Source organism: Aestuariibius violaceus (genome assembly GCF_040779325.2).
In the GTDB taxonomy this organism is placed as follows: Bacteria; Pseudomonadota; Alphaproteobacteria; order Rhodobacterales; family Rhodobacteraceae; genus Aestuariibius; species Aestuariibius violaceus.
The window spans coordinates 380,001-435,596 of sequence record NZ_JBFONT020000001.1 but is presented as its reverse complement, the minus strand read 5'-3'; the positions used below and the strand labels follow the sequence as shown (position 1 = coordinate 435,596).

The following is a 55,596-nucleotide window of genomic DNA, read 5'->3' as shown; positions in this document are numbered from 1 at the left end:
TTGGGCAGCCTGCCGGACCAAAACCGGCCCCTGTGGATCCGTTGGAAAACGATTCCCTCCCAAGGAAATCCTGCACTCTCCCTTAGCCATTTTCCCGTTCCCGAATCGTTCTAAGCCATGCTACCTCTAGTGGCATGGCCCTCGCTGACCCCAAGATAAGCGCATTTCGACCCGTCATCCGGCAACTCGACAGCGCCGCGATCAACCGAATCGCTGCCGGAGAGGTCGTGGAGAGACCCGCTTCGGCTGTGAAAGAGCTTGTGGAAAACGCCGTGGATGCCGGGGCCGCGCGAATCGATGTGGCCTATGCGGATGGCGGCAAGTCCCTGATCCGCGTGACCGATGACGGCTGCGGCATGAATGCGGCCGACCTGCCGCTCGCCCTCTCCCGACATGCCACCTCCAAGCTGCCCGGCGACGACCTGCTCGACATCCACACCTTCGGCTTCCGGGGCGAGGCGCTGCCGTCGCTCGGCGCCGTCGGCCGCCTGCGCATCACCAGCCGCCCGGCGGGCGAGGACGCGCACGCCATCACGGTCGAGCAAAGCCGGCCCGGCCCCGTCACTCCCACCGCGCTCGGCCCCGGCACGGTGGTCGAGCTGCGCGATCTCTTCCACGCCACCCCCGCCCGGCTCAAGTTCCTGCGCTCCGACCGGGCCGAGGCGCAGGCGATCGGCGACGTCATGCGCCGCATCGCCATGGCCGAACCCGCGACCGGCTTCACCCTGCGCGACGTCTCGGGCGGCGGTGCCCGGACGATCCTGCGCGCCGACGCGCAGACCGGCGATCTCTGGGACAGTCTCGCCGCGCGCCTGCGCACGATCCTCGGCCCCGCCTTCATCGAGAACGCGATCCCGATCGAGGCGACCCGCGAGGGGGTCACGCTGACCGGCTACGCCGCGCTGCCCACCTTCTCCCGCGGGGCGGCAGTGGCGCAGTTCCTCTTCGTCAATGGCCGCCCGGTGAAGGATCGAATGCTGCTCGGCGCCTTGCGTGCCGCCTATTCCGACGTCCTGCCGCGCGACCGGCACCCGGCCGCGGCGCTCTTCGTCAGCTGCGACCCGCACCTGGTCGACGTCAACGTCCACCCGGCCAAGGCCGAGGTGCGGTTCCGCGACCCCGGCCTCGTCCGTGGCCTGATCGTCTCCGCCCTGCGCCATGCGCTCGCAAGCGAAGGGCACCGAAGCGCGACCACGACCGGCACCGGCCTCCTCGGCGCGGCGACCCCGGAGCCCACCCCCGCCCGCATCTACCAGATGGATAGGCCTGCGCCCCGTCCCGCCCCGCAACCCGGCTTTGCCGAAACCGCGGCCGTCTTCGCCCGCCCCACCGAAGAGGCCCCGCAAGGGACCGATGAGGGGCCCCTCGAAGAAAACCCCCTCGGCGCCGCACGGGGGCAGGTGCATGAAAACTACATCATCGCCCAGACGGCGGACGGCATGGTCATCGTCGACCAGCACGCCGCCCATGAACGGCTCGTCTATGAACGCCTCAAGCGCCAGCGGGCGGAAAACGGCATCGCCGCCCAGCAGCTCCTGATCCCCGAAATCGTCGACCTGCCCGAAGGCGACGCCGCAACGCTGCTCGCGCTGGCAGACGACCTCTCCGCGCTTGGCCTGACCATCGAACCCTTCGGCGGCGGCGCCGTTGCCGTCCGCGCCACACCGGCCATCCTGGGGGAGGTCACCGCCGCCCCCCTTCTGCGCGACATCCTCGACGAGATCGCCGATACCGGCGGCAGCCAACTGGTCGAAGCGCGCATCGATGCCGTCCTCAGCCGCATGGCCTGCCACGGTTCCGTCCGCTCCGGCCGCCGGATGCGCGCGGAAGAGATGAACGCGCTGCTGCGCGAGATGGAGGCGACGCCGCTCTCCGGCCAATGCAACCACGGGCGGCCCACCTATGTGGAGCTCAAACTCGCCGATATCGAACGGCTCTTCGGGCGGTCATGATCGAGATTGCGGGCCAGACCTACGCCTTTGACGACCCGGCGGTCCTCGCTACGCTCGCCGCTTGCGCGGTGGTTCTGCTGGTCCTCGGCCTGCTGATCGCCGCCGTCCGCCGGGCTGGCCGCACGGCGGAAGCGGCGACCGATATGATGCGGCAGGTGGGTCGCCTGAACCAGGACGTGCAGGCGCTGGGTCAAGGGCAGCACACGCTGGCGGGCAGCCTGCAGGCAGTGGGCGAAACCCAGGCGGCCTCCCAGCTTCGCGTCGTGCAGACGATGGAGGAGCGGCTGGCGGCGGTGCAGGCGCAGATGAACGACCAACTGCACGCCAATGCGATGAAGCAGGCCCGGGCGCTGTCGGACATGCAGGAGCGGATGAAAGAGGTGCTGCATGGCTCATCGACCAAGACCGCCGAAAGCCTGACCCAGCTGCAGGAGCGTTTGGCCGTCATCGACAAGGCCCAGGGCAATATCGAGAAGCTGTCGGGCGACGTCCTGTCGCTGCAGGACATCCTGTCGAACAAGCAGACCCGCGGCGCGTTCGGAGAGATCCAGCTGAACGACATCGTCTCAAAGGCGCTGCCCGCTGACGCTTACGCGCTTCAACCGACGCTCTCGAACGGCAGCCGCCCGGACTGCCTGATCCACCTGCCGAACCCGCCGGGCCCCATCGTGATCGATGCGAAGTTCCCGCTCGAGGATTACGAGCGGTTGGTGGCGGCAGAGGGGAAAGAGGATCAGGCCCGCGCGCTCAAGGTCTTTGCCCAGGCGGTGCGCGTCCACATCAAGGCGATCTCGGAGAAATACCTGATCGATGGTGAGACGGCGGATGGGGCGCTGATGTTCCTGCCGTCCGAGGCGGTCTATGCCGAGCTGCACGCCCGGCTGCCCGAAATCGTGCGCGAAGGTTTTGCGGCGCGGGTCTGGATCGTGTCCCCCACTACCTGCATGGCGACGCTCAACACGATGCGGGCGATCCTGAAAGATGCCCGGATGCGCGAACAGGCGGGCGCGATCCGCAAGGCTTTGCGGCAGCTCCACCGGGATGTGGAGATCATCGGCGAGAAGGCGGGCAAGCTGGAGACTCACCTGCGCCAGGCGGGGGAGGATGCGTCTGGCATCGCGACAGCGGCCTCCCGCGCGGGCAAGCGGGCCGACAGGCTGGACAGTTTCGAGTTCGAGGAATTGGGCGAAGACCCCCAGCCGGTACCGCTCGCCAGCGTTCCGCGCTGAGGCGGCGCTGATCTGCCGGAGCGCGCGATGCGCGCACATGATACCTTTGCGTTCGCCACGCAGGCGAAAGGGGGGCGCGGCCCCCCTTTCATCCCCCTGAGGTATTTGCTGGCAAGATGAGGACAATTCGGGGATCGGGCAGAATTGTTTCCGGCGTTGCGCTGCACTGCAGCAGAACGCTCCGTTACTGCGCCTTTCGCTGCTCCGATGTCCGACGGGATGCTGACGACATGCCGACCGGATGCCGACACGCCGATTTCCTCTGACTCTCCGCGAATTAACCCAATTTGCCTGCCGATTCGCGTTGCCGGGCCGTGAATGGGCGTTCGAGGGGGTCACGTTGGGGTAGGGAATGTGGCGGGGATGAACCGTTCGGTTCACTTCGAGGTTGTCAGGCGGGACGGCGCCCTCTAGCTTGCCCGCGAGTTTGCTCAGGAGAGACGATGATGCTGCGCCCCGCCCTTGCCGCCCTGACCTGCTGTCTCGCCGCCGCCTGTGCCCAGACCGATTCTGCCGGGCGGGCAGTCTATGCCCCCTACGAACTGGGTGAACGGCCGTTCGCCGATGGGGCGGTCTATATCATCGCGCCGAGGGGGAACGGGTTCATGGAGACGGTGACGCTGGTGCCGTGCCGTGGTCAGTATATCTGCCTGAACGATATCGACGGGCGGGCGCTTCGGGTCTCTCAGACCCGGGATTACCTCGTTATTCGGGGGATCCGGTCCGACGAGGTTTATTATCTGTCCCCCGGCGGCCACGGGTTCATCGTGAAAGACGGCGTGAGAGGCATCCCGATCGCCTGGGATGGTCCGACAGATCCGCCGCGGCTTGATGAGATGGCCCCGACGGGGTGATCGCCTAGATCCGGAAGAAGGGTTGGGCGATCCGCGGCAGGAGCGTGTTGAACCGCAGCGGCGCATCCGAGGCGGCGAGGCAGATACAATCCTCTCCCGGTTCCGCAACCGGGTGGTGGACGTGATCCTCGTTCGCGATCTCGATATCGCCCGGACCGAAGCGATCCTGCTCATCCCGGAAGGCGCCGCGCAGCACAAGGGTGAGTTCCGTGCCCCGGTGTCCGTGATCGGGCATTTCGACACCACCGGGGATCCGCAGCATCCGGACGGTTGCGGATTTCGATGTCTTTAGAATGGCTTGCGAGACACCGCCGCCGATCCGCCGCCAGCTAACGGCATCCAGGCAGCCACCCACATAGGCGGCGAGCGGAGCGGGAAGATCGGTGACCGGAGCGGCCGGTACCGGCACCCGGTCGGCATTGGCGATCCGGGTCATGCAAGACGCGAAGGACCTTTCATCCATCGGCGCTTCATCGACATCGTCGAGAAGCGTCCCGCCCAGAGCGTCGAACGCTTCAAGCCGTGCCCGGCATTCGTCGCAGAGCGAAACGTGGGTTGCGATGACCACGTTGAAGGCTTCGGGAAGGGTGCCCGCGGAATAGCCCATCAAAAGGGCGTCGTTCAGGTGATGTTTGATGCTGCTCATCGTCTTTTTCACTTCATTGCATGGCGCAGGCGGTCAAGCGCCAAGCGGATTCTGGATTTGATTGTGCCGAGGGGGAGCCCCGTCTCGGCGGCGATTTCGGAATGGCTGAGGTCGCCGTAATAGGCCCGCTCGATCAGGTCTCTCTGCTTGGCGGGCAGGGCGGCGATAGCTCCTGCCAGCGCGTCGGATTCCTGCTGGAACGTCACGATGTCTTCCTGATCCGGCTCCGCCTCCGGCCCCCAGCCAAGGTCTTCGGGTTCAGGACGCTTTTCGCGGCGGAGCGCATCGATCCTGCGGTTTCGGGCGACCGTGAAGATCCAGGTGGAAACGCTCGCCCGGCCTGGATCGAACAGATGTGCCTTCTTCCACAACGTTACCATCACATCCTGCGCCACATCCTCGGCGAGGCCGGCATCGGCCCCCGACTTCATCAAAAACGCCTTCACCCGGGGGGCGAAATGCGCAAACAGCTCTGCAAAGGCCGCCTCGTCTTTGTGGTCTCGAATGCGCGTAACATGCGCGACCCAGATGAGGCGCTCGTTCTGCTCGGTCGTCATCCGCTTTGGGCCAGTCGGTTCTCTGATCGGTCGCAGCCCAGCATAAGCCGGAGGCAAACCCTCTGCATCACCTTTAGGACGCGGCTGACTGACAACAAGCATGTGAGAGCTACGGGGAGCCGCCCGAAGCGGATCAGAAATATTCGGTCTTTTCGAGACGAGCGCCTCCTCTATGTCCCTGAAGGGACAAGGAATGCGACGAACGGATTGAGACATATGACGAAACGAGGCCGCGTGGCTGTGATCGGGGGCGGCATTTCGGGAATGGGCGCCGCCCATTTTCTGGGCGCCGACAGGGAGGTTGTCCTGTTCGAGGGGCGGCAGCGCCTGGGCGGACATGCCCGCACCAAGGTGGTGGACGAAACTGCCGTCGATACCGGTTTCATCGTGTTCAACTATCCGAACTATCCGCATCTCGCGGCGCTGTTCGACCATTTCGGCGTGCCGATTGCCGAGAGCGATATGAGCTTTGGTGCATCGTTCGAGGGCGGGCGTCTTCAATTCGGCCTGAAAGACGTTGGGGCGGTCTTCGCGCAGAAGAAGAACGCGTTTGATCCGCGGTTCTGGCGGATGATCCGCGATATCCTTCGTTTTAACCGGAATGCGCTGGCAGCCTCGGCGGATGCGGAACTGACGATCCGAAACCTTCTGCAGAAGCTGCGGACGGGCGATTACTTCCGCGACCGGTATCTTCTGCCGCTCACGGGGGCGATCTGGTCGACACCGCTGGACAAGATCCTTGATTTCCCGGCCCACGCGATGCTGCGGTTCATGGAGAACCACGCTCTGCTCGCCACGTCCGGGCAGCATCAGTGGTATACCGTGAAAGGCGGGTCGGTCGAATATGTGCGCCGGCTCGAGACCGAATTGACCCGGCAAGGCGTCGACCTTCGGATCGCGGCGCCGGTGCAGGCGGTGAAGCGCGAGACCGGTGGCGTTCTGGTCAAGGCGCAGGGCGCTGAGTGGGAGCAGTTCGACGATGTCGTCTTCGCGGTCCATTCCGACGATGCGCTGCGGATGATCGAGGATCCGTCGGAACATGAGCAGGCCTCGCTCGGCGATATCCGTTATCAGCCCAATCATGTGGTGCTTCATTCCGATGCGTCCGTGATGCCCGGCCTCAAGAAGGTCTGGTCCTCCTGGACCTATGTCGAAACATCGCGATCGGACGAATCGATCGATCTGACCTACTGGATGAACTCGTTGCAGCCTTTGCCGAAGGAGCGGGATTTCTTCGTGACGCTCAATTCGCAACAGCCGATCCGCGAGGAATTGACCCATGACGAAACGATCCTGCGGCATCCGGTCTACGATCTTCCCGCGCTAGCGGCGCAGGGGCGCATTGCCGAACGGAATGGAGAGAAGCGGACGTGGTTCTGCGGGGCGTGGATGAAGAACGGATTTCACGAGGACGGCCTGTCGAGCGCGATCGACGTCGTGGAAGCGATTCGCGCGCGGGAGGCGGCAGCGGTCGCAGCAGAGTGAGTATCGACCACATCGCGGGAGAAACGTTTCACGGGCGACGCGGCGCCGTCCGAAACGCGTTTCGCTATTCCATCGACTATGTGCTTTTGGATGCGGAGGGCAGCGACGGCGGGCCGTCGCTTTTCGCACGCAATGGCCGGGGGCTTGCCGTCCTGAGAGATCGCGATCATGGCGGAGCACCGGGCGCGGGCCGAGGCGCGCAGTGGGTTCGGGAGGTGTTGGCGGAGAACGGCCTGCCAGCGCCCGTGCGGATCGAGCTGCTGGCACAGCCACGTATCCTCGGCCATGTCTTCAATCCGGTGAGCTTCTGGCTCTGCCGCGACGAGGACGGGGCGCTGAAGACGGTGATCGCCGAAGTGACCAATACATTCGGGGACCGGCATTCCTATCTGTGCCACCGCGACGATCTCGCGCAGATTGGCCCGCGCGATACGCTGGAGGCGCAGAAAGTTTTCCACGTCTCGCCCTTCCAGAAGATCGCGGGAAGGTATCGGTTTCGATTCGATATCTCTGACCACCATGTCGATATTCTGATCGAACATCGGCGGGGGGACGATGGTGTCGTTGCGACCCTCACGGGTGACAGGCGGCCTCTGACGAACCGCTCGATCCTGGCCGCCTGTCTGCGGCGGCCGTTTGGGTCCCGGCGGGTTCTGGCACTCATCCATTGGCAAGCGCTCAAGCTTTGGTGGAAAGGCGCGCGCTACCGGCCCAGGCCGGAGCCGCCGCTGGAGGAGATCTCAAGGTGAGAGCAGCTTTGGCGGAGCGGCTTCCGGCCTATACGCTCTTTGCGGCGATCCTCTCGGGCGCCGCTTTGCCGATTTATATCTACGCGCCGCGCTACTATGCCGACACCTATGGCGTGAGCCTGACGCTTCTCGGGGCGGTCCTGTTTGGCCTGCGCCTGCTGGACGTGGTGCAGGATCCCTTCCTCGGCTGGATCAGCGAACGTCTGCAGCGAGGGCGCGCTTTGGTGCTGACGCTTGGGGCGACGATCCTCGCCGCGTCCATGGTCGGCCTTTTTGCAATCGCGCCGCCCATCCCGCCGGTCTGGTGGTTCGGACTGACGATTACAGGGCTCTTTTCCGCATTCAGCTTCCTCAATATCAGCTTCTATGCCCAGGGCGTCGCCAAGGCGGGCCCCGGTCAGAACGGCCACATCCGGCTTGCAGCATGGCGGGAAACGGGCGCGCTTCTGGGCGTCTGCGCCGCCGCGGTCGCGCCGACGCTGCTGACCGGAGCGGTTGGCGCGCCCTATTCGGTCTTCGCGTTTTCCTTCGCGGCCGTCGTCGGATTGGCTGCCGTCAGCATGTGGCCCGAATGGCGTCCACCCCCATCGGTTAACGCAAGCCCGATCAGTGAGATCCTGCGCGACCCGATCGCAAAGCGCCTGCTGCTCCTTGCGCTAGTCAACGCGACACCGCTTGCCGTCGCCTCCACGGTCTTCCTCTTCTATGTCGAAAGCAGGCTGCAGGCACCCGGCTGGGAAGGACCGCTTCTGGTGATCTTCTTCTTTGCCGCCGCCGCTTCCGCACCGGGATGGAGCGCCCTGGCCCGGCGCTACGGCGAAAAGCGCGTGTTGCTGTCGGCAATGATGATTGCGGCCGTGTCGTTTACGGCGACGCTCTTTCTCGGCGCGGGTGATGCGCCGCTCTTCGCCGTCATCTGTGTGATTTCCGGCGCGACCATCGGCGCCGACCTGGTTCTGTTGCCCGCAATGTTCGCCAAACGAATGGCAAAGATTTCTCCCAATGGCGGACAGGGCTTCGGGCTGTGGTCACTTGTGTCTAAATTCACACTCGCTTTCGCGGCTGCGACACTTTTACCCCTTCTAGAATGGTCCGGTTTCCAGACCGGCGCGAATAACCCTCAGAGTGCATTGGTTATGTTGACCGTGCTGTATGCGGCGGTGCCGATTGCCCTGAAGTTCGTGGCAATCGCGTTGCTTGCGCTTATGAGCTTTGAGGAGGTCGAGACATGATGCTGGCTGCCGTTCTGATCGGGATCGCCCTGATGATCGCCGCTGTTTTTGCCAAGGGGCGCTATGCGTCGTTCTGGGCGCAGACGCCTGAAGACTATGCGGGCAACGAGCCCTATTTCGACATCCGCGAGCGTCTGAATGGGCCGATCCAGTGCGAGGGCGTGATCTACGGACCGTTCGGGCGCGTCACCTCGCGCTTCGTCGCCGATTTCGACGCAAGCTGGCAGGGCAATGTCGGAACCATGACCGAGAGCTTCCGTTATGATTCTGGGTCTCGTCAGGAACGCGAGTGGACCCTGACGCTCGGCAACGACGGGGCGATCAAGGCCACCGCACCGGATGTGGTCGGAACCGGAACCGGGATGCAGAAAGGGTGTGCCGTTCTTCTCAACTACCGCATCAAGCTTGATGAGGATGCGGGGGGTCACGTGCTTGATACAACCGACTGGATGTATCTGACGGAGAACGGCACGATCATGAATCGCAGCCAGTTCAGGAAGTTTGGAATCAAGGTGGCCGAGTTGGTCGCGACGATGCGGCCCCGGCAGGAGGCCGCCTGAAGATGAAGGGATGTCTCGGTGCGGAACTGGCAAGGCAAGCGGTATTGGTTGATCGGCGCGAGTGAGGGGTTAGGTCGGGAGCTTGCCTTTTGTCTGAGCCGCGCGGGGACGGAGGTGATCGTCTCTGCCCGGTCCGAGGATCGCCTGAAGGAACTGGTCGAGGAACTGCCGGGGAAGGCATCCTACGAAGTGGTCGACGTGAGCGATCGCGCGCAGGTGGAAGAGGTCGCGGGCCGGATCGGTGATCTCGACGGGATGGTCTACCTCGCCGGCGCTTACTGGCCGATGAAGGCGGGGGAATGGGACAACGAAAAGGCAGAGCTGATGGCCGAGGTGAACTATCTCGGCGCGTCGCGCTGCGTTGGCGCGGTGATCCATCCGATGATGAACCGCGGCACGGGGCACATCGTTCTGACCGGGTCGTTGTCGGGCTTTCGAGGGCTTCCGGGCGCGATCGGCTACTCTGCCTCGAAGGCCGGTCTCATGGCTTTGGCTGAGTCGATGTATGCGGACCTGCGCAACACGGATATCCAAGTGCAGGTCGCCAATCCGGGCTTCATCAAGACGCGCCTGACCGAGCAGAACGATTTCTCCATGCCCTTCATCATGGAGCCGGAAGAGGCTGCCCGCGAGATGTTCGAATTTATGGGCGATGAGGAAGCGTTCAAGAAGAGCTTCCCGTTTCTCTTCTCGCTTCTTTTCCGGGGTGGTCAGTTTCTGCCAGACTGGCTCTACTACCGCATGTTCCCGCCGCGCGACTGAGTTTGCTCTGGATCAAGCGCCGGTGTTTCTTTCGTGGTAGAATGCGTTTCGAGCATTGAAGGAGGCACCGCTTTGGACCCTGAGCTGGACATCACCGTCGACAAGATCGCCGAGGTCATCATCCTGGCCCGAGAGCTTGATCGGGCCGAGCCCGAGTTCAATGCCTTCGTCGGTGGGCTGACGGAAGAAGAACAAGCCAGCCTTGTCGCTGTCATGTGGATCGGGCGGGAAAGTTATGACGCGGACGAGTTGGAAGAAGCCAAGAAAATGGCGGTGCAGGAAGCAAGCACGCCGACGGTCGATTACCTGAAAGGCACGCCGCATCTGGCGGATCACCTGGAAAACGGGCTGGACGCGCTCGGGATCTCGGCAGGGGCCGAGGAAGACGAGATTATCCGGCCTTAGTGGCGTGCTCTTCGTAGAGCGTTGCCGCGTGGGGCCAGGCAGGATGTGTTTCGAAATCCAGAAGCAGCGGCAGGAGTTGCTCAGCGAAGTCCTCGGATGAGTCTCGCGGGAGCAGGGACGGAAGGTTGTCGACAGCCATGATGTCGAGCGGAGGGGCATCGTGGACACGGATTGTCGGATTTTTCCAGTTCGTGGCGCGGTCGTAGAGCGGGACAGGATTGTAGTCACTTCCCGGATCGCAAGCGATATCGCCGATCACGCTGAGGCGGCGCTGCGCGGTCAGCGCCGATTGACTGACGAAAACTGGCGTATTCGGGCCAGCCAGTACGCAGTTCAAGAAGATATCGTGGGCGAGTATTTCCGGGAACGGCCCGCCTGTTGCAGTCTCTTCCATATCCCAAGCGGTCACGGCGACGCCGAGGGCGGTGCAGAGATCGCGCGCGCCAGTGCCCACCCGGCCCTTTGCGCCGATGACAATGGCGGTGGGACGTGTGCCGCCAAGATCGATCATCCGTGTCTGAAGGTCCGCAAGCAGTGGGTTCGCGCCGTCCCAGGTCGAAAGCGACGACATCGGTTTGCCGGTTTGTTGGGCTGTCCAGGCGATGAGCGAGACCGCAGCACCGACATAACCTGCCCAATAGCCGAATGCGGCCAGACGGCGGCCATGGTCGTCGGTGAGGTATTCGAGATCCAACAGCGTGCCGCCGCCGCGCTTGAACCGGGCGAGCAGCTGCGGCCCGTCTGGCTGACCTTTATAGGCGTGGCCGAACATGATGTGACGATGGCGCAGGTCTGGGCCGTGCGGGTCAAGCTCCTTCAGGCCGAGAATGACCGCATCGACGGGCGCTTCCGGCCAACTATCTTGAGGGGCAATCGTACACCCCGCTGCGCCGTAGTCGGAATCGGGGACGATCCGGTGAGGGCTCCGCTCCACAATCACGGAATGTCCGGCAGCCAAGAGCTTCGCCGCACCCTCCGGCATCAGCGGCGTGCGCTCTTCGTTGGCGCGCTGTTCGGCGCGAAGCCAGAAGTGGGTCATTGTCGCGCTCCTGTCGTTCGGGCTTTCCCCGGCCTATGCCTTGCGGCACGATAAGGGAAGCTGTGCCGCGTTTTGTCGATGGCGCGTCGCGGGGGCGGTTTCAGAATGCCGCCAAGGGTGATCTGGTCGCTCTGAGTTCTGCCGCAGGAGAGATGATGGCCGACACAATCCGCTTCACGCTTGATGGCCAGCCCGCCGAGGCCGCGCCGGGCGAGACGATCTGGCAGGTCGCCAAGCGGAAGGGGACGCTGATCCCGCATCTCTGCCATCGCGATGCGCCGGGGTACCGCCCCGACGGCAATTGCCGGGCCTGCATGGTTGGCGTTGAAGGGGAGCGGGTTCTGGTCGCCTCCTGCATCCGGACGCCAAGCGAGGGGATGGTCGTCACGACTGATGGCGCGCGGGAGGTCGCGGCGCGTCGGATGGTGATGGAACTGCTCGCGGCTGATCAGCCGCGGGAAGCGCATGACCGGTCGTCGCACCTGCACGATATGGCTGTGGCGCAGGGCGTGGAAGAAAGCCGGTTTCCGGCAATGGAACCGGAGGCGGTGCCGCTGCTGGATGACAGCCACGTTGCGATGGCGGTCAACCTCGATGCGTGCATCCAGTGCGGCCTTTGCGTGCGGGCGTGCCGGGAGGTTCAAGTCAACGACGTGATCGGGATGGCCGGGCGGGGGCATCAGGCCTTTCCGGTTTTCGATCAGGATGATCCCATGGGGGCGAGCACTTGCGTTGCCTGTGGGGAGTGCGTCTCGGCCTGCCCAACGGGCGCCCTGATGCCTCGCGGTGCGATCCCGGACAGCGCGGATGTGGATCGGGAAGTGGACTCCGTCTGCCCCTATTGCGGTGTGGGATGCCAGCTGACCTTCAAGGTCAAGGACGACAAGATCGCTTGGGTCGAAGGCGCGGAGGGGCCTGCGAACGAGAACCGGCTTTGCGTCAAGGGGCGGTTCGGCTTCGACTACATCCACCATCCGCATCGCCTGACGGTACCGCTGATCCGGAAAGGGGGTGCGCCAAAGGGGATGAATGTCGATCCTGGTGACTGGTCTACGCATTTCCGGGAGGCCAGTTGGGATGAGGCTTTGGACGCCGCGGCCAATGGCCTGAAGGGCCGTGGGCGCGAGGCGGCGGGCTTTGGATCAGCCAAGTGTTCGAACGAAGAGGCTTATCTCTTCCAGAAGCTGATCCGGCAGGGCTTCGGGCACAACAATGTCGATCACTGCACGCGGCTTTGCCATGCCTCCTCGGTCGCGGCTCTGCTTGAGAACATCGGCTCGGGCGCCGTCACCGCGACGTTCAACGAGATCGAAAATGCCGACGTCGCCATGGTCATCGGCGCCAACCCGACCGAGAACCATCCGGTTGCTGCGACCTATTTCAAGCAGTTCGCCAAGCGCGGTGGGCAGCTGATCGTCATGGACCCGCGGGCCCAAGGGCTCAAGCGCCACGCCTCGCACATGCTTCAGTTCAAGCCAGGCGGCGATGTCGCGATGCTGAACGCGATCATGCACGTGATCGTTGATGAAGAGCTCTACGACCGGCAGTACATCGCCGCGATGACTGAGAATTGGGACGCGATGAAGGCGCATCTCGAGGATTTCCCGCCGGAGAAGATGGCGGAGCATTGCGGGATCCCGGCGGAGATGCTCCGCGACGTGGCGCGTGTCTGGGCAGGCGCCAAGGCTGGCATGATCTTCTGGGGCATGGGCGTCAGCCAGCATGTCCACGGGACGGACAACTCGCGCTGCCTGATCTCGCTGGCGCTGATGTGCGGGCATGTGGGGCGGCCGGGAACCGGGCTGCATCCGCTGCGGGGGCAGAACAACGTGCAGGGTGCCTCTGACGCCGGGCTGATCCCGATGTTCCTGCCGGATTACCGGAGTGTGACAGACGACGGCGTCCGCTCGGCCTTCGAGGAGATCTGGGGGACCGGCGGGATCGGCGCCGAGAAGGGGCTGACAGTCGTCGAGATCATGGACGCGATTCATGCGAGCGATATCCGGGCGATGTACATCCTGGGCGAGAACCCGGCGATGAGCGATCCGGATGTGGATCACGCGCGGGACGCGCTGGGCAAGCTCGACCATCTGGTTGTGCAGGACATCTTCCTGACCGAGACGGCGATGTTCGCCGATGTGATCCTGCCCGCGGCCGCGTGGCCCGAGAAGACTGGGACTGTGACAAATACCAACCGGCAGGTGCAGATGGGGCGGCCCGCAGTTCCAGCCCCCGGAGAGGCGCGCGAGGATTGGTGGATCACGACCCAGATTGCTCGACGGCTGGGCCTGGGGTGGTCTTATGAGCACCCGCGCGAGGTTTTTACCGAGATGAAGAAAGGCATGGCCAGCCTCGATAACATCACCTGGGAGCGGCTTGAGGGCGAGGCCGTAACCTATCCGTCAAGCGGCCCGGAGGATCCTGGCGCAGCGATCGTTTTCTCTGACGCGTTCCCACGGCCCGAGGGGCGGGCGCGGTTCACACCGGCCTCGATCTTGCCGCCGGACGAGGTGCCGGATGCGGAGTATCCGATGGTCCTCATCACCGGGCGGCAGCTTGAGCACTGGCATACCGGCGCGATGACCCGGCGATCTTCGGCGCTGGATGCGTTGGAGCCGGAGGCGAATTGCGCGCTTCATCCACGGACGCTTCACCGGCTCGGTGTTGCCGCTGGCGAGATGGTGCGGCTTTCGACCCGGCGCGGAACGGTGGACGTTATGGCGCGCGCCGACCGGGCCGTGGCGGAAGACACGGTGTTTCTGCCGTTCGCCTATGTCGAGGCTGCAGCGAACTTGCTGACCAACCCCGCGCTCGACCCGTACGGCAAGATCCCGGAGTTCAAGTTTTCGGCTGTCCGTGTGGAAGCGTCCCGAAAGGTCGCTGCAGAGTAAGGAATTTACGCTGCAGGCCTGCTTGCCGCAATAAATTGAACGCTTGTTCAAAAAACTCGTTGACCGGACGTTCCGTTTCTTCAAAGTTATGAGAACCGGGAGGGGATCCCGGAATCGTCGGCATCAAGACTGACGGGGAGGACATCTCTGGTGAACGACGCGAAAGCGCCTGACGGGCATCCGGTGTCTATTCCTGGGCTGTTGGCCCGGAATGTCGCCCAGCATGGCAGCAAGGCCGCCTACAGGGAGAAAGAGTTCGGGATCTGGCAATCCTGGACCTGGGCAGAGGCCGCGGACGAGATCGAAGCGTTCGCTTTGGGGCTTGCCGAACTTGGCGTGGCGCCTGGCGACTACGTCGCAATCCTTGGGCGAAACCGCCCGTATCTCTACTGGGCCATGGTTGCTGTTCAGATGAACGGGGCTGTTCCTGTCCCGCTTTATCAGGACGCGGCTGCGGAAGAGGTCGCCTACGCGCTCGACCATTGCGGGGCGACCTACGTCATTTGCGGCGATCAAGAGCAAGTCGATAAGATCATCGACGTTCAGAACGAAGAGCATGGTCTGGAGAAGATCATTTACCTCGACCCGCGGGGCTTGCGAAAATACGATCACACACATCTCTCATCTTACGTTGACGTCCAGAAATCCGGGCGGGCTGCGGATGACGCCGCCCGTACTCAGTTGAGGCAGCGACGCGAGGCGCTCGCCTACGATGACACCTGCGTCATGCTCTATACCTCGGGCACGACGGGGCGGCCGAAAGGTGTCGTTCTGTCAAACCGCAACATTATCGAGACATCGAAGGCTTCCTCGGAGTTTGACCATCTAAAGCCGGGAGACGAGATCCTGGCCTATCTGCCGATGGCCTGGGTCGGGGATTTCATCTTCTCAATCGGGCAGGCCTATTGGACCGGCTTCTGCGTGAACTGCCCGGAGAGCGAGAGTACGATGATGACCGATCTGCGGGAGATCGGGCCGACATACTACTTCGCGCCGCCGCGGATTTTTGAGACGCAGCTGACGACTGTCATGATCCGGATGGAGGATGCGGGGCGTCTCAAGCGAAGGATGTTCGACTATTTCATGAAGGTCGCCCGCCGGGTGGGGCCTGCCATTCTGGACGGGCGGAAGGTCGGCACCGGGGACCGGTTGCTCTACAGCTTGGGCAATCTGCTGGTTTATGGGCCGCTCAAGAACACGCTCGGGCTCAGCCGGATCCGCGTGGGCTATACTGCGGGAGAGGCGATCGGGCCGGAGATTTTTGATTTCTACCGCGCGCTGGGAATCAACCTGAAACAGCTCTACGGGCAGACTGAGGCGTCGGTCTTCATTACCCAGCAGCCGGACGGGGAAGTGCGGTCGGATACGGTCGGCGTTCCGTCTCCGGGCGTCGAGCTTCGTATCGACGAGAATGGGGAGGTCTTCTACCGTTCGCCCGGCGTCTTTGTGGAGTATTTCAAGAACCCTGACAGCACGGCGGATACGAAGGATCCCGAGGGCTGGGTCGCGACGGGCGATGCCGGGTTCATCGAGGAGGAAAGCGGCCATCTGCGGATCATCGACCGCGCGAAGGATGTGGGGAAGATGGCGGGCGGATCGCTCTTTGCGCCGAAATACATGGAGAACAAGCTGAAATTCTTCCCCAATATCCTTGAGGCGGTGGTGTTCGGGGCAGGGCGCGACATGTGCTGCGCCTTCATCAATATCGACCTGACGGCCGTCGGGAATTGGGCTGAGCGGAACAATATCGCCTATGCGAGCTATCAGGAATTGTCGCAGCATCCCAAGGTGCTGGAGATCATCCAGGGACATGTAGAAGAGGTGAACCGGTCAGTCGCCGAGGACGAGATGCTGTCTGGCTGCCAGGTGCATCGGTTCCTCGTCCTGCATAAGGAGCTCGACGCGGATGATGGAGAGTTGACGCGGACCCGGAAAGTCCGTCGGAAAATCATTGGTGAGAAATTCGCTGACCTGATCGACGCGCTCTACGGCGGGAAGGATGAGATCTACACCGAGACGGAAGTGACTTACGAGGACGGGCGCAAGGGGAAGATCAAGGCGACGCTGGAAATCCGCGATGCCGCAGTCGTTCCGGTGAAGACAAAGGTGCTGGAGGCCGCGGAATGATGGTCGGACGCTCCCGCTGCGCGGATCGCCCCGCCCACCATCCCGCGGGCGCTGCGCCATGAAGGACAGCGTCGAACCTTACGTCACTCCTGACGGGCGCACCATCGGCGGCGTCATGATGGAGATGCGCAACATCACCCTGCGCTTCGGCGGGGTGGAGGCGATTAAGGATATCTCCTTCGACATCCGTCAGGGAGAGATACGGGCGATTATCGGGCCCAACGGCGCAGGTAAGTCGTCGATGCTGAACGTGATTTCCGGCTTCTACAATCCCCAGGAGGGAGAGGTCTGGTTCCGCGGCGAGAAGCGCCCGCCGATGAAGCCCTATCAGGTCGCACGACAGGGCGTGGCACGGACGTTCCAGAACATCGCTTTGTTTAATGGGATGAGCGTGCTGGACAACGTCATGACCGGGCGGTTGAGGCACATGAAGGCTGGCCTTTGGTCGCAGGCGCTTTGGAAAGGCCGGGCGGAGCGGGAAGAGGTCGAGAACCGCGAGGCCGTCGAGAAAATCATCGACTTCTTGGAGATCCAGTCGATCCGCAAGACGCCGGTGGGGCGGTTGCCTTATGGGCTTAAGAAACGGGTCGAACTGGCTCGTGCGTTGGCGGCGGGACCAGAGCTTCTTCTGCTCGACGAACCAATGGCGGGCATGAACGTCGAAGAGAAAGAGGATATGAGCCGCTTCATCCTCGACGTGAATGATGAGTTCGGCACGACGATCGCCCTGATCGAGCACGATATGGGCGTGGTTATGGATTTGTCGGACCGCGTCGTCGTCATGGATTACGGGCGCAAGATCGGGGACGGGACGCCCGACGAGGTGCGCAACAATCCCGATGTCATCGATGCCTATCTCGGGGTGGCCCATGATTAGGCCCGGGGCGGTCATTCGACAGCTCTATCACCGCGGCTGGGCCGTTGCGTCCGCATTGGCGTTTTCGGTTGCAAGTTCTGGCGCCGCCGCGGCGCAAGATGTTGCCCGCGCCGAAGCATCCCGCATGCTGATGGACCGCTGTGTGATGGCGTTGATAGAGGGAGACGCGCCGCGCAAGAACGGTTTGTCCCGCCTACGCGGCCCTGCCGAGCGTCAGCACCTGCTGGGGCAAGGCGGTCAGGCCTATCGCGGATTTTCCGACAGGAACACCTTTGTCCTGCCCGTGAGGGATGCGGCGTGTGGGCTCAATATGCGATCTCAGACGCCGGAGGAGATGGACCTGTTTCTCAGCACGCTTTTCGCTGCGGAAGATGCGCCGCTCCTGCCGGGCCGTCGTCAGGATCGGGAGGCGTTGCTCACCCGGTATTTCGGGGGCGTCAGCAGCGCGGGCACGTTGATCGAGCTGCGGGTCACTCATTTCGTGGGCCAGGAGTTCACTACCTACCGCGTTAGCGAAAGGGATCTCGGATGATCAACACTCCGACGAAGATCCCTGCACGGCCTGAACAAGTAAGGAGGGCGCGCTGATGGATCAGTTCTATTACGGCATCGAGGTCGTTCTGAACGGGCTGATGGCTGGCGTTCTCTATGCGCTGGTCGCGCTGGGATTCGTGCTGATCTACAAGGCGTCCGGCATATTCAACTATGCCCAAGGTGTAATGGCCCTCTTCGCGGCCTTGACGCTTGTCGGGATCATGAATGGGCAGATCCCGTTCGCGCATCTCATCAATGCGATATTCGGGACCGATCTGCACTATTTCGGGTGGGAGGTTCCGGCGCTTCTGGCGATCCTTCTGACCGTTGGTGTCATGGTGCTGTTCGCGATCGCCGTGCAGCGCTTCATCTTCCGGCATCTCGTCGGGCAGGAGCCGATCATTCTGTTCATGGCGACGATTGGGCTGGCGTATTTCCTGGAAGGGGTCGGCGACCTGATGTGGGGATCCGAGATCAAGACGCTCGACGTCGGGATTCCGCAGGGTGGATCGTTCTGGATCGAGGATATGACGGCTGGGCTTGGATCGGACGATTTCTTCGGCTTCTTCATCGATAAGCTGGATATCGTGGCGGCCATTGTCGCCATCGTTCTGGTCGCGGCACTCGTCGCCTTTTCCCAGTATACCAAGCAGGGGCGCGCCTTACGGGCTGTGGCGGACGACCATCAGGCGGCTTTGTCCGTTGGCATCTCGCTCAACTACATCTGGATTCTCGTCTGGTCGATTGCAGGGTTCGTGGCGCTTGTGGCCGGGATCATGTGGGGGGCCAAATCAGGGGTGCAGTTCTCGCTGTCGCTGATCGCCCTGAAGGCGCTGCCTGTCCTGATGCTGGGCGGCTTCACCTCGATCCCCGGCGCGATCGTCGGCGGGTTGATTATCGGGGTTGGTGAGAAGCTGTTCGAGTTCCTGATCGGGGCGCCCTATCTGGGCGGCGCGACCGAGAACTGGTTCGCCTATGTGCTTGCGCTGATTTTTCTGGTGTTCCGGCCGCAGGGGCTGTTCGGGGAGCGAATCATTGAACGGGTGTGATGCGGCAGTTGCGAGCGCTTGCGTGTCGCTGCGCGCCACGGCACCCGCCCGCCCGGCCGCGCTGTGCCTCCGGCGGAAGTATTTCGGGCGAGATGAGGATGGGGGAGGCACATGCTGTCGCGTCTTCTGAGCCTTTCTGGGCTGCTGTTGATCGTTGTCCTTGTCGTGCTGTTGCTCGGCGGATCGTCTTGGGTCTGGCGAGAGGTTGCGCCATCTGGGCGGGAGCTGATCTGGCGGAGCGTCACCGGTTTTGTCGCGGTGGCCATGGTGTGTTTTCTCGCTGCCGCGCGGATTGGGAGGCAGCGATGAGATCAGAGCGGACGGTGGCCGTGAGACAGAAAGGCGGAGGATGCGATGCTCTATCGTGAAGCGGGCGATTTCAAGACATCCTATGCGGCGGACAATCAGACATTTCCGATTGCGTTCGACCGGTACCGATACTGGGTGGTGCTTGCCGTTGCCTTCCTGGTCATCCCGTTCTTTGTCGATGATTACTGGGCGAAGTCGATCTTCGGACCCTTTTTCGTCTTCGCGATTGCGGCGATTGGTCTGAACATCCTGACGGGGTTCTGCGGGCAGGTCTCGCTTGGGACCGGGGCGTTCATGGCCGTGGGCGCCTATGCCGCCTACAAGCTGATGACAGCGTTTCCCGATGTTTCAATTATCATTCATATTATCCTGGCCGGCGGTGTGACGGCCGCGGTCGGCATCCTCTTCGGGTTACCATCCTTGAGGATCAAGGGGTTCTACCTTGCCGTTGCGACGCTGGCGGCGCAGTTCTTCCTCATCTGGCTCTTCAACCGGGTGCCGTGGTTCTACAACTATTCGGCGTCTGGGCAGATCACCGTGCCGGACCGTTCGTTCGCCGGGATCCAGGTGACGGGGGCGGAGACCGAGCCGTGGGTGCTCTACTTGGTCTGCCTGAGCTTCCTGACCCTTTCGGCTATCGTGGCGCGTAACCTGACCCGCGGGATGTTGGGGCGGACTTGGATGGCGATCCGGGACATGGACATCGCAGCCGAGATCATCGGGGTGAACCCGCTCAGAGCGAAGCTGTCCGCCTTCGGCGTCTCGTCCTTCTTTGTCGGGATCGCGGGGGCGCTGTTCTTCGCGGTTCTCCGAGGATCGGTGGAACCTGGGGATGCCTTCGGGATCCAGACATCGTTTCTGGTTCTCTTCATGATCATCATCGGCGGGCTGGGATCGATCTTCGGCTCTTTTGCCGGGGCCGCTTTCATGGTGCTGCTGCCGGTGGCGCTGAAGGTGATCGGTGTCGACTGGCTGGGCTTTCCCACCGATACCGTCGCGCATTTCCAGCTGGTGATTGTGGGTGGACTGATCATGATCTTCCTGATCGCGGAGCCGCACGGGTTGGCGCAGCTCTGGCGGTTAGCGAAGGAGAAGTTGAGGTTGTGGCCCTTCCCTTACTGAGGGCGGGGTATCGAATGTCCTGCGGGGGCACCCAAGGGATAGACGCCCCGCCGACGGCGGGCGCATCGGGAAAGGGAGGTATGGACCGATGAAAAGACTGACGGCGGCATTTCTTGCGGGGACGCTCTTAGCGGGACCCGTAGCAGCTGATCTGGTGATTCCGGATCTGAGCTATCGCACAGGGCCTTACGCGGCGGGGGGTATTCCCTTTTCTGATGGCTACCAGGACTACTTCACGCTGCTGAACCAGCGGGATGGCGGGATTGGGGATGTACCGGTCCGGGTGATCGAGTGCGAGACGGGCTATAACACCGAGAAGGGCGTCGAATGCTACGAGTCGACCAAGGGTGAGGGGGCGCTTGTCTATCAGCCCCTGTCGACCGGGATCACCTACCAGCTGATCCCCAAGGCTCAGGCAGACGGCATCCCGCTTCACACGATGGGTTATGGCCGGACCTCGGCGGCCAATGGCGAGGTGTTCCGGAACGTCTTCAACTACCCGGCCAATTACTGGGACGCTGCGTCTGTTGCGGTGAACTACCTTCTGGAAGAGAATGGTGGGTCGCTTGAAGGTCAGACGATCGCGCTCGTTTACCATAACTCGGCTTACGGAAAGGAACCGATCCGAACGCTCGAAGAGCTGTCGGCCAAGCATGGGTTCGAGTTCACCCAGCTCGCCGTCGACCATCCAGGGCAGGAGCAGAAATCGCAATGGCTCCAGATCCGGCGGGAGCGCCCTGACTACGTGCTGATGTGGGGCTGGGGCGTGATGAACCAGGTCGCCATCCAGGAAGCTGCCAATATCCGCTTCCCGATGGAAAACTTCATCGGAAACTGGTGGGCTGGGGCCGAACATGATGTGCGCCCTGCCGGTGCCGCGGCTGATGGTTACAAGTCCCTCAACATGAACGCTGTTGAAGACATGCCCGTCTTTGCGGAGATCCAAGAACATGTGATCGACGCAGGGCTTGCAGCTGGCGATGGCTCCAACCTCGGCTCCGTACTCTACACCCGGGGGATGTATGCCGCGATGCTGGCTGCCGAGGCGATCCGAACCGCGCAGGACATGCATGGAGAGGCAGACATCACGCCCGCGATGATGCGCGACGGGATGGAAGCGCTCGCCATTACGAACGCGCGGATGGAAGAGCTTGGGATGCCGGGGATTGGGCCTGAATTCTCGGTGTCTTGCCAGGATCATGGCGGTTCCGGCAAAGGTCTCGTCCAGCAGTGGGATGCAGATGCGGAAAACTGGGTCGTGCTGACCGATTTCATTGAGCCTGACGAAGAGGTCATCGCGCCGCTGGTCGAAGCAGATTCAATGTCCTTCGCGGAAGAAAACGGCATCACGCCAGGCTGCGAATGAGATAGGCGCCCGCCGGTTCGACAGGACCGGCGGGCCCACATGACCGGGAGGCACGCATGTTGGATCAGATTTCGGCAGCAGAAGGGCGGGAGGTAGATAACCGCGATGCCTTGCTGGAGGTCAACAATATCGAGGTGATCTATAATCACGTCATCCTCGTCCTGAAAGGCGTTTCGCTGACCGTGAAGCAGGGCGGGATTACAGCGCTCCTCGGCGGCAACGGGGCCGGAAAGACCACAACGCTGAAAGCCGTTTCAAACCTGCTGCATTCCGAACGCGGCGAAGTCACCAAGGGGTCGATCCTTTATCGCGGGGAACGGGTGCAGGACCTTTCTCCCTCCGATCTGGTCGAGCGGGGGGTTGTGCAGGTGATGGAGGGGCGCCATTGCTTCGAGCATCTGACGATCGAGGAAAACCTGCTGACCGGCGCCTATACCCGCAAGGACGGGGCAGCGGCGGTCAAGCGCGACCTCGACATGGTCTATGGCTACTTCCCGCGGCTGAAGGAGCGGCGATCCAGTCAGGCGGGATATACGTCCGGCGGTGAGCAGCAGATGTGCGCCATCGGTCGCGCGCTGATGTCCCGACCCGAGACGATCCTGCTGGATGAGCCGTCGATGGGGCTTGCCCCGCAGCTGGTCGAAGAAATCTTCGGGATCGTCAAAAGCCTGAACGACAACGAAGGCGTCTCGTTCCTTCTGGCTGAGCAGAATACAAACGTGGCGCTCCGCTTTGCCCATTACGGCTACATCTTGGAAAGCGGCCGGGTCGTGATGGACGGACCCGCTGCGGATTTGCGCGAAAACCCGGACGTGAAGGAATTCTACCTCGGCATGGGTGACGAGGGACGGAAGTCCTTCCGGGACGTCCGCAGCTATCGTCGGCGCAAACGCTGGCTGAGCTGAGCGTTCGGAACCCAGCGTCGCGGCCAGGCTTTTCCCTTCGGGATATGTAGCCTGAGTTTATGAACCTGTGGCTTCGTTCCGGCTATTGGGATCGGACTGATATTGGATAACGGATAGCGAGGCGCCAACAGTGGATCCTGCCTCCGGAAAGATGGGTGTGATGAGCCAGTTTTATGACGCTTTCGAAACGCGGGATCGGGCCGCGCGCGAGGCATGGATCGACGCACAATTGCCAGGTCAGATCGCGCGCGCGAAGGGTCTGGCCGGGTATGCCGGGGCGTTTGCAGATATCGATGCCGGACAGATCACGACGCGCGAAGCATTGGTGCGGCTGCCGGTTCTGCGAAAGTCTGATCTTGCGACGGCTCAAGGCGCGGGCAAACCGCTTGGCGGGTTCACGGCCGACGGATTGTCGGGTTTCGCTCACGTCTTCCAGTCGCCCGGGCCGATCTATGAACCCGGGCAGGTCAGTCAGGATTGGTGGCGCTTTGGCCGGTTCCTCCATGCCTGCGGGATCGGCGCGGATGATATCGTTCAGAATTGTTTTTCCTATCACCTGACGCCAGCGGGACTGATGTTCGAAAGCGGCGCGCGGGCTGTCGGTGCGACGGTCCTGCCGGCCGGGACGGGGCAGACCGCGCTGCAGGCCCGCGCCGCGCATGATGTGGGGGTCACTGCCTATGCGGGGACGCCCGACTACCTCAAGGTGATCCTGACCCAAGCGGATGAGGACGGTTTGGGCCTGAAGATCCGCAAGGCGGCGGTTTCGGGTGGCGCGCTGTTTCCGTCCCTTCGGGACTTCTATGCGGAGCGCGGCATTACCTGCCTGCAATGCTACGCCACCGCCGATCTGGGCCATATCGCCTATGAGACACAGGCCGGCGAGGGGCTGATCGTCGATGAAGGCGTGCTGGTTGAGATCGTCACGCCCGGTACGGGCACGCCAGTTGCGGACGGCGAGGTTGGCGAGGTCGTCGTGACGACCTTCAACACCGATTATCCGCTGATCCGTTTTGCGACAGGGGATCTGAGCGCCGTGCTCGAGGGCGAAAGCCCCTGCGGGCGGACCAATATGCGCATAAAGGGTTGGATGGGCCGGGCCGACCAGACGACGAAAATCAAGGGCATGTTCGTGCGCCCGGAACAGGTGGCGGACCTTGTCGGCCGCCTTGATGGGGTGGAGCGCGCGCGCGTTGTGGCAGACCGGGCCGGGGATGCGGACATGATGACCGTCCACATCGAGGGCCGGCAGATTGACATGGCGACGGCAGAGCAGGCCGTTCGGGATGTCCTGAAACTTCAAGGTAAGATCGAGATCGTGGAGCCTGGGGGGCTGCCTCGCGACGGGATCGTCATCGAGGACAAACGGGTTTACGAAACATGATGTTTGAAAAGTTCAAGCCGCTCTCCCTTGTTACAGCGGCTCTGATGGCCGGTAGCGCGCTTCCTGCGCTTGCCGATGATGCGGCATTGATGATCGGGACGGTCAACTACGACAATTTCCCGCGGATGCGCGGCAGCGACCGGGTGACGCGCGCAGTCGGCACCTTCGAGGATGCGGGTTTTCGGGTTTTCGACGGACAGAATGTTCCATTATCCGAGCTGGAAGAGGCGATCGCGGCCTTTGTCGAAGAGGTCCAGGATGGCGGGCGGGTCGTTGTCGCCTTGGCGGGTCAGTTCGTGACGGATCGGGATCGCACCTGGTATGTCGGTCAGGAGGCCGAGATGCCCGCACACTACCTTGACCTTGGGCGCAACGCGCTCTCGATCGAAAGCATTCTGCGCCTTCTTGGTGAGGCCGATGGGCCCGCGCTCCTGGCTCTTGGGCTGTCCGGGACACGCCATCGCCTGCCGGGCGACATTGACCAGGGCCTGGGGCCGATCGACGTGCCAGACGGCGTTACGGCCATTACGGGCGAGCCGACCGATATCGGCAACTTCCTTCGTTTGCGTGCGGCGCGCCCGGGGGAGGATCTGGTTGCAGCCGTCAAGCGGGACCGGGATATTACGTTTCTCGGGGACGCGCCCGAGGCTTTCATCCTCGTCCCGAAGGAGGACGAACCGAGGATCATCCCGCCGGAAGACAGGGATATCGACCCTGAGGTTCGGGAGCGTCTCTTGTGGGAGCGCGCGCGCGACGAGGACAGTGTCGGGGCCTACCGCGACTACCTCGAAGCGTATCCCCGCGGCCGCTACGCGACCCAGGCGCGGATCGAGATCGACCGGATACTCTCCGAACCCGACCGCCGGGCGCGTCTGGATGAGGAGGCGTTGGCGCTGAACCGGGATCAGCGGCGGCAGATTCAGCGGGATCTTGTCATCCTCGATTACAACACCCGCGGGATCGACGGGATCTTCGGACCCGGGACACGCGCCGCGATATCAAGCTGGCAGGAGCAAAACGGGTTCGTCTCAACCTCGTATGTGAACGAAGAGCAGATCTCTCTCCTGCGGCGTCAGGCCCAGGTGCGCAGCGATCTGCTGGAGGCCGAGGCGGAGCGGGAGCGTCAGCGAATCGAGCGGGAGGATCGCGACTATTGGGTAAGGACGGGCGCGGATGGGAGCGAGAGCGGCCTGCGGCAGTATTTGGAGCGCTATCCGGACGGTCTGTTCGCAGACCAGGCGCGGGACCGGCTGGGCCGGATCGAGGCAACCGCCCGCGAGGAAGCGGAAGCGCAGGAGCGGCAGGTCTGGGACCAGTATCGTGACGTCGATAGCGTTGCTGGATACCGGGAGTATCTTGAGCGCTACCCCAACGGCCGCTTCCGTGGTCAGGCGCAGGATCGCATCAATGCCTTGCAGCGCAACGATGAAGACAATGCCGCCCAGCAACGGGCGGCAGCCGAAGAGCGGGCCTTGGGCCTGAATGTCATCACCGCGCGGCTGGTCGAGGCGAAGCTGGACGATCTGGGCCTCGATCCCGGCCGAGTGGATGGGCAGTTCACCCAGGAGACCCGGCGGGCCTTGCGGCGCTATCAGCAGTCGCGCGGGCTGCCCGCGACCGGCTACATGAACGAACCGACGGTAGTGCGCCTGCTTGCCGACAGTTTCATCTCGCGCTGAGGGCGTTCAGGCGAAATCGACGAAGCGATTGAAAGGCATCTCTCTCAGCCGCTGACCCGTCGCAGCAAAGATCGCGTTGGCGAGAGCTGGAGCGGCGGGGGGCACGCCCGGTTCGCCGATGCCACGGATGGCGTCGCCGTTTTCGAGGATGCGGGTCTCGATGACCGGGCATTGATCGAAGCGCATCGCCGGGTAATCCGGGAAGTTCGTCTGATCGGGGGCGCCGCCTGCGGTGTAGGTCAACTCGCAATTCATTGCATGGCCGAGGCCGAAGACCATGCCGCCCGACAGCTGCGCATCGAGGTTGCCGGGGTCGAGCGCGGTGCCAACATCCGCGGCGGCAAAGGCGCGGTTGATCTGGAGGCCTCGGTCGGTCTGGCTGACCTCGACCACTTCGGCGCAGGGCACGCCGAAGGAGAGGCAGAAGGCGACGCCGCGGCCGGAGCCTTCGGGTAACGGGCTGCCCCAGCTCGACATTTCGGCGACGGCTTCCAGCACCTTGCGCGAAGGGTCGTGCCAGCAGAGGCGGATCCGTTCTTCCATCGGGTCGAGGCCTGCGGCATGGATCAGCTCGTCGAGGAAGCAATCGTGGAAGAACCCGTTCCCTGACGCGCCGACGGACCGCCAGGAGGAGACCGGGGCCATCTCGGGGGCGCGATGACCGGCGAGGCGGTAGTTCCGGATCGAGAAGGGCTGGTCCCAACCGCCCGCGACGATGGTCGTGTCGGGGCCGGGAACCGTGATGCCCAGGCGCGAGGTTTGCGAGGAAACCACGGACGGATAGGCGAAGCGGCCGTCGAAAGTATCGATCTGGCCGTCGCGGATGACGCCGCGCATCCTGGCCAGGCCCATCGGGCGGGGGAAATCGTGGGCGAAATCCTCTTCCCGGCTCCAGGTCATCTTGACCGGGCGGCCATCGGCCTCCCTCGCCAGTTCGATGGCCTGCAGGATGAAGTCGAATTCCAGCCTGCGCCCGAAGGACCCACCGGAGGTGACGGTGTGAAGGGTGATCGCCCCTTCCGGGAGGCCGGTCAGGTCGGCGGCGGCCTGAACCACATAGGTCGGGACCTGCGTTCCGGCCCAGATCTCGAGCCTGCCGTCGTGAAACCAGGCGGTCGCGTTCATCGGCTCCAGCGGCGCGTGGGCGAGGAAGGGGATCACGTAGTCGGCCTCGATCACCTCGGCGTTGTCCGTCGGCGCGTCGGCGTCGCCATCGTTGCGGAAGCGGCTGTCGCGGGCGCTGTCGTCCAGGCTGTCTTCGAGGGCCGCCGCCATCTCTTCCGAGGTTTCAGGATAGGGGGAGGGCGCCCAGTCGAATGTGATCTCCTCAGCGGCGCGGAAGGCGGTCCAAGTATTGTCAGCGAGGACGCCGGCGCCATGTTGGGTGCGGATCACCTTGACGACGCCCGGCATCGCTTCGGCGCTGCTGGCATCGACGTCGAAGGCGCCCGCGCCTTGGGCGGGATTGGACCTGACGGTGCCGTAGAGCATGTCGGGCAGGCGCAGGTCGATGCCGTAGCTCGCCGTACCGGTGACCTTGCCCAGCATGTCGAGGCGCGGCTGGCTCTTGCCGAGGTAGCGCCAGTTCGACGGGTCTTTCAGCTCCACATGGCGGGGCGGGTCGATGGCGGCGGCGTCGATGGCCAGATCCTCGTACGGGATGCGGACATCACCTGCACCGATCACCGCGCCGTTTTCGGTCGAGAGGGAGCCTGCCAAGACGCCAAGGCGATCCGCCGCGGCCTGGATCAGGACGAGCCGGGCAACGGCGCCTGCGGTGCGCATCTTGTCGAAGCCGTCGGGGACGGAGGTCGACCCGCCGGTGATATGGAGGCCCAGGAACTTGCCTGCCACATCGCCCATGGCCCGGCCGTTGCGGGCGAGGAAGCCGGTGTCGGTGGCCGCGATGGGGAAGCCCTCGGCGGAGACGACGCCGTTGTAATAGGCGGAACTGGGCGGGCCGTGGTCGGTCTTGATCGCCGTCAGGTCGACGTCGAGTTCTTCGGCAACGAGGGCGGCGAGCGTCGTGGTGGTGCCTTGGCCCACCTCGCTGCGGGGGGTGATGATCGTGATGCCGTCCTGCGCGATCTTGATGTAGGGGGTCAGGGTGGCCTCGCCTTCGGCCAGCCCGTTTTCCAGCGGGTTGCCGTAAGGTGTGCGGTAGCGCCAGACGCCGAAGGCGACGCCGCCTGCAATCGCGGCGGTGCCGATCAGGAAGGTGCGGCGGAGGATCTTGCCGGCGCCCATCTTACGCCTCCTTCAGCCGGTTGGCGGCGTCCTTCACGGCCGCGCGGATGCGGGGATAGGTGCCGCAGCGGCAGAGGTTATTGCCCATCGCCTGGTCGATGTCTTCATCGGTGGGGTCCGGAAGTTCGTTGAGGAAGGCCGCGGCGGTCATGATCTGGCCGGACTGACAATAGCCGCATTGGGCGACCTGATGTGCCTCCCAAGCCTCTTGAACGGGGTGGAGGTTGCCGGGCTGGCCGAGACCTTCGATCGTCGTGATCTCGCCCCAGACGCTGTCGACCGGAAGGGAGCAGGCGCGGACCGCCTCGCCATCGATATGGACGGTGCAGGCGCCGCAATAGGCGACGCCGCAGCCGTATTTCGGGCCGGTGATGCCGAGCGTGTCACGCAGGACCCAGAGGAGCGGCATCTGCGGGTCGACATCGACCTCGTGGGACGTGCCGTTGACGGTGATCTGCATGTGCCATCCTCCCTGCTTTGCCCAGTATGGACCTGCGGTCCTGGGCCGCCAAGGGGGTGGTGGGATGACGGTACGGCGCTCGCCTCCGGCATCGCCCCGCCCGCCATCCCGCGACCGGTACAAATGAAAAGGGCCGCCGGATGGGCAGCCCTTGGAAAACCTTGGTCGCGCTTAGACTTAGCCCTGACGGGCCTTGAAGCGGCGCTGGGTCTTGTTGATGACGTAGACGCGGCCCTTCCGGCGCACGACGCGGCAATCGCGATGGCGGCTCTTGAGCGAGCGCAGCGAGTTCCTGACCTTCATCGGTCCTCTCCTTCTTCTCGCGGCGCTGGGCCGCTCGGTCCTCGGGGTCCCTTGCGGGACGGTGATCCATGGTGGGCGATACTGGGATCGAACCAGTGACCCCTTCGATGTCAACGAAGTGCTCTACCGCTGAGCTAATCGCCCTTGTCCGGCACACAACCCGTCGCCCCAAAGAAAAGGGACGCGGAAAGGTCGCCGCGCCGGTCCGGCGGTCTATAGACGCGGGGGCGATGTGCTGCAAGGGCTTTTGAACAATGTCCCTTTCGGTCTAGTTTATCGGCAGGCGAAGGAGAGCGAATGACCCGATTGGCGTGCAGGATCAAGCGTCCGCGGATGCGGTCCACGAGCGTCGTGTTCTCTTCTCCCCATAGCGGGCGGGCCTATCCCGAGGCGTTTCTGGACCGGGCCGTTCTGGACGAAACCGAGATCCGGTCATCGGAAGACGCGTTTGTCGATGAGCTGTTCGGGGCCGCGCAGGATGTCGGCGCGCCGCTGATTTATGCTTCTGCGCCAAGAGCTTATGTTGATCTGAACCGGGCGCCGGACGAGCTGGACCCGGCGCTGATCCAAGGCGTTCGGCGGTCGGGCCACAACCCGCGGATCGCCAGCGGCCTGGGGGTTATCCCGCGCGTTGTGGCGAATGGGCGGCCGATCTATCGGGGAAAGATCTCTCGGGAAGACGCGCAGGCGCGGCTGGATACCGTCTGGCATCCCTATCATCGCGGCCTTCAGACCCTTCTGGACGAGAGCCGCGCGCTGTTCGGCGAGGCGATTCTCGTCGATTGCCACTCGATGCCGCACGAGGCGCTCGACGGGATCTCGCCCCCCGGCATGCCGCGGCCCGAAGTTGTCCTTGGCGATCGGTTCGGGGCGGCGGCGAGCGAGGCAGTCCTGACGCGAATCGAACTGGCGTTTCAGGACGCGGGACTCAGGGTCGTGCGGAACATGCCCTTTGCCGGCGCCTATATCGTTCAGACCTACGGGCGGCCGTCACGCCAGCAATACGCGGTTCAGATCGAGATCGACCGGGCGCTCTATATGGATGAGCGGACGATCACGCCGAACGCGGATTTCGAGGGGTTCCAGGCGCTGATGACGCGGATCGTTTCGGACATCGCAGATATCGGGCGGCCAGAGCAGCGGGTCGCGGCGGAGTAGTTTTCGCAATCCTCCGGTTTTCGTGTCGCGGAGGGGATTACACTCTGCGGCTGAACGATCCGTTGAAGTGCGGGACGTTGCGCGGGTCAGCGCAGGCTGCGGCCCTTGACGATGGCATCGGTGCCGAAGCGGTCGCGGATCGCGTCGGTCGCCCGCTCGGCCCTGGTACGGGCCTCGGCCTGGGGGTCGAGGAGGTCTCCGCTCAGGTCGGCGCCATCGGCGGTGGTCAGGTCCGAAATGCCGACACCGAGAAGGCGGTAGGGGCCTTCGTCGGGGGTCTGGTCGAAGAGGCTGCGGGCGGTGCGGTAGATCGTGTCGGCCAGCTGCGTGGGCTGGCGGAGCGAGAGGCGGCGGGTCAGCAATTTGTGGTTGGATTTCTTGAGTTTGAGCGTCACGACGCGGCCCGCGATGTCTTTCGCCTTGGCGCGGGAGGCGACCTTTTCGGACATCCGCCAGATGTGGCCGTCGAGGATGCCGGGATCGTTCGTATCCTCGCGGAAGGTGGTTTCGTTCGAGATCCCCTTGACCGGCCGGTTGGCCGAGACGGCGCGGTAATCCTGGCCGCGGGCGAGGTGCCAGAGGCGGTCGCCCATGGATCCGAAGCGGGCGTGCAGATCCTTGATGTCCCAGCGGTGGAGGTCGTCGAAGGTGCGGATGCCGGCCTTTTCCAGTGTCTCCTGCGCGGCCGGGCCGATGCCCCAGATCAGGCGGACGGATTTGGGGCGGAGGAAGGCCTCGGTTTCGTTTTGTCCAATGATCGCAAAGCCATGAGGCTTGTCGAGATCGGAGGCGACCTTGGCCAGAAACTTGTTGTGCGACAGCCCGATGGAGCCGGTGAGGCCGAGTTCGGATTTCATCCTTTTTACCAGGCCCGCCAAGAGCTTGGCCGGTGGGGCGCCGTGCAGTTTGGCGGTGCCGGAGAGGTCCATGAACGCCTCGTCGAGCGAGAGCGGTTCGACGGCGGGGGTGAGATCCTCCATCATCTGGCGGATGGCTTTTGACGCCTCGACATAGGCGTCGAACCGGGGGCGGACGATGACCGCTTCGGGGCAGAGTTTCAGCGCCTTGAACATCGGCATGGCGGACTTCACGCCGCGAATTCTTGCGACATAACAAGCGGTTGAGACGACGCCGCGCTGGCCGCCGCCGATGATGACGGGCTTGTCGGCGAGATCCGGATTGTCGCGTTTTTCGACGCTGGCGAAGAAGGCGTCGCAATCCATATGGGCAATGGAAAGATCGAACAATTCCGGGTGGTTGAGAGTGCGCGGAGACCGGCAGACCGGGCAGCGGGGGCCTGTCTCAAAGGTCTTGAGGCAATCTCGGCAGAGGGCGGGCATGGGGGCTATGTAAAGCTTTGCGGTCTTGGAATAAACGCTGTCGGCATTCCGTCGGATTTCGGTCGGACTCTTGTCGGAGGGGGTGAAGGGTGAACGAAGGCGTTGCGGAGTTCCATGGCGCGAAGGTTGCGGTGTTCGTCGGCGCGCATCTGGTGGTGATGCTGCGCGACGACCGGGACGACATTCCGTTCCCCGCGATGTGGGATTTTCCCGGTGGCGGACGGGAGGGCGACGAGACGCCGGAGGAGACGGCCATCCGCGAGACGCGGGAGGAGACGGCGCTGGTGCTGGAGCCGCAAGACCTTGTGGGTAAAGCGGATTACCGGACATCAAAGGGAAACCGGCTGTTCTTCTTCGCGGCCCATCTGGAGCCGGACCGGGCGGCGGGGATGCGGCTGGGGGACGAAGGGCAGCGGCTGGAGCTGATGAGCGTGGAGGATTACCTCGATCATCCCGAGGCCATCGGCTTCATGAAGCGGGAGCTGCGGAGATACCTGCGCGCGGTCGGGTAGCCTTTGGTTAACCGGGGTGGGCGATCCATCGGCCCGCGCCTATGGGTTCTGGTGACCTATAGGCGGTGGCTTATGGGAGGTGTCATGGACGATCCGGGGGCGGTGTTTCGGGCGTTGGGCGATCCGACGCGGCGGCGGATGATCGAGGCTCTCGCGGGCGGGCCGATCGCCGTGGGGGCGCTGGCGTTGCGGCTGGGGGTGAGCCAGCCGACAGTGTCACAGCATCTTAAGGTTCTGCTGGGCGCGGGTCTGGCGGAGAGCCAGCGGGAGGGGCGGCAGCGGATCTGGGCGCTGAGGCGCGAGGGGCTTTGGCCGGTCTCGAACTGGGTCGGGTCGCTGATGATGGGCGGCGATCTGGAGGGAGAGCCGGAGGCGGCGCAGGCGGTGGTGAGCGATGCCGACCGGGCGGTCGCCAAGCGGATCATCCGGGAGATTTTGGTGGAGGAAGGCGGCAGCGTGGCGGCGGATACGCTGGAACTTTTGGCGGGGGTGCGGTTGCGGCAGGACGGGATGGAGGGCGGGTTTCAGGTTGCAGAGGCGGTTGTGGCCGAGATGGTGGCGGCGCAGGGCGGGTGATTTGAGCGGGGCGCGGGTTCACCCACCCTACGCCTATGAAACAGTTGAGATTGGATAGAGCGCCGGACGAGCGCCAGACCGCGGGACGGTCAGGCGCTCGCCCGGCGCGGCGGTGCCGCTTGATTCCGGGCGGGTGGGTTTCTGGACGAATGGGTATTCGCGGAAGGCAGTTCTCTTGCCTCTGCGTCATCGCTCGTTAAGCTGCACGGCAGATGGGCCGAAGATGCCCGCGTCAGGGAGGATGACATGACCAATTGGAAGCTGGGCGCCGCGACGGTGGCGCTGACCTTTGCCTTTGCCGGAGAAACCTTCGCCGAGACGTGGAACGTCTCACTCTGGGGGCAGCGGCGGGCCTTTACCGAACACGTGGAGAGGCTGGCTGAGCTGGTCGAGGAGAAGACGGGCGGGGAGTTTACGCTGAACATCTCGTACGGGGGGCTCTCGAACAACCGCGAGAACCTTGACGGGATCTCGATCGGGGCGTTCGAGATGGCGCAGTTCTGTGCGGGCTATCATCCGGACAAGAACCGGGCGATCACGGTACTGGAGTTGCCGTTCCTGGGCGTCACGACGTTGGAGCAGGAGCGCGAGATCTCCATGGCGGTCTATCAGCATCCCGCCGTCGCCGAGGAGATGGCGCAGTGGAACGCGACGCTGCTGATGCCGTCGCCGCTGCCGCAATACAATTTCGTCGGCGTGGGCGATGCACCGGCAACGCTCGCCGATTTCGAGGGGCTGAGCGTGCGGGCGACCGGCGGCATCGGCGCGGCGATGGAGGCGATCGGGGCTGTTCCGACCTCGATGAGCGCGACGGAGGTCCGGCAGGCGCTGGATTCGGGCGTCGTCGACTCGGTCAGCTTCGCGCCGCATGCGCATATGTCTTTCGGCACGGTCGAGAACGCGACGTACTGGACGACGAACCTGAACCCCGGCACGGTCAACTGCCCGGTCGTGGTGAACACGGATGCTCTGGAGGGCCTGTCGGACGACCACCGCGAGGCGCTGCTGGGATCGGTGGAAGAAGCGCTCGACCACTATATCGACTATTACAACAACGAGACGATGGCCGCCTGGGGGCCGCTTCTGGAAGAGAAGGGGATCGAGCAGGTTTCGTTCTCGGACGACGAGATCTCGGCGTTCCGGGAGGCTGCGGCCGCGCCCGCGGCGGAGACGTGGATTTCGGAGAACGAGGCGGCGGGTCTGCCGGCGCAGGAGCTTTTCGACCTCGTCACCGGGATGGTGAACGGAAGCTGACACCGGAAGGGGTGCGCTGAGGCGCACCCTGCCCCTTTTGCAAATCGCGGGGAGACATCGATGGCGGGAGCGGCCTCGGTCCTGGAGGACGACAGCGTTCTGAGCCGCATCGATCGGGGTCTCTTCCGGATCGAAGGGTGGCTGGCGCTGATCAGCGGGCTTGCCGTGGCGGGGCTGATGTTCCTGGCCGTCGCGTCGGTCGGCGGGCGGAATTTCCTGAACGCGCCGGTGCCGGGCTATGTCGACTGGATCGAGCAGGCGATGCCGCTGATCGCCTTCATGGGCGTCGCCTACACCCAGCGGCTGGGCGGGCATATCCGGATGGATATCGTGATCGGCGCTTTCAGCGGGCGGCTGCTTTGGGCGGCGGAGTTTCTGACGACGTTCCTGATCCTTGTGGTGATGGTGCTGCTGGTCTGGGGGTCGTGGGCGCATTTCGACCGGTCGTTCGATTTTGGCGCGCCGATGTGGAGCCGGGACAGCACGATGGATATCGGCCTGCCGATCTGGCCGGCGAAGCTGCTGGCGCCGGTGGCGTTCGGCGTGTTGTGCTTGCGGCTGGTGATCCAGCTCTGGGGCTATGCGCGGGCCTTCGTGCTGGGGCTGGTGGAGCCCGTCGCGGTGCCGCTGGTCGAGAGCGCGGCGGAGGTCGCCGCACGGGAAGCGGCCACGGTTTCGGGGAACGATTGATGGATCCGCTTGAAATCGGGCTGTGGGTGACCGGCGGGCTGCTGGTGCTGGTCGTTCTGGGGATGCGGGTGGCGTTCGCCGCGGCGCTGGCGGGGCTGATCGGGCTTGTCTGGATCTTCTGGGCGCGCAAGGGCTATGCCGGGGACGAGCTGTTCTGGGCGGTGGAGGTTGCGGCCAAGACGGCGGGACAGGTGCCCCATTCCAAGGTGGCGAGCCAGGCGCTGAGCCTGATCCCGACCTTCATCCTGATTGGCTATCTCGCCTATTACGCGGGGCTGACGCGGGCGTTGTTCGAGGCGGCGAAGCGGTGGGTCGGGTGGCTGCCGGGGGGGCTGGGCGTGTCGACGGTGTTCGCGACGGCGGGGTTCGCCGCGGTGTCGGGCGCTTCGGTGGCGACGGCGGCGGTGTTTGCGCGGATCGCGATCCCCGAGATGCTGAAAGTCGGCTATGACAAGCGGTTCGCGGCGGGGGTCGTGGCGGCGGGGGGCACGCTGGCCTCTCTCATCCCGCCGTCGGCGATCCTGGTCATCTACGCGATCATCGTGGAGCAGGATGTGGGCAAGCTGCTGCTGGCGGGCTTCATCCCCGGCATGTTCTCGGCCCTGGTCTATGGCCTGCTGATCGTGGGGCTGGCGCTGGCCTTGCCGAAATTCGGCCCACCGGTGGGCGGGTTCACCTGGCGGGAGCGGTTCGTGTCGCTGGGGCCGGCCTTTCCGATCTTCTTCGTCGTCATCATCATCCTCTTCTTTGTCTACAACCCGATCCCCGAGACGGTGCGGATCTTCGGGGCCGAGATTCCGACGCTGATCGGCGGCGACGCCTGGGGCACGCCGACGGAGGGCGGCGCGCTGGGGGCGTTCGTGGTGCTGCTGATGGCGCTGGCCAAGGGGATGAAATGGCCGGAATTGCGGTCGGCCCTTGTGGAGACGGCGAAGCTGAGCGCGATGATCTTTGCGATCATCTGGGGGGTGCTGATCTATGTGCGGTTCCTGGGTTTCGCCGATCTGCCGGGGGCGTTTTCGGACTGGATCACCTCGCTCGCGCAGCCGCCGATGCTGACGCTGATCATGATCCTGCTGGCCTACGCCGTGCTGGGCATGTTCATGGATGCGATCGGGATGCTGCTGTTGACGCTGCCGGTGGTGTTCCCGGCGGTGATGGCGCTGAACGGCGGGATCAACGTGTCGGCCGAGGAGGCGGCGTTTGGCATGTCGGGGCCGATGTGCGCGATCTGGTTCGGGATCCTGGTGGTGAAGATGGCGGAGTTCTGTCTGATCACGCCACCGATCGGGCTGAACTGTTTCGTGGTGGCCGGCGTGCGGGACGATATCAGCGTGGGCGACGTGTTCCGTGGGGTGACACCGTTCTTCATCGCCGATGCGATTACCATCGCGCTGCTGGTGGCGTTCCCGGCGATCGTGCTCTGGCTGCCGTCGCAGGTGTGAGCGGCGGCCCGGGTGCCCGCCGTGCCTGCGGCACGAGCGCCCACCCGCCCGGCCGCATTTGGGCCTCGGCGCGGGGTGGCTTTGAGTATTTGTGGCCAGATGAAGGGGGGACGTCTGGAAAGGGCGGCTGAGCGGCGATAGGTACGCTTGAGGCATTGTGAGGACGGGTATGGCGCGACGCGGGGCAGGTGGGACCGATGGCGGGACGGGGACGTTCCTGCTGGGCTTGTTGATGATGGTCGCGGGCGGGTATCTCCTGCTGAACGGGATCGTGGTGCGGCCGGTCTTCGGGTTCGGGATGGTGGCGTTTTCGCTCGGCGGGTTTCCGGTGACGACGGGGATGATTCTGATCCCCTTCGCGTTCGGTGTGGGGATGGTGTTCTACAATTCACGCAACTGGATCGGCTGGGGGCTGGCGGTCGGGTCGGTCGTGGCGCTGGTGGTCGGGGTGATTGCCAACACCACGTTTCAGCTGGCCCGGATGAGTGCGTTCGATTTGCTGGTCATCATCGTGCTGCTGGTGGGCGGCGTGGGGCTGTTCCTGCGGTCGCTCAAGCAATCGGGCGGGTTGTTCTGAAGCCGGTCGGGTTGCATTGACCGCTCTGGCCTGAATTGGTAAGTGGTGACTTACCAATTGGGTGAGGCCTTGGAACATGCGCTGTCTGGTGGTCGGAGGGACGGGGTTTCTTGGCGGGGCGATTGCGGATGCGTTGATCGATGCCGGGCATTCCGTCGCCATTCTTTCGCGCGGAGAAACGGATCGCGTGAGCCGGGCGTCCGCCGAGATCATTCAGGCCGACCGGTATGGACCGCTGGACGCGCTGGGCGGGTATGCCTTCGACTGGGTCTTCGATTCCTGTGCCTATTCGCCCGATGCGCTGACATCGCTTTTGCCCGCTTTGGGAGATGGGGTGGGACGGTATGTGCTGATTTCGTCGATTTCGGCCTATGGGACGTTTCGCACGAAGGGGCTGGACGAGACGGCGGATGTGCCGGGCGCGACGGAGGATGATCTTGAGGTGGCGGCCGGCCTTCCGCCGGAACGCAGGGCCTCGGCCTTTGCCTATGGGGCGTCCTATGGGCCGCTCAAGCGGGCCTGCGAGGTTGCGGCGGAGGATGTTCTGGGGGACCGGGCCACATCCTTGCGGGTCGGGCTTCTGGTGGGCGCCGGGGATTATACCGATCGACTGACCTGGTGGGTGCGGCGCATCGATACGGCGCGTGGGGAGCGGCGGACGATCCCTGCGCCTGCGCCGGAGGACAGGCCGGTTCAGCTGATTGACGTGAGGGATGCCGCTGAGTTTGCCGTTCTGTGTGCATCGGACGGTCTTGCGGGGATCTGGAACGTGACGGGTGCGCCCGTGCCCTTCTCGGAGGTTCTTCATGCGATCCGCGATCTGTCGCAATCGGAGGCGGCGTTCGTCTGGGTCGATGAGGAGAAGATCGCAAGATCGGATGTCGCGCCGTGGGTCGATATTCCGATGATGGCGCCGCCTCTTTCGGATTTTCGCTATTTCCTTGAGGTGAGCACCGCGAAGGCGACAGCCGCGGGGCTGATATGCAGACCGCTGAAGGAGACCCTTGCGCCCTTGCTGGACTGGGACCTGGGCCGCCGAGAAGTGGATCTGAAGGGCGGGATGAGTGCGGAGCAAGAGGAACGCCTGCTGGTCTGACCGGACAGGCTGCATTCCCGAACCGGTCATCTTTTCATCACCCCGCCCCATAGCTGTGGCAGATCGGCGATAGAGCGCGGCTCACGTCGATGTTGATTGAAATTCATTGGACGGAAACTTTTGGGCGGTATAGAGGTTTCCTATAGGAAACAGGCCGTCCGGGAGAGCGTACACTCAATCGGAAAGGGTGTGCCGCCGAAGGAGCAACCGCCCCGGTAAACTCTCAGGCACAAGGGACCGGCGGTCTGCAACACTCCGAAGAGTGGTTCCGGTCAACCGGGACCCGCCGAAGGAGAAAGCGTCGTGTGGGCAGAGCAGTCCGCGACGTGAAGCTCTCAGGCCAGTGACGGAGGGGGCATAGGTTGGAGGATCCAGCCATGTCGCATATTGCCGTTCTCGGCGCCGGAATCACCGGTGTCACCACCGCCTACCACCTGAACCGCCGCGGGTTCGATGTGACGATCTTTGATCGGCAGCGATACTGCGCGATGGAGACCTCTTTCGCCAATGGCGGGCAGCTGTCGGCGTCGAACGCCGAGGTGTGGAACCAGCTGTCGACGGTGCTGAAGGGGATCAAGTGGATGGCGCAGAGGGATGCGCCGCTTCTGGTGAACCCCAAGCCGTCCTGGCACAAGGTGTCGTGGATGGCGGAGTTTCTGGCGAATATCCCGAAGTATCGGCGCAATACGGTCGCCACGGCGAAGATGGCGGTGGCCGCGCGGGCGGGGCTGTCGGAGATGGCGGATGTGGCGGGGCTGGATTTCGACTGGTCGCCGGCGGGGATCCTGCATTTCTACAAGACGCAAGCCGATCTGGCCCATGCGCGGCGGGTGAATGCGTTGCTGGGCGAAGGCGGGCTGGAGCGCGTCGAGCTGTCGGCGGACGAGGTGCGGGCGCGCTGCCCGGAACTGCACGGCGAAGTGCTGGGCGGGTTCTGGACCGAAAGCGACATGACGGGGGATATCCATAAATTCACCTGTGGGCTGGCCGGGTGGCTGGAGCGGCAGGGCGTGCGGTTCGAGATGGGCCGCGCGGTCGAGGAGGTGTCGGCCGAGGACGGGGCCGTCGAGGTCGACGGGGAGCGGTTTGACGGCATCGTGGTGTGCGCCGGTGTGGCGTCCCGCCGGTTCGCGGCGCAGCTGGGCGACCGGGTGAATGTCTATCCGGTGAAGGGCTATTCGATCACGGTCAATCTGAGCGACGAGGAAAGCCGGAAGGCCGCGCCGACGGTGTCGCTGCTGGACGACAAGGCCAAGATCGTGACGTCCCGGCTGGGCGACGGGCGGTTCCGGATTGCCGGAACGGCCGAGTTCAACGGCGAGAACCGGGATATCCGGGCGGACCGGATCCGGCCGCTGGTGCAGTGGTGCGAGACGCACTTTCCCGGTGTGTCGACGGAGAATGTCGTGCCGTGGGCCGGGTTGCGTCCGATGATGCCCGACATGATGCCCCGGGTCGGCGCCGGGCGCCGGGCGGGCGTGTTCTACAACACCGGGCACGGGCATCTGGGCTGGACGCTGAGTGCGGCGACGGCGCAGGCGGTATCGGGTGTGGTTGCGGCGCATCTCGGCCCGGAAAGAGGTCAGGTAAACCCTACCCCTGCCTTCAAAATGGCCTGAATACCCCATATCTGCCCTTTTGTAACAATTCGTGACAAGGGGACAGATCATGGATTTAGAGCAACTGATTTCCGAGCTGATCGGGGGGAACCTGGTTCTCATCCTGTTGGCTCTGCTGATCATTTTTGCGATCGCGACCGCGGTGCGGATCGTGCCGCAATCGGAAAAGCATGTGGTCGAGCGATTCGGGCGGCTGCGGTCGGTTCTGGGGCCGGGCATCAACCTGATCGTGCCGTTCCTGGACCGGGTGGCACATAAGATTTCCATCCTGGAACGGCAGCTGCCGACGATGAGCCAGGATGCAATCACCGCCGACAACGTGCTGGTGACGGTCGATACAAGCGTGTTCTACCGGATCACCGAGCCGGAAAAGACGGTCTACCGGATCCGTGACGTGGATGGCGCCATTTCGACGACGGTGGCCGGTATCGTCCGGTCCGAGATCGGGCGGATGGAGCTGGATCAGGTCCAGTCGAACCGGTCGCAGCTGATCATGGCGATCCAGGAGCAGTTGGAAGCGCAGGTCGACGATTGGGGGATCGAGGTGACGCGGGCGGAAATCCTGGACGTGAACCTGGACCAGGCGACGCGCGACGCGATGCTGCAGCAGTTGAACGCGGAACGGGCCCGTCGTGCGGCGGTGACCGAAGCCGAGGGCCAGAAGCGGTCGGTCGAGCTGTCGGCGGACGCGCAGCTTTACGAGGCCGAGCAGGTCGCCAAGGCCCGCCGCGTGCAGGCCGATGCCGAGGCCTATGCGACGCAGGTCGTTGCCGCGGCTATTGCCGAGAACGGGCTTGAGGCGGCACAATACCAGGTGGCGCTGAAGCAGGTCGAGGCGCTGACGGCGTTGGGTGGTGGCCAGGGCAAGCAGACGATCGTCGTGCCCGCCGATGCCATCCAGGCCTTTGGCGACGCCTTCAAGATGCTGAAAGGACGTGGATGATGGAGCTTTGGACGCAATGGTGGGTGTGGCTGTCCGTGGCACTTGTGCTAGGGATCCTCGAAGTGCTCATTCCGGGCTTCGTGGCACTCGGCTTTGCGTCCGGCGCCGCGATCGTGGGGGTTCTGTTGGGGGTCGGCGTACTGACCGATTTCTCGATGCCCGCGCTCCTGGTGATCTGCGCCGTGATCTCGGCGGTGATGTATGTTGGCTTGCGGCACTTCTTCAAACTGGAGAAGGGGCAGGTGAAGTACTGGGACAAGGACATCAACGACTGATCCGATGCCGCTTGTTATCGCCACAGTTTCGATCTTGGCCTTCGCGTTCTGGAGGCTTTATCTGAGGGACCGGGCCCGCGACGAGGTTGCGGCGCGGGCCGATCCCGTCTGGCGAAAGCTGACGACGAAGCGCCCGTGCCAGTGGTCCGAAACGGGATCCGGCAGGGGCGCTTTCCGCGAGTACCATTGCGCCACGTGCCGGGCGACGGCCTATAGCCGGACGGGCAAGGCGCCGGAGACGTGCAAGCGGAACGTGAGGGGTGGACTTTGAGTGGACGTCGCTCGCCGCTTGTCACTACACGCCCGGAATCAAGCGGCACCGCCGCTGCCCGGGCGAGTGCCTGACCGGCGCGGCGGTCTGGCGCTTTGGGGCCGGAGCACTGCCCGTTTCACCTGTGGGACGAGCGTGGCTGCCATCAAGCGCATCGTTCGGCCGTCGCTGCGCCAGCCCCCGGTCAGGCGCTCGCCCGGCGCTTTATCTCTTTCGCCTAGTAGCTCTTAGACCCGGCTGAAAAGTGTCCCGGGCGTCGCAGCCCGGTCTTCGGCGTCCTGGAGGAGTGCTTCCTTGATCGCGGTCATCGGCGCGTTGAGCGGGGCTTCGACGCTGCACGGGTAGCGGCGGGTCGCACCGCTGTCGCGGAATTCGGCCAGCGCCTCGTAGGCGGCGGATCCCGCATTGTAGCGGATCTTTCCCAGCGTTGCCGTTGTCATGCCGGCTCCTGCAATTGACGGGCCTTTCGCCCCTTCCCACGCGTCAATGCGCATGGGCGGGCAAAAGTTTCAAGGGCACCGGGGTCAGGCGTTCGGGGCGACGGCCTGGGGGGAGGCGAGTTCGGACTGGATCGCGAGCGCGGCTGCGCGAGGGTCGGGCGCGCGCCAGACGGGGCGTCCGACGACGACGTGATCGGCACCGGCGGCGATGGCCTGGGCGGGGGTGGCGATGCGTTTCTGGTCGTCGCCCGCGCTGCCGACAGGGCGGACGCCGGGGGTGACGATGAGCTTGCCGTCGGCCTGCGGCAGGGCGCGGATCGCGGCGGCCTCTTGCGCGGAGGCGATGACGCCGTCGGCCCCGGCCTCGAGCGCGCGGGCGGCGCGGGTTGCCACGATTTCGGCCACGTCGCCGGGCTGGATGAGCGCGGCGTCAAGGTCGGCGCGGTCCAGCGAGGTGAGTATTGTGACGGCGAGGATCTTCATCTCGCCCTTCGTCTGGGCGGCGGCGGTCACTACGTTGGGGTCGCCGTGGACGGTGAGGAAGTCGAGGTCGAACTGGGCGAGGCCCGCGACGGCGGCTTCGATCGTCGCGCCAATATCGAAGAGCTTCATATCGAGGAAGATGCGCTTGCCGCGTTCATCCTTGAGTTCCCGCGCGAGCGCGAGCCCGCCGCCGGTCAGCATGCCCAGGCCGATCTTGTAGAACGATGCGGCATCACCCAAGCGGTCGGCCATTTCCAGCCCGGCGACGGCATGCGGCAGGTCGAGGGCGACGATGAGCTTGTCGGACATGGTGCCTCCGGTCAGGGTCGGGGTTGAGTGACGGGTGCGGTGCCTCGCGTCAAGGTGCTGCGGAACCCGGGGGGCGGGTGGCCGTTGTCCTGCCGAGCGATAACGGAGGTGACCCGATGGCGGGTATGGACATGAAGCCGGCCCGGAGTGACCGGGGCATCAGCGTTTTCTGGATGATCCTGGGGCTTGGCGCGGGGACGATCCTGCTTGTTGCGGTGCTGCTGGCACTGACCGAGCGGGAGGTTGCTGTGGAAAGCAACCCGGCGTCGGAGGAGGTCGACGTGCCGCCGACCGGGGCGGGGACGCTCCCGGACGGGACGGCCGACCAGGCGCAGGAAGGGCTGGACGATACCGGCGAAGAGCAGTCGATCATCGAGGAAGGCGCGAATACCGAGATTGATGAGGGCGTGCAGGGCGTCGGTGACGCGCCTGGTCCGGGGGCCAATGACGAGGTCGGCGGGAATATCGCCGAGGATGCGCCGGATGAGGTTGCCGATCCGCCGGCCGAGCAACTGGAGGGCAGCGGCGCGGAGATTGCGCCGGAGGCCAATAATGATGGTGAGCCAGTCGAGGGTGAGACGACCGAGAGCGACGGGGCCGATGCCACCGAGGACGCGACGGGCGGTCAGGATACTGGCGGTGAGACGGAGGCGCCGGCCAGTGACAGCTCGACCGACGGGACCGGCGGCGATGGCGAGGACGAGGCCACTGGCGGCGAGGCGGGTCAGGATGCGACGTCCGACGAGACTGCCCCGGCCGAGGGCGAGCAGGGCGAGGCGCCGGCCGCTGAGGGCACGCAGGACGATGCGAATGCCGGTGATGCAACCGACGGCGCATCCGCTGGTTCGGAGGACGAACCCGAGATGGCGATCCGGTTTTCGGAGCCGCGGGTGATCGATGGGATCGAGGCGCAGGGGCTGACCGCGGATGGCGAGCCTGTTCCGACGGACCGGGAGGGCACGAGTGATACCACGCTGGAACCCGTGATCGACCCGAATGACGGCTCGCCCGGCGATCCGGACGGCGGCGCCGCACCGTTCGTGCCGACACCGTCCGGCCCGGAAGGGCGGGACGAGGAAACTCCGGCGACGGAATAAGAAAAGGGCCAGTCGCGAGGCTGGCCTTTTCGTCAGGCCGCTTCGGTGCCGAGCCGGTGGATGCTGCCCAGCCATTTGTCGATCTGGTTTCCCTTCGGATGGCTGGCGCCGGAGAACCACGTCACGCGGGTGGGCTTGACGCCGACGAAGCCGAAGATCTGGCCTTTGAGCTGGCGGATCAGCGCGTTGCCGTAGGCGAGCCGCATGAACCAGCCGGGCGTGTCGGAGGTGAGGACGACGCGGGCGGTACGGCCCGAGAGCATCGGGGCCGGGAGGCCGATCGCGTTGGGGTTCCGCGTGTCGAAGGCGCGGCCCGGCAGGAGGATGCGGTCGATCAGGCCCTTGAGCTTGGCCGGCAGGCCGCCCCACCACATGGGCGCTGTCATGACGACGTGCTGGCTCCATTCCAGGTCTTCCAGGAGTTTGGTGAGGGTGGGCTCGAGGGGTTTGCTGTGGCTGTAGCCTCCGCCGCCAAAATCAATATCGAAGTCGAGGTCGGAGAGGTGGGCGATGCGAACCTCGTGGCCTGAGGCCGTCGCGGCGGCGCCGTAGGTTTCGGCGAAGGTGCGGGAGAGGGAGGCCTCTCCCGGGTGGCCGTCGAGGATGAAGATGCGCTTGGGGGTCATGGTGTAGCTCCTTGAAAGTGACCGTGGTCATATTGGGTAAAGGCGATCGTGGTCAAGGAGAATTTGACCGTGGTCAGAAAATCTGCGAAGAGGGTTCATGGCCGAACCTGTTCAGAAAAGAGCGCGCGAAACGCGGGCGCGCCTGATCGCCGCTGCCGATGCGCTGGTCGCGGAGCGGGGGTTCGAGGCGTTACGGGTTGAAGAGGTCGTTCTGCGTGCGGGCGTGGCGAAGGGGACGTTCTTCAGCCATTTCCGCGACAAGGATGCGCTGATGGATCAGCTGGTGGGCGCGCGGATTAACGGGATCCTCGATGAGATCGAGGCGGGGGAGGCTCCGCGCGATGTCGATGAGATGGTCGCCGCGCTGGTGTCGCTGATGCGGTTCATGACCTGCGAACGCTACGTATTCGACCTGATCCTGCGCTATTCCGGCGCGGCGGCGGTGGAAGAGATCGGACCGATCGCGCGGACCTTCGGGCGGCAGATGGATATCGCCGTAGGGTGGCTGCACGAGGGGCCGTTTCGCAGGGATGTGCCGGCGGATTTGCTGGCCGAGGGGGTGCAGGCGTTTCTGGTGCAGGCAATGGCGCTGCATTTCTGCATGCTGCATTCGGATCAGGCGATGCGAGACCGGCTGGCGGTCTATCTGCGGGCCTGGCTGATGCCCGCCGTTTGAGGGCCATTTTCCCATTTGTTGCTCTTGCGCAACGGTGAGGTCACACCCATCTCGGATCGAAGAGGCCCAAGGGGATCCGTGCCGCCGGGCGGGCGGATCGCGAGACGGGCGCTTAGACGAGGAGACAGGACATGAACTTGGACAAGTTCACCGAGCGGTCGCGCGGATTCATTCAGGCGGCGCAGACGATCGCGATGCGGGAGAGCCACCAGCGGCTGGCCCCCGAACACCTTCTGAAGGCTTTGATGGATGACGAGGAGGGGTTCGCGTCGAACCTGATCTCGGCCGCGGGGGGCAACCCGCAGGCGGTGCGCGAGGCGGCGGATCTGGCTTTGTCGAAGATCCCGCAGGTGTCGGGCGATGCGGGGCAGGTGTATCTGGATTCCGCAACGGGCCGGGTGATCGACGAGGCCGAGAAGATCGCGAAGAAGGCGGGCGACAGTTTCGTGCCGGTCGAGCGGCTTCTGACGGCTTTGGCCGTGGTGCGGTCGGCGGCGAAGGACGCGCTGGCCCAGGCCGGTGTAACGGCGCAGGGGCTGAACCAGGCGATCAACGACGTGCGCAAGGGGCGCACGGCGGATAGCGCCAGCGCCGAGGATCAGTACGAGGCGCTGAAGAAATATGCGATGGACCTGACCGCGCGGGCGCGGGAAGGCAAGATCGACCCGATCATCGGGCGCGACGAGGAGATTCGGCGCGCGATGCAGGTGCTTTCGCGGCGGACGAAGAACAACCCGGTTCTGATCGGGGAACCCGGCGTGGGTAAGACGGCGATTGCCGAGGGCCTCGCCCTGCGGATTGTCAATGGCGACGTGCCCGAGAGCTTGCGGAACAAGAGCCTGCTGGCGCTGGATATGGGCGCGCTGATCGCGGGCGCGAAGTATCGCGGTGAGTTCGAGGAGCGGCTGAAGGCCATCCTGTCGGAGGTCACGGCCGCCGCCGGTGAGATCATCCTGTTCATCGACGAGATGCATACGCTGGTCGGCGCCGGGAAGGCGGACGGAGCGATGGATGCGTCGAACCTTCTGAAGCCTGCGCTTGCCCGCGGTGAGCTGCACTGCGTGGGCGCCACGACGCTGGACGAATATCGCAAGCATGTGGAGAAGGACGCGGCTTTGGCCCGCCGGTTCCAGCCGGTGATGGTGAGCGAGCCGACCGAGGACGATACGGTGTCGATCCTGCGGGGCATCAAGGAGAAATACGAGCTGCACCACGGGGTGCGGATTTCGGACAGCGCCCTGGTGGCCGCGGCGCATCTGTCGAACCGCTACATCACCGACCGGTTCCTGCCGGACAAGGCGATCGACCTGATGGACGAAGCCGCGTCCCGCCTGCGGATGGAAGTGGATTCCAAGCCCGAAGAGCTGGACGCGCTGGACCGTCAGATCCTGCAATTGCAGATCGAGGCGGAGGCGCTGCGGCTGGAGGACGATCAGGCGTCGAAGGATCGCCTTGAGAAGCTGGAGAAAGAGCTGTCCGACCTGCAGGAGCAATCGTCCGAGATGACGGCGCGCTGGCAGTCGGAGCGTGACAAGCTGGAAGGCGCGCGGGAGCTGAAGGAACAGCTGGACCGGGCGCGGGCCGAGCTGGATATCGCCAAGCGCGAGGGCAACCTGGCGAAGGCCGGGGAGCTGTCCTACGGCGTGATCCCCGGACTGGAGAAGAAGCTGGCCGAAGCCGAGAGCAGCGAGAGCGGCTTGATGGTCGAAGAGACCGTGCGCCCCGAGCAGATTGCGGGCGTGGTCGAGCGTTGGACCGGCATCCCGACGTCGAAGATGCTGGAAGGCGAGCGCGAGAAGCTCTTGCGCATGGAAGAGGAGCTGGGCAAGCGTGTAATCGGCCAGCGGCAGGCGGTAACCGCCGTCTCGAACGCCGTGCGCCGGGCGCGGGCCGGGCTGCAGGACGAGAACCGTCCACTGGGCTCGTTCCTGTTCCTCGGACCGACCGGCGTCGGCAAGACCGAGCTCACCAAGGCTTTGGCCGAGTACCTCTTCGACGATGACAGCGCGATGGTCCGCATCGACATGTCGGAGTTTATGGAGAAGCATTCGGTCGCCCGCCTGATCGGCGCCCCTCCGGGCTATGTCGGTTATGATGAGGGCGGCGTGCTGACCGAGGCGGTGCGGCGCAGGCCCTATCAGGTGATCCTGTTCGACGAGGTCGAGAAGGCGCACCCGGAAGTCTTCAACGTGCTGCTGCAGGTGCTGGATGACGGTGTGCTGACCGATGGGCAGGGGCACCGGGTGGACTTCAAGCAGACGCTGATCGTACTGACGTCGAACCTGGGGTCGCAGGCCTTGAGCCAGCTGCCTGAAGGGTCGGATGCGGTGAAGGCCAAGCAGGACGTGATGGACGCGGTGCGGGCGCATTTCCGGCCTGAATTCCTGAACCGCCTGGACGATCAGATCATCTTTGACCGCCTGACGCGGGAAGACATGGACGGCATCGTGGAGATCCAGCTGGGACGGCTGCGTAAGCGGCTGGCGGCGCGGAAGATCGCGCTGGAGCTGGATGAGGGCGCGATGAAGTGGCTTGCCGATGAGGGCTACGATCCGGTCTTCGGCGCACGGCCGCTCAAGCGGGTGATCCAGCGGGCGCTGCAGGATCCGCTGGCCGAGATGCTGCTGGCCGGCGATGTGGCCGATGGGGACACCGTGCCGGTGAGCGCCGGGGCCGACGGGCTGATCGTGGGCGACCGCGTGTCATCCTCGACCCGGCAGCCGCCGGCCGAGGCGGTGGTGCACTGAGGTACTTGAGAAAGAACCCCGCCCGTGTGGCGGGGTTTTCATTTGGTTACTGTGTCGCGCGGCTGCTTTGAGCCCAAACTTCTTTGCCATGCACAAGCAGCGAAAGTCTGCTTCCCAGCAAGTGGCCACCAATGCGTTGTCTTCGCCTGGTTGGATTGTTAGGTCACACGACAAGGAGAAGCGTTATGATCGACATCGAAAAAGTCCGTTTGGATACGTCGAGTTGTGAGACTGTTTTGCATTTCAACAATGCTGGCTCATCTCTTATGCCTAAACCGGTTTTTGATGCGCTCCAATCCGTATTGGGCGATGAAAATGCGGTAGGCGGATATGAGGCCGAACGCAGAGCGCAAGCTCAGATACAAGCGTTTTATACCGAGTTCGCAGCGCTTCTAAACGCCAATCCCGATGAGATTGCCTTTGTCGAGAATGCGACACGTGCATGGGACATGGCGTTTTACGGGTTGCATCTGAAACCGGGCGACAGAGTTATCACCCACGGGTCAGAGTATGCGTCCAATTATCTGGCGTTGCTGCAGCAGTCTCGTCGCCTTGGATTTGAGATTGATCTCGTCCCGTCAGATGAGTTCGGCCAGATCGACGTGGCTGCTTTGGACAACATGATCGGCCCAAACACCAAGCTCATCGCGATCACGCATGTGCCGACACAGGGCGGTCTTGTGAACCCGGCTGCCGAAATCGGAAAAATCGCCCGTAAACATGGTGTAATCTATCTCCTTGACGCCTGTCAGTCTGTCGGCCAGATCGACGTGAACGTCGCCGAGATTGGGTGCGATATGCTTTCCGGAACCGGCCGTAAATTCCTGCGCGGGCCGAGAGGCACAGGGTTTCTTTATGTCAGCAAGGACATCATGGACCGGATTGATCCGCCGTTCATCGACCTTCTTTCCGCTACGTGGACAGGGGCCAACAGTTTTGAATTTGTTAAGGGCGCAAAGCGATTTGAAAACTGGGAGAGCTTTGTCGCGGGTCGCGTCGGGTTGATGGAAGCGGTGAAATACGCGCGTGCACTTGGTCTGGCCAATGTCGAAACTCGTGTCGCCAACCTTGCCCAAGAACTGCGCGATGCGCTTACCGAGATCAAAGGTGTTTCGGTTCATGATTTGGGGCAGCGAAAGTGCGGCATCGTGACATTTACGAAAGACGGAATTGAGCCCGCAGCGATGGCCGATCAGTTGCGGACCAAGTCGATCAACGTGTCAGTCTCCGCGATGCCTTACGCCCGGCTCGATCTGGAACCGCGCGGACTTGAATCCATGACGCGCGCTTCCGTTCATTATTTCAATACCGAAGATGAGATCGCGCGCTTTGTTATGGCTGTGAAGACGATTTGACCGTGACCAGACATTGAAGGCAAGTCGATGAAGGTCGGCTCCGTCCCGCGAAGCTGCCGTAGAATAATGGTCGGTCATAATGACAAAAAAGGCCCGGACGAATTCGCCGGCATTGGGTGTGTCTAAGGCGCGCCTTAGCTCTCCGGTGGCAGGATCATCTGGTCGATCACATGGATCACGACGCTCGACGCGATGATGTCTGCCGAGATGCTGCTGGCAGGCGACGTGGCCGATGGCGACACCGTGCCGGTGAGCGCCGGGGCCGACGGGTTGATCGTGGGCGACCGGATGTCATCCTCGACCCGGCGGCCGCCTGCGGAGGCGGTAGTGCATTAGGCTGTCGGTGCCCTGAGAACCAAGAAGCCCCGCCCGGTTCGGCGGGGCTTTTTCTTTGGGGAACGCGGGTGGTGTCGCGGGCGTTTGCGGGGAAACTGAAAGGTGTCCGCATGTGCCAGATCTGTTTCAGCCGCCGCCGGTTCCTGTCGCTGGGCGCGATGGCGGCGGCGATGCCGCTGGCCGCGTGCGACGAGCGGCCCGATCTGATCTCGGACGAGATGATCGAGCAGATGGGGCTGGAAAGCTGGAAGCAGATCGCGTCGACCGTGCCGCGGTCGGGGCGGAGCGACCTGCAGGAGGCGCTGGATCAGGTCGCGGTGCGGCTCTTGCGGAAGGCGAACGAGACACCGTCGGATTGGGAGTTCGTGGTTTTCGCGAGCCCGGAGGCCAATGCCTTTGCCCTGCCCGGCGGCAAGATCGGCGTCTATGAGGGCATGTTCAAGGTGACGGAGAATGCCGATCAGCTGGCCGCGATCGTGGGGCACGAAATCGGCCATGTGCAGGCGGATCACGGCAAGGAACGGGTCGAGGCGGAAGTGGTTGCAGGTACAGGGATGCGGATCGTGACCGCCCTGCTTGATGCGGCGGATATTCAGTACGCGGAGGAAATTGCTGCTGCGCTTGGGCTGGGGGCGGAGGTCGGATTGCTGCTCCCGTATTCTCGCAAGCAGGAATTGGAGGCGGACCGGCTGGGCCTGACGGCGATGGCGCGGGCGGGGTTCAATCCACGCGAGGCGGTCGAGCTGTGGCGGAACATGCAACGTCGTGGCGGACGGGCGCCGGAGGTCTTGTCGACCCATCCCGCGCCCCGGTCGCGGATCCGCGAGATCGAGGCGATGCTGCCGGAACTGACGTGAGCCGGGTACGAGGTGCGCCTAGATCCGAATGAAACGCGAGGCGAAGGACAAGACGGGGCCTGCGGGATGTCGCGTGTCTGCCGGCCAGAGGATGACCGTTCCGACACCAAGGCCGGTTGGCCGCTTTGAGATGGTCTTCACCATCTGGTCGGGCGGGTGGATGAGCTTGAGAAACGAGTAGCTGTCGGCCTTCAACTCACCCTCGAAGGTTGCTTGCCAGAGGCGCCCGATCTTCTTCTTTCGCAGGCGGGTCAGTTTGGGCTGAACGGGCGTGTCGTTCAGCGTGAACCGGATCTGGGACAGATCGGCCCCGTCAAGAACGCAAAGCCGCATGGAGAGGCGCACCGGCCCGGATGACGTGACGGGGAGAAGCAGCCGGGCGATTGCATTCGGTCCGGCGAAGCGGAGACCGCGGTTCTTCTTCCGCAGCCCATGCCAATCGGCGCCGCGGGCGTCGTCGTCTTGCCTGAGCATGTGTATCGAACCCAGCGGCTCGAGCGGGGGCAGATCAAGGCCGCGCGTTTTCAGCGACTGCTGCCGCACGTTGGCGAAGCTCGTGTTGGTCGCGGACATGAAGCGGTCGTTGCGTTTGGCATGTTCGACCATCTCGTCCACGTTCACCGAGGCGGGGTCGTCGGAGAGTTGTTCGAGAAGAGCGTTCTGTTCGTCGGACGACTTGAAGAGGTAGGAGAGATAGCGTCTTGATGCGGTGAACTTGAAGACCGAGATCTTGCCCGTCGACGCGAAGTGGCCGCCCGCATCGATCAGCCTCACCTGGAAATCTGAATCAACCGCAAGCTCTGTCTCGTCGGGGCGCCGCCAGGGTCCGGCGCGTGCTGCGGCATCCTTGGTATGGGAGACGCTGCTGGGCGGGAAGAAGTTGTCTCGGGCGGCGTCCGGCCCGTCGATGAGACCCAAGACCCAGATGTAGTCGGGCCCTGCGCCCTCATCCGCGACGAGGCCGCTGACGACGCAGTCGGCCCCCGTTTTCCGATAGGTTTCCAGATGGTTTCGGAGGTGGTCGTCCTTCCAGATATCGTCGTGGCCGATATAGGCGATGTAGCTGCCTCTGGCAGCGGCGATGCCGGTGTTGTTGGGCCCCGATTGGGTGCCCCAGCGTTCTTGGGTCGACAGCCACCGGACCCGCTCATCCGCAACACCGCGGACCACCTTTTCGGTATCGTCGGTGCAGCAGTCGCCGATCACCAGAAGCTCGAAATCGGTGAGACTCTGGCGGAGGACGGATTGGATCGAGGGGAGGATGTGATGGCTGCGGTTGTACGTGGCCATCACGACCGTGAAGACAGGCGCCGCCCTAGTCGAACTCATAGGGGACGCTTGGATCGGGGTATTTCAGGCGGCATTTGTCGGGCATGGCCGGGTCGTAGATACTGGTGGGCAGGTTCACGAAGCTGGCCGTTTCGCCGCGGTTCTGAACCGCATGAACGACAAAGGCTGGGATTCTCAGGCGCGCTGGATTGTCTTCCCCGAGTTCAAGAACGTTGATCATGCCCTCGGTCGGGCTGCCCTTGCGGATATCGTAGAGGACGATCCGAAAATGGCCTTGGGTATAGGCGAGGCGATCTGCCTGACGTTCGTGGTAGACCCAGCCGCGGATCGACCCGGGCACGGCCGTGACCCGATAGACGTGAACGATCGGTTCTTCGTCGGGGTGAGCGTCGCGGAGGGTGAGGAGTTCGACAAGTTCGCCTCGGTGGTCGCCGTAGACCTTGATCGGAGTGATCGTGACGCCGTCGATAAGCTGGCCGTCATGGGCCGCCGTATCTGTCTTCTCAGGTATCCAGGGTTCGTCAGGTTTGAAGTTGTCGAGTTTGAGGTCCATCGTGCCACTCCCAGCAAGTATAAGTGGGTTTTCTATCAAACCGATGGCCGCCAGCCGTGCATTTGCCCCCGTGGCTGCCGGAAAACATCGGATCGCTGCCGGGACTATGAATCGGTGTCCAGGTTGCCGCAAGGGCAGGCATGAAAAAGGCCCGGGCGGAGAGCCCGGGCCTTTGGCCTGTCTGGAGTGCGCCTTAGCCTTCCGGCGGCAGGATCACTTGGTCGATCACGTGGATCACGCCGTTCGACGCCATGATGTCGGCCGAGGTCACGGTGGCCTGGTTCACCATTACGCCGCTGTCGAGGTCGATCTCGACGGTCGCGCCGTTGACGGTGGTCGGCGTCATGCCGTCTTCGAGCTGGGTCGATTCAACCGAGCCGGCGACGACATGGTAGGTGAGGATCGCGGCGAGCTGATCGGGGTTGGCCAGCAGCTGTTCGAGCGTGCCTTCGGGCAGGGCGGCGAACGCCTCGTCCGTGGGTGCAAAGACGGTGAACGGCCCTTCGCCCTTGAGCGTCTCGACCAGACCCGCAGCTTCAAGCGCGGTGGCGAGCGTCGTGAAATTGCCGGCTTCGACGGCGGTGTCCACGATGTCCTTTTCGCCGGTCGTGGCAAAAGCGGTGGTGGCGAGCGCCGTCGTGGCGGCCAGGGCGATCAGTGTATTGCGAAGCATATTCGTTACTCCCTTTGGGCAATGCCTCAGTGGCATCGAATATGTAACGCAAGGGAGAGAGTTTTGGATGTGTAAAAATTTTCCACGCACCGCCTTGACGCCTTGCGGAGTATCACTAAGCAGTCCCGCCCGCGCATTTCAATCACGCGAAGGTGAAGACGCACTTTTTCGCCGAGCGTCTTGCCGCCTGCCCGGCCGTCGCGCAGGGTCGCGGCAGGAGGGCCCGATATGATGCCAGCGATGGAATTTGCCGGTCAGGTGCTGAGTTTTCTGGCCGTGGGCTTTGTCGTCCTGATCGGGGTTGGAGTGGCGGTTGCGCTGGTGCTGTTCATCATCGACCGGACGCAGCATGGCGACGCGATCCGGCGGAACTATCCGGTGATCGGGCGGTTCCGGCATCTCTTTACCGCGCTGGGGGAATTTTTTCGGCAGTATTTCTTCGCGATGGACCGGGAAGAGCTGCCGTTCAACCGCGCGCAGCGGGAATGGGTGAAGCGGGCCGGTGAGGGGAAGGGGAATACGGTGGCTTTCGGGTCGACCCGGAACCTGGCCGTGGCGGGGACGCCGATTTTCGCGAACGCGGCCTTCCCGCCGCTCGATGATCAATATGCCAGTTCCGAGCCGATGGTGATCGGCTCCGGCGCGCGGGAGCCGTACGAGGCGCGGTCGATCTACAATGTCTCTGGCATGAGCTATGGCGCGATCTCGAAACCCGCGGTGCGGGCGCTGAGCCGCGGGGCGAAGATGGCGGGCTGCTGGATGAACACCGGGGAGGGTGGCCTGTCGCCCTATCATCTGGAAGGCGGCTGCGACATCGTCTTTCAGATCGGGACGGCGAAGTATGGTGTGCGGGATTCCGAGGGGCGGCTGGACGACGCCAAGCTGCGGGAGATCGCGGCGCATCCTCAGGTCAGGATGATCGAGATCAAGCTGGCGCAGGGCGCGAAGCCCGGGAAGGGCGGGATCCTGCCCGCGTCCAAGGTCACACCCGAGATCGCCGAGGTGCGGGGGATCCCGGAAGGTGAGGATTCGATTTCGCCCAACCGGCACGAGGGGGTCGATGATTGGGACGACCTTCTGGATTTCATCGCCCATGTCCGCGAGGTGTCGGGGCTTCCGACGGGCATCAAGACGGTGATGGGCGATCAGGATGCGATGGGTGATTTCTTTGCGGCGATCGTGAAGCGGAGGGAGGAGAGTGCGCCGGATTTCATCACGCTGGACGGGGGCGAGGGGGGCACGGGGGCGTCGCCCATGCCGCTGATCGATCTGGTAGGGATGACGATCCGGGAGGCGTTGCCGCGGCTGGCGGACCTGCGGGATGCGGCGGGGCTGAAAGATCGGATCCGGATCGTGGCGAGCGGCAAGCTGATGGTGCCAGGCGATGTGGCCTGGGCGCTGTGCGCCGGGGCGGATTTCGTGACGTCGGCACGCGGGTTCATGTTCGCACTGGGCTGCATCCAAGCGATGAAGTGCAACAAGAACACCTGCCCGACCGGGATCACGACCCATCAGAAGCGATTTCAGAAGGGGCTGGTGGTCGAGGACAAGGACAAGCGGGTCGCACGCTACGCTCAGAATATCGTGAGCGATGTGGAAACCATCGCCCATTCTGTGGGAGTTGCAGAACCGCGGCTTTTGCGGCGGAGCCATGTGCGGATCGTGCAGGCCGATGGAACTTCGGTCCCGATGTCGGCGCTTTATCCACAGGGTGCGACATGAAAGGTCTGTAACAAACCTTGGCAGAGCGGCAGATCGCTCTTTCTTTATAGGGCGTGGGACGCGCTGCAGGAACGGAGGCTTGGACGCCCGATGACCCGACGCCGGATTGACCGACTGACACAGGACGATGTGACACCAAAAGAACTGTGGCTGAAACGGCGGCAGATCCTTGCTGGACTTGCCGGTTTGGGGGCGATTGCGCCGATGGGCGCGCGAGCATCGGACGAGCCGCTTGAGCCGAACACGTTCGAGGAAATCACGACCTATAACAACTTCTATGAATTCGGGACGGGCAAGAGCGACCCGTCGAAGAACGCGCACAAGCTGCAGACCGAGCCGTGGTCGATCACGATCGATGGGGCGGTGGAAGAGCCGGTGACGCTGGACTTCGCGGCGCTCTCCGAGATCCCGACCGAGGAACGGATCTACCGCTTCCGCTGTGTCGAGGCGTGGTCGATGGTGATCCCCTGGAACGGGTTCGAGCTGTCGCAGCTCCTGGACCGGGTGACGCCGCTGCCCTCGGCGCAATACGTCCAGTTCGAGACGGCGGTGCAGCCCGACAACATGATCGGCGTGCGGCGCAAGGTGCTGAACTTCCCCTATCGCGAGGGGCTTCGGTTGGACGAGGCCCGCCATCCGCTGACGATCATGGCGACGGGGCTGTACGGAGAGCCGATGCCGAACCAGAACGGCGCGCCGATCCGGCTGGTCGTGCCGTGGAAATACGGTTTCAAATCGATCAAGTCGATCGTGCGGATCACCTTTACCGAGGAAGAGCCGTTCACGACCTGGAACGATCTGAACCCGAGCGAGTACGGCTTCTATAGTAATGTGAACCCGAACGTGGATCATCCGCGCTGGAGCCAGGCGACCGAGCGGCGGATCGGCGGGGGTCTGTTCAACTCGCGCCAGGACACCCTGATGTTCAACGGCTATGAGGACGAGGTCGCCGATCTGTATGAGGGCATGGATCTGACGGTTCAGATCTGATGTCGGTAAAGGACGGGATTAACGCCGCCGCGCGGAAGTTCCCGACGTGGCCGCTTTACCTCGCCGCCCTGGCCTATGCGGGCTGGCAATTCTGGCTGGGCCTGTCCGGCGCCTGGGTCGAGCCGATCAACACTCTGGAACGGCAATATGGCGAGGCGGCGCTGACGATGCTGATCGCGAGCCTGACGATTACGCCGATCCGGGAATATCTTCGCATCAACCTGATCAAGTTCCGCCGGGCGCTGGGGCTGATCGCCTTCTTCTTCGTCGTGGCGCATTTCCTGGTCTGGGCGCTGCTCGACGTGCAGAGCTTGAGCCGGGTCTGGGCCGATATCGTGAAGCGGCCCTATGTGACGGTCGGGATGGTCGGCTTCGTGCTGCTGATCCCGCTGGCCGCGACATCGGCCAACCGGATCATCCGCAAAATGGGCCCAATTTTATGGCGGCGTGTCCACAAACTTGTCTATCCCGCCGTTTTGCTTGCCTGTTTGCACTATCTTTGGCTGGCCAGGGGTTTTCAGATCGAGCCCATCGCCTACTTCGTCGTAACAATTGGGCTGCTCGTTCTCCGGCTGAAGCCGGTCAAGCGACGTGTGGCTGCTTGAAGGAGAGATTGAGATGAACCGTTTGGCTGCGATGGGTGTGGGCGTTTCGCTTGGGTTGATGGCGGGGATGGCCGCGGCGCAGGAGGAAGGGCTTCAGGGCAATGTCGGCCAGGTCTCGACCCATATGGGCGAGATGAGTGTGACGATGCCCAACGGCGAAGAGGCGGTGCAGGATCGGTTGCGGTTCGAGCCGTTCCAGATGGTCGATGAACTGTTCCTGCGCGACGATATCGTTTTTCTGATGCGGCACGGGCCAACCGACTGGAGTTTTCTGGACCGCAAGGATGTCGCCCCGACGGATTGCGAGAACCAGCGGGTGATGGATGAAGAGGGCCGCGCGGCGATGCGGGCGCTCGGT

Annotated in this window: 55 protein-coding genes, 1 tRNA gene and 1 riboswitch (1 of these 57 cut by a window edge); of the genes, 42 read left to right on the top strand and 14 right to left on the bottom strand. The window is 63.9% G+C overall.

Annotation, left to right across the window (positions count from 1 at the left end):
• Positions 1-134 precede the first annotated feature (134 nt).
• The 3 genes from mutL to AADZ90_RS02150 all read left to right on the top strand — a co-directional run bounded on the left by mutL (position 135) and on the right by AADZ90_RS02150 (position 4,035).
• Positions 135-1,952, top strand: a complete 1,818-nt coding sequence (gene mutL / locus AADZ90_RS02160) for a DNA mismatch repair endonuclease MutL (protein WP_367309406.1) — start codon at positions 135-137, stop codon at positions 1,950-1,952.
• Positions 1,949-3,181: a DNA recombination protein RmuC gene (locus AADZ90_RS02155; RefSeq protein WP_367309407.1), complete on the top strand. Its 1,233-nt coding sequence runs from the start codon at positions 1,949-1,951 to the stop codon at positions 3,179-3,181. Before mutL ends, AADZ90_RS02155 begins: the two co-directional genes overlap by 4 nt.
• 443 nt (positions 3,182-3,624) lie before the next feature.
• Positions 3,625-4,035, top strand: a complete 411-nt coding sequence (locus AADZ90_RS02150) for a hypothetical protein (protein WP_367309408.1) — start codon at positions 3,625-3,627, stop codon at positions 4,033-4,035.
• Positions 4,036-4,039: 4 nt separating this feature from the next.
• On the opposite strand, the gene AADZ90_RS02145 is transcribed toward AADZ90_RS02150, so the two are convergent.
• The gene (locus AADZ90_RS02145) at positions 4,040-4,681 is read right to left on the bottom strand and encodes a ChrR family anti-sigma-E factor (RefSeq protein ID WP_367309409.1); all 642 of its coding nucleotides are present in this window, start codon (positions 4,679-4,681) and stop codon (positions 4,040-4,042) included.
• An 8-nt stretch (positions 4,682-4,689) separates the two neighbouring features.
• Positions 4,690-5,238, bottom strand: coding sequence for a sigma-70 family RNA polymerase sigma factor (locus AADZ90_RS02140; protein ID WP_367309410.1), 549 nt, complete (start codon positions 5,236-5,238; stop codon positions 4,690-4,692).
• Between the two features lie 216 nt (positions 5,239-5,454).
• On the opposite strand from AADZ90_RS02140, the gene AADZ90_RS02135 reads away from it, so the two are divergent.
• The 6 genes from AADZ90_RS02135 to AADZ90_RS02110 all read left to right on the top strand — a co-directional run bounded on the left by AADZ90_RS02135 (position 5,455) and on the right by AADZ90_RS02110 (position 10,431).
• Positions 5,455-6,723 (top strand): NAD(P)/FAD-dependent oxidoreductase, encoded by a 1,269-nt coding sequence (locus AADZ90_RS02135; RefSeq protein WP_367309411.1) that lies wholly within the window; start codon positions 5,455-5,457, stop codon positions 6,721-6,723.
• On the top strand, positions 6,720-7,472 hold the full coding sequence (locus AADZ90_RS02130; RefSeq protein WP_367309412.1) for a DUF1365 domain-containing protein: 753 nt from the start codon (positions 6,720-6,722) through the stop codon (positions 7,470-7,472). The genes AADZ90_RS02135 and AADZ90_RS02130 overlap by 4 nt, the downstream gene beginning before the upstream one ends.
• Positions 7,469-8,704, top strand: coding sequence for an MFS transporter (locus AADZ90_RS02125; RefSeq protein WP_367309413.1), 1,236 nt, complete (start codon positions 7,469-7,471; stop codon positions 8,702-8,704). The genes AADZ90_RS02130 and AADZ90_RS02125 overlap by 4 nt, the downstream gene beginning before the upstream one ends.
• Entirely contained in the window at positions 8,704-9,264 is a 561-nt protein-coding gene (locus tag AADZ90_RS02120) for a DUF3833 domain-containing protein (protein WP_367309574.1), read from the top strand. The genes AADZ90_RS02125 and AADZ90_RS02120 overlap by 1 nt, the downstream gene beginning before the upstream one ends.
• 18 nt (positions 9,265-9,282) lie before the next feature.
• A complete protein-coding gene (locus tag AADZ90_RS02115) occupies positions 9,283-10,026 on the top strand; it encodes an SDR family NAD(P)-dependent oxidoreductase (protein ID WP_367309414.1) in 744 nt (247 codons plus the stop codon).
• A 72-nt stretch (positions 10,027-10,098) separates the two neighbouring features.
• Positions 10,099-10,431, top strand: coding sequence for a DUF3775 domain-containing protein (locus AADZ90_RS02110; RefSeq protein ID WP_367309415.1), 333 nt, complete (start codon positions 10,099-10,101; stop codon positions 10,429-10,431).
• Here AADZ90_RS02110 and AADZ90_RS02105 read toward each other — a convergent pair.
• Positions 10,418-11,470, bottom strand: a complete 1,053-nt coding sequence (locus AADZ90_RS02105; protein ID WP_367309416.1) for a saccharopine dehydrogenase — start codon at positions 11,468-11,470, stop codon at positions 10,418-10,420. The two genes, AADZ90_RS02110 and AADZ90_RS02105, sit on opposite strands and share 14 nt — an antisense overlap.
• A 155-nt stretch (positions 11,471-11,625) precedes the next feature.
• Here AADZ90_RS02105 and fdhF point away from each other — a divergent pair, with 155 nt between their 5' ends.
• From fdhF to AADZ90_RS02050, 11 genes are all read left to right on the top strand, one after another.
• On the top strand, positions 11,626-14,361 hold the full coding sequence (gene fdhF / locus AADZ90_RS02100; RefSeq protein WP_367309575.1) for a formate dehydrogenase subunit alpha: 2,736 nt from the start codon (positions 11,626-11,628) through the stop codon (positions 14,359-14,361).
• 150 nt (positions 14,362-14,511) lie between these two features.
• Positions 14,512-16,488 carry an AMP-binding protein gene (locus AADZ90_RS02095; protein WP_367309417.1) on the top strand — a complete coding sequence of 659 codons (1,977 nt, stop codon included), beginning with the start codon at positions 14,512-14,514 and terminating at the stop codon, positions 16,486-16,488.
• A 58-nt stretch (positions 16,489-16,546) separates the two neighbouring features.
• Positions 16,547-17,365, top strand: a complete 819-nt coding sequence (locus AADZ90_RS02090; RefSeq protein WP_367309418.1) for an ABC transporter ATP-binding protein — start codon at positions 16,547-16,549, stop codon at positions 17,363-17,365.
• Positions 17,358-17,897 (top strand): hypothetical protein, encoded by a 540-nt coding sequence (locus AADZ90_RS02085; RefSeq protein ID WP_367309419.1) that lies wholly within the window; start codon positions 17,358-17,360, stop codon positions 17,895-17,897. The genes AADZ90_RS02090 and AADZ90_RS02085 overlap by 8 nt, the downstream gene beginning before the upstream one ends.
• 55 nt (positions 17,898-17,952) lie before the next feature.
• Positions 17,953-18,948: a branched-chain amino acid ABC transporter permease gene (locus tag AADZ90_RS02080; protein WP_367309420.1), complete on the top strand. Its 996-nt coding sequence runs from the start codon at positions 17,953-17,955 to the stop codon at positions 18,946-18,948.
• 111 nt (positions 18,949-19,059) lie between these two features.
• On the top strand, positions 19,060-19,257 hold the full coding sequence (locus tag AADZ90_RS02075) for a hypothetical protein (protein WP_367309421.1): 198 nt from the start codon (positions 19,060-19,062) through the stop codon (positions 19,255-19,257).
• A gap of 45 nt (positions 19,258-19,302) precedes the next feature.
• Positions 19,303-20,379: a branched-chain amino acid ABC transporter permease gene (locus AADZ90_RS02070; RefSeq protein ID WP_367309422.1), complete on the top strand. Its 1,077-nt coding sequence runs from the start codon at positions 19,303-19,305 to the stop codon at positions 20,377-20,379.
• A gap of 88 nt (positions 20,380-20,467) precedes the next feature.
• Positions 20,468-21,745: an ABC transporter substrate-binding protein gene (locus AADZ90_RS02065; RefSeq protein ID WP_367309423.1), complete on the top strand. Its 1,278-nt coding sequence runs from the start codon at positions 20,468-20,470 to the stop codon at positions 21,743-21,745.
• 56 nt (positions 21,746-21,801) lie between these two features.
• Positions 21,802-22,650: an ABC transporter ATP-binding protein gene (locus AADZ90_RS02060; RefSeq protein WP_367309424.1), complete on the top strand. Its 849-nt coding sequence runs from the start codon at positions 21,802-21,804 to the stop codon at positions 22,648-22,650.
• Positions 22,651-22,810: 160 nt separating this feature from the next.
• Positions 22,811-24,034, top strand: coding sequence for a phenylacetate--CoA ligase family protein (locus AADZ90_RS02055; RefSeq protein ID WP_367309425.1), 1,224 nt, complete (start codon positions 22,811-22,813; stop codon positions 24,032-24,034).
• Positions 24,031-25,713 carry a peptidoglycan-binding domain-containing protein gene (locus AADZ90_RS02050; protein ID WP_367309426.1) on the top strand — a complete coding sequence of 561 codons (1,683 nt, stop codon included), beginning with the start codon at positions 24,031-24,033 and terminating at the stop codon, positions 25,711-25,713. The genes AADZ90_RS02055 and AADZ90_RS02050 overlap by 4 nt, the downstream gene beginning before the upstream one ends.
• Before the next feature lie 6 nt (positions 25,714-25,719).
• On the opposite strand, the gene AADZ90_RS02045 is transcribed toward AADZ90_RS02050, so the two are convergent.
• From AADZ90_RS02045 to AADZ90_RS02030, 4 genes are all read right to left on the bottom strand, one after another.
• The gene (locus AADZ90_RS02045; RefSeq protein WP_367309427.1) at positions 25,720-27,960 is read right to left on the bottom strand and encodes a xanthine dehydrogenase family protein molybdopterin-binding subunit; all 2,241 of its coding nucleotides are present in this window, start codon (positions 27,958-27,960) and stop codon (positions 25,720-25,722) included.
• Between the two features lies 1 nt (position 27,961).
• On the bottom strand, positions 27,962-28,420 hold the full coding sequence (locus AADZ90_RS02040; protein WP_367309428.1) for a (2Fe-2S)-binding protein: 459 nt from the start codon (positions 28,418-28,420) through the stop codon (positions 27,962-27,964).
• Between the two features lie 177 nt (positions 28,421-28,597).
• Positions 28,598-28,723 carry a type B 50S ribosomal protein L36 gene (gene ykgO / locus AADZ90_RS02035; RefSeq protein WP_028287243.1) on the bottom strand — a complete coding sequence of 42 codons (126 nt, stop codon included), beginning with the start codon at positions 28,721-28,723 and terminating at the stop codon, positions 28,598-28,600.
• Positions 28,724-28,792: 69 nt separating this feature from the next.
• A tRNA-Val gene (locus AADZ90_RS02030) sits at positions 28,793-28,867 on the bottom strand.
• 153 nt (positions 28,868-29,020) lie between these two features.
• Here AADZ90_RS02030 and AADZ90_RS02025 point away from each other — a divergent pair.
• A complete protein-coding gene (locus AADZ90_RS02025; RefSeq protein WP_367309429.1) occupies positions 29,021-29,881 on the top strand; it encodes an N-formylglutamate amidohydrolase in 861 nt (286 codons plus the stop codon).
• 86 nt (positions 29,882-29,967) lie between these two features.
• On the opposite strand, the gene AADZ90_RS02020 is transcribed toward AADZ90_RS02025, so the two are convergent.
• Positions 29,968-31,221 carry a DNA polymerase IV gene (locus AADZ90_RS02020; protein ID WP_367309430.1) on the bottom strand — a complete coding sequence of 418 codons (1,254 nt, stop codon included), beginning with the start codon at positions 31,219-31,221 and terminating at the stop codon, positions 29,968-29,970.
• Between the two features lie 89 nt (positions 31,222-31,310).
• Here AADZ90_RS02020 and AADZ90_RS02015 point away from each other — a divergent pair, with 89 nt between their 5' ends.
• From AADZ90_RS02015 to AADZ90_RS01965, 11 genes are all read left to right on the top strand, one after another.
• Positions 31,311-31,733, top strand: a complete 423-nt coding sequence (locus tag AADZ90_RS02015; protein WP_367309431.1) for an NUDIX domain-containing protein — start codon at positions 31,311-31,313, stop codon at positions 31,731-31,733.
• Positions 31,734-31,817: 84 nt separating this feature from the next.
• Complete coding sequence (locus AADZ90_RS02010) at positions 31,818-32,309, top strand: ArsR/SmtB family transcription factor (RefSeq protein WP_367309432.1); 492 nt, start codon at positions 31,818-31,820, stop codon at positions 32,307-32,309.
• A 246-nt stretch (positions 32,310-32,555) separates the two neighbouring features.
• Positions 32,556-33,563, top strand: a complete 1,008-nt coding sequence (locus AADZ90_RS02005; RefSeq protein WP_367309433.1) for a C4-dicarboxylate TRAP transporter substrate-binding protein — start codon at positions 32,556-32,558, stop codon at positions 33,561-33,563.
• Between the two features lie 60 nt (positions 33,564-33,623).
• Entirely contained in the window at positions 33,624-34,253 is a 630-nt protein-coding gene (locus tag AADZ90_RS02000; RefSeq protein WP_367309434.1) for a TRAP transporter small permease subunit, read from the top strand.
• A complete protein-coding gene (locus AADZ90_RS01995; protein ID WP_367309435.1) occupies positions 34,253-35,698 on the top strand; it encodes a TRAP transporter large permease in 1,446 nt (481 codons plus the stop codon). The genes AADZ90_RS02000 and AADZ90_RS01995 overlap by 1 nt, the downstream gene beginning before the upstream one ends.
• A 169-nt stretch (positions 35,699-35,867) precedes the next feature.
• Positions 35,868-36,275 (top strand): hypothetical protein, encoded by a 408-nt coding sequence (locus AADZ90_RS01990; RefSeq protein ID WP_367309436.1) that lies wholly within the window; start codon positions 35,868-35,870, stop codon positions 36,273-36,275.
• Between the two features lie 76 nt (positions 36,276-36,351).
• Positions 36,352-37,371, top strand: coding sequence for an NAD-dependent epimerase/dehydratase family protein (locus tag AADZ90_RS01985; RefSeq protein ID WP_367309437.1), 1,020 nt, complete (start codon positions 36,352-36,354; stop codon positions 37,369-37,371).
• 149 nt (positions 37,372-37,520) lie between these two features.
• Positions 37,521-37,621: riboswitch (glycine riboswitch) on the top strand.
• A 127-nt stretch (positions 37,622-37,748) separates the two neighbouring features.
• On the top strand, positions 37,749-38,990 hold the full coding sequence (locus AADZ90_RS01980) for a D-amino acid dehydrogenase (RefSeq protein WP_367309438.1): 1,242 nt from the start codon (positions 37,749-37,751) through the stop codon (positions 38,988-38,990).
• A 49-nt stretch (positions 38,991-39,039) separates the two neighbouring features.
• The gene (locus AADZ90_RS01975) at positions 39,040-39,933 is read left to right on the top strand and encodes an SPFH domain-containing protein (protein WP_367309439.1); all 894 of its coding nucleotides are present in this window, start codon (positions 39,040-39,042) and stop codon (positions 39,931-39,933) included.
• Positions 39,933-40,208 (top strand): NfeD family protein, encoded by a 276-nt coding sequence (locus AADZ90_RS01970; RefSeq protein ID WP_367309440.1) that lies wholly within the window; start codon positions 39,933-39,935, stop codon positions 40,206-40,208. The genes AADZ90_RS01975 and AADZ90_RS01970 overlap by 1 nt, the downstream gene beginning before the upstream one ends.
• Before the next feature lie 4 nt (positions 40,209-40,212).
• Positions 40,213-40,479, top strand: a complete 267-nt coding sequence (locus tag AADZ90_RS01965; protein WP_367309441.1) for a hypothetical protein — start codon at positions 40,213-40,215, stop codon at positions 40,477-40,479.
• Between the two features lie 227 nt (positions 40,480-40,706).
• Here AADZ90_RS01965 and AADZ90_RS01960 read toward each other — a convergent pair whose 3' ends face one another.
• Entirely contained in the window at positions 40,707-40,919 is a 213-nt protein-coding gene (locus AADZ90_RS01960; protein ID WP_367309442.1) for a hypothetical protein, read from the bottom strand.
• A gap of 84 nt (positions 40,920-41,003) precedes the next feature.
• Positions 41,004-41,711: an orotidine-5'-phosphate decarboxylase gene (pyrF, locus tag AADZ90_RS01955; RefSeq protein WP_367309443.1), complete on the bottom strand. Its 708-nt coding sequence runs from the start codon at positions 41,709-41,711 to the stop codon at positions 41,004-41,006.
• A gap of 116 nt (positions 41,712-41,827) precedes the next feature.
• Here pyrF and AADZ90_RS01950 point away from each other — a divergent pair, with 116 nt between their 5' ends.
• A complete protein-coding gene (locus tag AADZ90_RS01950) occupies positions 41,828-42,808 on the top strand; it encodes a putative sodium/potassium/calcium exchanger (protein ID WP_367309444.1) in 981 nt (326 codons plus the stop codon).
• Between the two features lie 32 nt (positions 42,809-42,840).
• On the opposite strand, the gene AADZ90_RS01945 is transcribed toward AADZ90_RS01950, so the two are convergent.
• Positions 42,841-43,434 (bottom strand): NAD(P)H-dependent oxidoreductase, encoded by a 594-nt coding sequence (locus AADZ90_RS01945; RefSeq protein WP_367309445.1) that lies wholly within the window; start codon positions 43,432-43,434, stop codon positions 42,841-42,843.
• 97 nt (positions 43,435-43,531) lie between these two features.
• On the opposite strand from AADZ90_RS01945, the gene AADZ90_RS01940 reads away from it, so the two are divergent.
• The 5 genes from AADZ90_RS01940 to AADZ90_RS01920 all read left to right on the top strand — a co-directional run bounded on the left by AADZ90_RS01940 (position 43,532) and on the right by AADZ90_RS01920 (position 49,405).
• Positions 43,532-44,110, top strand: coding sequence for a TetR/AcrR family transcriptional regulator (locus AADZ90_RS01940; protein ID WP_367309446.1), 579 nt, complete (start codon positions 43,532-43,534; stop codon positions 44,108-44,110).
• 131 nt (positions 44,111-44,241) lie between these two features.
• Positions 44,242-46,857 carry an ATP-dependent chaperone ClpB gene (gene clpB / locus AADZ90_RS01935; protein WP_367309447.1) on the top strand — a complete coding sequence of 872 codons (2,616 nt, stop codon included), beginning with the start codon at positions 44,242-44,244 and terminating at the stop codon, positions 46,855-46,857.
• A 185-nt stretch (positions 46,858-47,042) separates the two neighbouring features.
• A complete protein-coding gene (locus AADZ90_RS01930) occupies positions 47,043-48,212 on the top strand; it encodes an aminotransferase class V-fold PLP-dependent enzyme (RefSeq protein ID WP_367309448.1) in 1,170 nt (389 codons plus the stop codon).
• A gap of 192 nt (positions 48,213-48,404) precedes the next feature.
• On the top strand, positions 48,405-48,548 hold the full coding sequence (locus tag AADZ90_RS01925; protein WP_367309449.1) for a hypothetical protein: 144 nt from the start codon (positions 48,405-48,407) through the stop codon (positions 48,546-48,548).
• Positions 48,549-48,658: 110 nt separating this feature from the next.
• On the top strand, positions 48,659-49,405 hold the full coding sequence (locus tag AADZ90_RS01920) for a M48 family metallopeptidase (RefSeq protein WP_367309450.1): 747 nt from the start codon (positions 48,659-48,661) through the stop codon (positions 49,403-49,405).
• 18 nt (positions 49,406-49,423) lie between these two features.
• Here the strand turns inward: AADZ90_RS01920 and AADZ90_RS01915 are convergent, their stop codons facing one another.
• The 3 genes from AADZ90_RS01915 to AADZ90_RS01905 form a co-directional block, all read right to left on the bottom strand.
• The gene (locus tag AADZ90_RS01915; protein ID WP_367309451.1) at positions 49,424-50,734 is read right to left on the bottom strand and encodes a glycosyltransferase family 2 protein; all 1,311 of its coding nucleotides are present in this window, start codon (positions 50,732-50,734) and stop codon (positions 49,424-49,426) included.
• A complete protein-coding gene (locus tag AADZ90_RS01910) occupies positions 50,721-51,248 on the bottom strand; it encodes a dTDP-4-dehydrorhamnose 3,5-epimerase family protein (protein WP_367309452.1) in 528 nt (175 codons plus the stop codon). The genes AADZ90_RS01915 and AADZ90_RS01910 overlap by 14 nt, the downstream gene beginning before the upstream one ends.
• A 193-nt stretch (positions 51,249-51,441) precedes the next feature.
• A complete protein-coding gene (locus AADZ90_RS01905) occupies positions 51,442-51,921 on the bottom strand; it encodes a fasciclin domain-containing protein (protein ID WP_367309453.1) in 480 nt (159 codons plus the stop codon).
• A 240-nt stretch (positions 51,922-52,161) separates the two neighbouring features.
• Between AADZ90_RS01905 and AADZ90_RS01900 the strand changes: the two genes are divergently transcribed.
• The 4 genes from AADZ90_RS01900 to AADZ90_RS01885 form a co-directional block, all read left to right on the top strand.
• Positions 52,162-53,643, top strand: a complete 1,482-nt coding sequence (locus AADZ90_RS01900; protein ID WP_367309576.1) for an FMN-binding glutamate synthase family protein — start codon at positions 52,162-52,164, stop codon at positions 53,641-53,643.
• Between the two features lie 90 nt (positions 53,644-53,733).
• Positions 53,734-54,633 (top strand): protein-methionine-sulfoxide reductase catalytic subunit MsrP, encoded by a 900-nt coding sequence (msrP, locus tag AADZ90_RS01895; RefSeq protein ID WP_367309454.1) that lies wholly within the window; start codon positions 53,734-53,736, stop codon positions 54,631-54,633.
• On the top strand, positions 54,633-55,238 hold the full coding sequence (gene msrQ / locus AADZ90_RS01890) for a protein-methionine-sulfoxide reductase heme-binding subunit MsrQ (RefSeq protein WP_367309455.1): 606 nt from the start codon (positions 54,633-54,635) through the stop codon (positions 55,236-55,238). Before msrP ends, msrQ begins: the two co-directional genes overlap by 1 nt.
• 13 nt (positions 55,239-55,251) lie before the next feature.
• Positions 55,252-55,596: the 5' portion of a SixA phosphatase family protein gene (locus tag AADZ90_RS01885; protein WP_367309456.1), read on the top strand. 453 nt of this gene lie beyond the right edge of the window; the window shows 345 of its 798 coding nt (coding positions 1-345); the start codon lies at positions 55,252-55,254; the stop codon falls past the right edge of the window.

Excerpts from the sequence above, each read along its gene's own strand:
- AADZ90_RS02045 (WP_367309427.1), bottom strand. The coding sequence starts at position 27,960 with ATGGGCGCCGGCAAGATCCTCCGCCGCACCTTCCTGATCGGCACCGCC.
- AADZ90_RS02075 (WP_367309421.1), top strand. The coding sequence starts at position 19,060 with ATGCTGTCGCGTCTTCTGAGCCTTTCTGGGCTGCTGTTGATCGTTGTC.
- AADZ90_RS01900 (WP_367309576.1), top strand. The coding sequence starts at position 52,162 with ATGGAATTTGCCGGTCAGGTGCTGAGTTTTCTGGCCGTGGGCTTTGTC.
- AADZ90_RS02155 (WP_367309407.1), top strand. The coding sequence starts at position 1,949 with ATGATCGAGATTGCGGGCCAGACCTACGCCTTTGACGACCCGGCGGTC.
- AADZ90_RS01975 (WP_367309439.1), top strand. The coding sequence starts at position 39,040 with ATGGATTTAGAGCAACTGATTTCCGAGCTGATCGGGGGGAACCTGGTT.
- AADZ90_RS02060 (WP_367309424.1), top strand. The coding sequence starts at position 21,802 with ATGTTGGATCAGATTTCGGCAGCAGAAGGGCGGGAGGTAGATAACCGC.
- AADZ90_RS02105 (WP_367309416.1), bottom strand. The coding sequence starts at position 11,470 with ATGACCCACTTCTGGCTTCGCGCCGAACAGCGCGCCAACGAAGAGCGC.
- AADZ90_RS01945 (WP_367309445.1), bottom strand. The coding sequence starts at position 43,434 with ATGACCCCCAAGCGCATCTTCATCCTCGACGGCCACCCGGGAGAGGCC.
- AADZ90_RS02085 (WP_367309419.1), top strand. The coding sequence starts at position 17,358 with ATGATTAGGCCCGGGGCGGTCATTCGACAGCTCTATCACCGCGGCTGG.
- AADZ90_RS02120 (WP_367309574.1), top strand. The coding sequence starts at position 8,704 with ATGCTGGCTGCCGTTCTGATCGGGATCGCCCTGATGATCGCCGCTGTT.
- AADZ90_RS01960 (WP_367309442.1), bottom strand. The coding sequence starts at position 40,919 with ATGACAACGGCAACGCTGGGAAAGATCCGCTACAATGCGGGATCCGCC.
- AADZ90_RS01910 (WP_367309452.1), bottom strand. The coding sequence starts at position 51,248 with ATGGACCTCAAACTCGACAACTTCAAACCTGACGAACCCTGGATACCT.
- clpB (WP_367309447.1), top strand. The coding sequence starts at position 44,242 with ATGAACTTGGACAAGTTCACCGAGCGGTCGCGCGGATTCATTCAGGCG.
- AADZ90_RS02070 (WP_367309422.1), top strand. The coding sequence starts at position 19,303 with ATGCTCTATCGTGAAGCGGGCGATTTCAAGACATCCTATGCGGCGGAC.
- AADZ90_RS02065 (WP_367309423.1), top strand. The coding sequence starts at position 20,468 with ATGAAAAGACTGACGGCGGCATTTCTTGCGGGGACGCTCTTAGCGGGA.
- AADZ90_RS01980 (WP_367309438.1), top strand. The coding sequence starts at position 37,749 with ATGTCGCATATTGCCGTTCTCGGCGCCGGAATCACCGGTGTCACCACC.
- AADZ90_RS01930 (WP_367309448.1), top strand. The coding sequence starts at position 47,043 with ATGATCGACATCGAAAAAGTCCGTTTGGATACGTCGAGTTGTGAGACT.
- AADZ90_RS01985 (WP_367309437.1), top strand. The coding sequence starts at position 36,352 with ATGCGCTGTCTGGTGGTCGGAGGGACGGGGTTTCTTGGCGGGGCGATT.
- pyrF (WP_367309443.1), bottom strand. The coding sequence starts at position 41,711 with ATGTCCGACAAGCTCATCGTCGCCCTCGACCTGCCGCATGCCGTCGCC.
- AADZ90_RS01965 (WP_367309441.1), top strand. The coding sequence starts at position 40,213 with ATGCCGCTTGTTATCGCCACAGTTTCGATCTTGGCCTTCGCGTTCTGG.
- AADZ90_RS01915 (WP_367309451.1), bottom strand. The coding sequence starts at position 50,734 with ATGAGTTCGACTAGGGCGGCGCCTGTCTTCACGGTCGTGATGGCCACG.
- msrP (WP_367309454.1), top strand. The coding sequence starts at position 53,734 with ATGACCCGACGCCGGATTGACCGACTGACACAGGACGATGTGACACCA.
- AADZ90_RS02080 (WP_367309420.1), top strand. The coding sequence starts at position 17,953 with ATGGATCAGTTCTATTACGGCATCGAGGTCGTTCTGAACGGGCTGATG.
- AADZ90_RS01925 (WP_367309449.1), top strand. The coding sequence starts at position 48,405 with ATGATGTCTGCCGAGATGCTGCTGGCAGGCGACGTGGCCGATGGCGAC.
- AADZ90_RS02025 (WP_367309429.1), top strand. The coding sequence starts at position 29,021 with ATGACCCGATTGGCGTGCAGGATCAAGCGTCCGCGGATGCGGTCCACG.
- AADZ90_RS02000 (WP_367309434.1), top strand. The coding sequence starts at position 33,624 with ATGGCGGGAGCGGCCTCGGTCCTGGAGGACGACAGCGTTCTGAGCCGC.
- AADZ90_RS02135 (WP_367309411.1), top strand. The coding sequence starts at position 5,455 with ATGACGAAACGAGGCCGCGTGGCTGTGATCGGGGGCGGCATTTCGGGA.
- AADZ90_RS01990 (WP_367309436.1), top strand. The coding sequence starts at position 35,868 with ATGGCGCGACGCGGGGCAGGTGGGACCGATGGCGGGACGGGGACGTTC.
- AADZ90_RS01905 (WP_367309453.1), bottom strand. The coding sequence starts at position 51,921 with ATGCTTCGCAATACACTGATCGCCCTGGCCGCCACGACGGCGCTCGCC.
- msrQ (WP_367309455.1), top strand. The coding sequence starts at position 54,633 with ATGTCGGTAAAGGACGGGATTAACGCCGCCGCGCGGAAGTTCCCGACG.
- mutL (WP_367309406.1), top strand. The coding sequence starts at position 135 with ATGGCCCTCGCTGACCCCAAGATAAGCGCATTTCGACCCGTCATCCGG.
- ykgO (WP_028287243.1), bottom strand. The coding sequence starts at position 28,723 with ATGAAGGTCAGGAACTCGCTGCGCTCGCTCAAGAGCCGCCATCGCGAT.
- fdhF (WP_367309575.1), top strand. The coding sequence starts at position 11,626 with ATGGCCGACACAATCCGCTTCACGCTTGATGGCCAGCCCGCCGAGGCC.
- AADZ90_RS02145 (WP_367309409.1), bottom strand. The coding sequence starts at position 4,681 with ATGAGCAGCATCAAACATCACCTGAACGACGCCCTTTTGATGGGCTAT.
- AADZ90_RS02010 (WP_367309432.1), top strand. The coding sequence starts at position 31,818 with ATGGACGATCCGGGGGCGGTGTTTCGGGCGTTGGGCGATCCGACGCGG.
- AADZ90_RS02005 (WP_367309433.1), top strand. The coding sequence starts at position 32,556 with ATGACCAATTGGAAGCTGGGCGCCGCGACGGTGGCGCTGACCTTTGCC.
- AADZ90_RS01950 (WP_367309444.1), top strand. The coding sequence starts at position 41,828 with ATGGCGGGTATGGACATGAAGCCGGCCCGGAGTGACCGGGGCATCAGC.
- AADZ90_RS02090 (WP_367309418.1), top strand. The coding sequence starts at position 16,547 with ATGAAGGACAGCGTCGAACCTTACGTCACTCCTGACGGGCGCACCATC.
- AADZ90_RS01920 (WP_367309450.1), top strand. The coding sequence starts at position 48,659 with ATGTGCCAGATCTGTTTCAGCCGCCGCCGGTTCCTGTCGCTGGGCGCG.
- AADZ90_RS02055 (WP_367309425.1), top strand. The coding sequence starts at position 22,811 with ATGAGCCAGTTTTATGACGCTTTCGAAACGCGGGATCGGGCCGCGCGC.
- AADZ90_RS02020 (WP_367309430.1), bottom strand. The coding sequence starts at position 31,221 with ATGCCCGCCCTCTGCCGAGATTGCCTCAAGACCTTTGAGACAGGCCCC.
- AADZ90_RS02150 (WP_367309408.1), top strand. The coding sequence starts at position 3,625 with ATGATGCTGCGCCCCGCCCTTGCCGCCCTGACCTGCTGTCTCGCCGCC.
- AADZ90_RS01995 (WP_367309435.1), top strand. The coding sequence starts at position 34,253 with ATGGATCCGCTTGAAATCGGGCTGTGGGTGACCGGCGGGCTGCTGGTG.
- AADZ90_RS02040 (WP_367309428.1), bottom strand. The coding sequence starts at position 28,420 with ATGCAGATCACCGTCAACGGCACGTCCCACGAGGTCGATGTCGACCCG.
- AADZ90_RS02140 (WP_367309410.1), bottom strand. The coding sequence starts at position 5,238 with ATGACGACCGAGCAGAACGAGCGCCTCATCTGGGTCGCGCATGTTACG.
- AADZ90_RS01940 (WP_367309446.1), top strand. The coding sequence starts at position 43,532 with ATGGCCGAACCTGTTCAGAAAAGAGCGCGCGAAACGCGGGCGCGCCTG.
- AADZ90_RS01970 (WP_367309440.1), top strand. The coding sequence starts at position 39,933 with ATGGAGCTTTGGACGCAATGGTGGGTGTGGCTGTCCGTGGCACTTGTG.
- AADZ90_RS02050 (WP_367309426.1), top strand. The coding sequence starts at position 24,031 with ATGATGTTTGAAAAGTTCAAGCCGCTCTCCCTTGTTACAGCGGCTCTG.